Source organism: Micromonospora sp. DT231 (assembly GCF_049847025.1).
Taxonomy (GTDB): Bacteria; Actinomycetota; Actinomycetes; order Mycobacteriales; family Micromonosporaceae; genus Micromonospora.
In genome coordinates this window covers 1-57,538 of sequence record NZ_JBNCNO010000007.1, presented here as the reverse complement: position 1 = coordinate 57,538, position 57,538 = coordinate 1, and the positions used below count along the sequence as shown (strand labels likewise).

The 57,538-nt window shown below is 72.7% G+C and carries 49 protein-coding genes, 1 pseudogene and 1 riboswitch; of the genes and pseudogenes, 34 read left to right on the top strand and 16 right to left on the bottom strand.

Annotation, left to right across the window (positions count from 1 at the left end):
* Positions 1-119: 119 nt before the first annotated feature.
* The gene (locus tag ACPXBU_RS19465; protein ID WP_425759053.1) at positions 120-1,340 is read right to left on the bottom strand and encodes an MFS transporter; all 1,221 of its coding nucleotides are present in this window, start codon (positions 1,338-1,340) and stop codon (positions 120-122) included.
* Positions 1,341-1,477: 137 nt separating this feature from the next.
* Here ACPXBU_RS19465 and ACPXBU_RS19460 point away from each other — a divergent pair, with 137 nt between their 5' ends.
* The 6 genes from ACPXBU_RS19460 (at position 1,478) to ACPXBU_RS19435 (ending at position 7,048) form a co-directional block, all read left to right on the top strand.
* A complete protein-coding gene (locus ACPXBU_RS19460) occupies positions 1,478-1,927 on the top strand; it encodes a MarR family winged helix-turn-helix transcriptional regulator (RefSeq protein ID WP_425759052.1) in 450 nt (149 codons plus the stop codon).
* Positions 1,928-2,003: 76 nt separating this feature from the next.
* Entirely contained in the window at positions 2,004-3,323 is a 1,320-nt protein-coding gene (paaK, locus tag ACPXBU_RS19455; RefSeq protein WP_425759051.1) for a phenylacetate--CoA ligase PaaK, read from the top strand.
* Between the two features lie 76 nt (positions 3,324-3,399).
* Positions 3,400-4,632, top strand: coding sequence for an FAD-dependent oxidoreductase (locus ACPXBU_RS19450; protein ID WP_425759050.1), 1,233 nt, complete (start codon positions 3,400-3,402; stop codon positions 4,630-4,632).
* On the top strand, positions 4,572-5,414 hold the full coding sequence (locus tag ACPXBU_RS19445) for a nucleotide disphospho-sugar-binding domain-containing protein (RefSeq protein WP_425759049.1): 843 nt from the start codon (positions 4,572-4,574) through the stop codon (positions 5,412-5,414). The genes ACPXBU_RS19450 and ACPXBU_RS19445 overlap by 61 nt, the downstream gene beginning before the upstream one ends.
* 55 nt (positions 5,415-5,469) lie before the next feature.
* The gene (locus tag ACPXBU_RS19440; RefSeq protein WP_425759048.1) at positions 5,470-6,036 is read left to right on the top strand and encodes a dienelactone hydrolase family protein; all 567 of its coding nucleotides are present in this window, start codon (positions 5,470-5,472) and stop codon (positions 6,034-6,036) included.
* Positions 6,037-6,232: 196 nt separating this feature from the next.
* Positions 6,233-7,048 (top strand): class I SAM-dependent methyltransferase, encoded by an 816-nt coding sequence (locus ACPXBU_RS19435; RefSeq protein ID WP_425759047.1) that lies wholly within the window; start codon positions 6,233-6,235, stop codon positions 7,046-7,048.
* A 32-nt stretch (positions 7,049-7,080) separates the two neighbouring features.
* On the opposite strand, the gene ACPXBU_RS19430 is transcribed toward ACPXBU_RS19435, so the two are convergent.
* The gene (locus ACPXBU_RS19430) at positions 7,081-9,354 is read right to left on the bottom strand and encodes an AAA family ATPase (protein ID WP_425759046.1); all 2,274 of its coding nucleotides are present in this window, start codon (positions 9,352-9,354) and stop codon (positions 7,081-7,083) included.
* Positions 9,355-9,547: 193 nt separating this feature from the next.
* Between ACPXBU_RS19430 and ACPXBU_RS19425 the strand changes: the two genes are divergently transcribed.
* From ACPXBU_RS19425 to ACPXBU_RS19405, 5 genes are all read left to right on the top strand, one after another.
* Positions 9,548-12,445, top strand: coding sequence for a helix-turn-helix transcriptional regulator (locus tag ACPXBU_RS19425; protein ID WP_425759045.1), 2,898 nt, complete (start codon positions 9,548-9,550; stop codon positions 12,443-12,445).
* A 135-nt stretch (positions 12,446-12,580) separates the two neighbouring features.
* On the top strand, positions 12,581-13,351 hold the full coding sequence (locus tag ACPXBU_RS19420; RefSeq protein WP_393370772.1) for a DUF5995 family protein: 771 nt from the start codon (positions 12,581-12,583) through the stop codon (positions 13,349-13,351).
* A 380-nt stretch (positions 13,352-13,731) separates the two neighbouring features.
* Positions 13,732-14,133 carry a PH domain-containing protein gene (locus tag ACPXBU_RS19415; protein ID WP_393370769.1) on the top strand — a complete coding sequence of 134 codons (402 nt, stop codon included), beginning with the start codon at positions 13,732-13,734 and terminating at the stop codon, positions 14,131-14,133.
* A gap of 87 nt (positions 14,134-14,220) precedes the next feature.
* Positions 14,221-16,317, top strand: a complete 2,097-nt coding sequence (locus tag ACPXBU_RS19410; protein ID WP_425759044.1) for an amino acid transporter — start codon at positions 14,221-14,223, stop codon at positions 16,315-16,317.
* Between the two features lie 174 nt (positions 16,318-16,491).
* Entirely contained in the window at positions 16,492-18,009 is a 1,518-nt protein-coding gene (locus ACPXBU_RS19405) for a hypothetical protein (protein ID WP_425759043.1), read from the top strand.
* A 134-nt stretch (positions 18,010-18,143) separates the two neighbouring features.
* Here ACPXBU_RS19405 and ACPXBU_RS19400 read toward each other — a convergent pair whose 3' ends face one another.
* On the bottom strand, positions 18,144-19,103 hold the full coding sequence (locus ACPXBU_RS19400) for a TIGR03557 family F420-dependent LLM class oxidoreductase (RefSeq protein WP_425759042.1): 960 nt from the start codon (positions 19,101-19,103) through the stop codon (positions 18,144-18,146).
* 91 nt (positions 19,104-19,194) lie between these two features.
* Positions 19,195-20,109, bottom strand: a complete 915-nt coding sequence (locus ACPXBU_RS19395) for an NAD(P)-dependent oxidoreductase (protein WP_425759041.1) — start codon at positions 20,107-20,109, stop codon at positions 19,195-19,197.
* Between the two features lie 96 nt (positions 20,110-20,205).
* On the opposite strand from ACPXBU_RS19395, the gene ACPXBU_RS19390 reads away from it, so the two are divergent.
* Entirely contained in the window at positions 20,206-20,547 is a 342-nt protein-coding gene (locus tag ACPXBU_RS19390; protein WP_425759040.1) for a winged helix-turn-helix transcriptional regulator, read from the top strand.
* A gap of 84 nt (positions 20,548-20,631) precedes the next feature.
* Here the strand turns inward: ACPXBU_RS19390 and ACPXBU_RS19385 are convergent, their stop codons facing one another.
* A complete protein-coding gene (locus ACPXBU_RS19385) occupies positions 20,632-20,838 on the bottom strand; it encodes a hypothetical protein (protein WP_306271566.1) in 207 nt (68 codons plus the stop codon).
* A 252-nt stretch (positions 20,839-21,090) separates the two neighbouring features.
* Between ACPXBU_RS19385 and ACPXBU_RS19380 the strand changes: the two genes are divergently transcribed.
* Together ACPXBU_RS19380 and ACPXBU_RS19375 are read left to right on the top strand one after the other, a co-directional pair.
* On the top strand, positions 21,091-21,918 hold the full coding sequence (locus ACPXBU_RS19380; protein ID WP_425759039.1) for a hypothetical protein: 828 nt from the start codon (positions 21,091-21,093) through the stop codon (positions 21,916-21,918).
* A complete protein-coding gene (locus tag ACPXBU_RS19375) occupies positions 21,915-22,664 on the top strand; it encodes a maleate cis-trans isomerase family protein (RefSeq protein ID WP_425759038.1) in 750 nt (249 codons plus the stop codon). Before ACPXBU_RS19380 ends, ACPXBU_RS19375 begins: the two co-directional genes overlap by 4 nt.
* Before the next feature lie 18 nt (positions 22,665-22,682).
* On the opposite strand, the gene ACPXBU_RS19370 is transcribed toward ACPXBU_RS19375, so the two are convergent.
* The 5 genes and pseudogenes from ACPXBU_RS19370 to ACPXBU_RS19350 form a co-directional block, all read right to left on the bottom strand.
* Positions 22,683-23,840, bottom strand: a complete 1,158-nt coding sequence (locus ACPXBU_RS19370) for a low temperature requirement protein A (protein ID WP_425759037.1) — start codon at positions 23,838-23,840, stop codon at positions 22,683-22,685.
* Positions 23,841-24,294: 454 nt separating this feature from the next.
* Entirely contained in the window at positions 24,295-25,428 is a 1,134-nt protein-coding gene (locus ACPXBU_RS19365) for a helix-hairpin-helix domain-containing protein (protein WP_425759036.1), read from the bottom strand.
* Positions 25,429-25,710: 282 nt separating this feature from the next.
* Positions 25,711-27,060, bottom strand: a complete 1,350-nt coding sequence (locus ACPXBU_RS19360) for an FAD-dependent oxidoreductase (RefSeq protein ID WP_425759035.1) — start codon at positions 27,058-27,060, stop codon at positions 25,711-25,713.
* Between the two features lie 124 nt (positions 27,061-27,184).
* Positions 27,185-27,529 (bottom strand): annotated as a pseudogene (locus tag ACPXBU_RS19355) (TcmI family type II polyketide cyclase); the annotation flags it as partial.
* Positions 27,530-27,620: 91 nt separating this feature from the next.
* On the bottom strand, positions 27,621-28,418 hold the full coding sequence (locus ACPXBU_RS19350) for an AfsR/SARP family transcriptional regulator (RefSeq protein ID WP_425759034.1): 798 nt from the start codon (positions 28,416-28,418) through the stop codon (positions 27,621-27,623).
* A gap of 443 nt (positions 28,419-28,861) precedes the next feature.
* Here ACPXBU_RS19350 and ACPXBU_RS19345 point away from each other — a divergent pair, with 443 nt between their 5' ends.
* The 11 genes from ACPXBU_RS19345 (at position 28,862) to ACPXBU_RS19295 (ending at position 38,463) form a co-directional block, all read left to right on the top strand.
* Positions 28,862-29,200, top strand: a complete 339-nt coding sequence (locus tag ACPXBU_RS19345; RefSeq protein ID WP_393370738.1) for a TcmI family type II polyketide cyclase — start codon at positions 28,862-28,864, stop codon at positions 29,198-29,200.
* A complete protein-coding gene (locus tag ACPXBU_RS19340; protein ID WP_425759033.1) occupies positions 29,197-30,924 on the top strand; it encodes an acetyl-CoA carboxylase carboxyltransferase subunit alpha in 1,728 nt (575 codons plus the stop codon). Before ACPXBU_RS19345 ends, ACPXBU_RS19340 begins: the two co-directional genes overlap by 4 nt.
* Complete coding sequence (gene accB, locus ACPXBU_RS19335; protein ID WP_425759032.1) at positions 30,921-31,427, top strand: acetyl-CoA carboxylase biotin carboxyl carrier protein; 507 nt, start codon at positions 30,921-30,923, stop codon at positions 31,425-31,427. The genes ACPXBU_RS19340 and accB overlap by 4 nt, the downstream gene beginning before the upstream one ends.
* A 19-nt stretch (positions 31,428-31,446) precedes the next feature.
* On the top strand, positions 31,447-32,889 hold the full coding sequence (locus ACPXBU_RS19330; RefSeq protein ID WP_393370730.1) for an acetyl-CoA carboxylase biotin carboxylase subunit: 1,443 nt from the start codon (positions 31,447-31,449) through the stop codon (positions 32,887-32,889).
* A complete protein-coding gene (locus ACPXBU_RS19325; RefSeq protein WP_393370727.1) occupies positions 32,886-33,623 on the top strand; it encodes an SRPBCC family protein in 738 nt (245 codons plus the stop codon). Before ACPXBU_RS19330 ends, ACPXBU_RS19325 begins: the two co-directional genes overlap by 4 nt.
* Positions 33,616-34,020 carry a cupin domain-containing protein gene (locus tag ACPXBU_RS19320; RefSeq protein WP_393370725.1) on the top strand — a complete coding sequence of 135 codons (405 nt, stop codon included), beginning with the start codon at positions 33,616-33,618 and terminating at the stop codon, positions 34,018-34,020. Before ACPXBU_RS19325 ends, ACPXBU_RS19320 begins: the two co-directional genes overlap by 8 nt.
* A 55-nt stretch (positions 34,021-34,075) precedes the next feature.
* Positions 34,076-35,350, top strand: a complete 1,275-nt coding sequence (locus tag ACPXBU_RS19315) for a beta-ketoacyl-[acyl-carrier-protein] synthase family protein (protein WP_393370722.1) — start codon at positions 34,076-34,078, stop codon at positions 35,348-35,350.
* 23 nt (positions 35,351-35,373) lie between these two features.
* Entirely contained in the window at positions 35,374-36,624 is a 1,251-nt protein-coding gene (locus ACPXBU_RS19310) for a beta-ketoacyl synthase N-terminal-like domain-containing protein (RefSeq protein ID WP_393371757.1), read from the top strand.
* On the top strand, positions 36,621-36,938 hold the full coding sequence (locus tag ACPXBU_RS19305; RefSeq protein ID WP_425759031.1) for an antibiotic biosynthesis monooxygenase family protein: 318 nt from the start codon (positions 36,621-36,623) through the stop codon (positions 36,936-36,938). Before ACPXBU_RS19310 ends, ACPXBU_RS19305 begins: the two co-directional genes overlap by 4 nt.
* 853 nt (positions 36,939-37,791) lie before the next feature.
* Positions 37,792-38,040, top strand: coding sequence for a hypothetical protein (locus ACPXBU_RS19300; RefSeq protein WP_425759030.1), 249 nt, complete (start codon positions 37,792-37,794; stop codon positions 38,038-38,040).
* Positions 38,041-38,202: 162 nt separating this feature from the next.
* Positions 38,203-38,463, top strand: coding sequence for a hypothetical protein (locus ACPXBU_RS19295; RefSeq protein ID WP_393370713.1), 261 nt, complete (start codon positions 38,203-38,205; stop codon positions 38,461-38,463).
* Positions 38,464-38,569: 106 nt separating this feature from the next.
* On the opposite strand, the gene ACPXBU_RS19290 is transcribed toward ACPXBU_RS19295, so the two are convergent.
* Positions 38,570-40,006, bottom strand: a complete 1,437-nt coding sequence (locus ACPXBU_RS19290; RefSeq protein ID WP_425759029.1) for a glycine hydroxymethyltransferase — start codon at positions 40,004-40,006, stop codon at positions 38,570-38,572.
* Positions 40,007-40,025: 19 nt separating this feature from the next.
* Positions 40,026-40,115, bottom strand: a riboswitch (ZMP/ZTP riboswitch).
* A 145-nt stretch (positions 40,116-40,260) separates the two neighbouring features.
* On the opposite strand from ACPXBU_RS19290, the gene ACPXBU_RS19285 reads away from it, so the two are divergent.
* Positions 40,261-41,067, top strand: a complete 807-nt coding sequence (locus ACPXBU_RS19285; protein ID WP_425759028.1) for an SDR family NAD(P)-dependent oxidoreductase — start codon at positions 40,261-40,263, stop codon at positions 41,065-41,067.
* 114 nt (positions 41,068-41,181) lie between these two features.
* Here the strand turns inward: ACPXBU_RS19285 and ACPXBU_RS19280 are convergent, their stop codons facing one another.
* From ACPXBU_RS19280 to ACPXBU_RS19270, 3 genes are read right to left on the bottom strand one after another with little or no spacing between them, the layout of a single operon-like run.
* Positions 41,182-42,051, bottom strand: a complete 870-nt coding sequence (locus tag ACPXBU_RS19280; protein ID WP_425759027.1) for an NAD(P)H-hydrate dehydratase — start codon at positions 42,049-42,051, stop codon at positions 41,182-41,184.
* Positions 42,035-42,766, bottom strand: a complete 732-nt coding sequence (locus ACPXBU_RS19275) for a histidine phosphatase family protein (protein ID WP_425759026.1) — start codon at positions 42,764-42,766, stop codon at positions 42,035-42,037. The genes ACPXBU_RS19280 and ACPXBU_RS19275 overlap by 17 nt, the downstream gene beginning before the upstream one ends.
* Positions 42,767-42,809: 43 nt before the next feature.
* Entirely contained in the window at positions 42,810-44,372 is a 1,563-nt protein-coding gene (locus ACPXBU_RS19270; RefSeq protein WP_425759025.1) for a glycosyltransferase family 39 protein, read from the bottom strand.
* 196 nt (positions 44,373-44,568) lie between these two features.
* Here ACPXBU_RS19270 and ACPXBU_RS19265 point away from each other — a divergent pair, with 196 nt between their 5' ends.
* The 4 genes from ACPXBU_RS19265 (at position 44,569) to ACPXBU_RS19250 (ending at position 48,843) form a co-directional block, all read left to right on the top strand.
* Positions 44,569-45,459 carry a glycosyltransferase family 2 protein gene (locus ACPXBU_RS19265; protein WP_393370694.1) on the top strand — a complete coding sequence of 297 codons (891 nt, stop codon included), beginning with the start codon at positions 44,569-44,571 and terminating at the stop codon, positions 45,457-45,459.
* Positions 45,460-45,485: 26 nt separating this feature from the next.
* The gene (locus ACPXBU_RS19260; RefSeq protein WP_393370691.1) at positions 45,486-46,460 is read left to right on the top strand and encodes an NAD-dependent epimerase/dehydratase family protein; all 975 of its coding nucleotides are present in this window, start codon (positions 45,486-45,488) and stop codon (positions 46,458-46,460) included.
* A 21-nt stretch (positions 46,461-46,481) separates the two neighbouring features.
* On the top strand, positions 46,482-47,786 hold the full coding sequence (locus ACPXBU_RS19255) for an acyltransferase family protein (protein WP_393370688.1): 1,305 nt from the start codon (positions 46,482-46,484) through the stop codon (positions 47,784-47,786).
* An 85-nt stretch (positions 47,787-47,871) separates the two neighbouring features.
* Positions 47,872-48,843 carry a DNA polymerase domain-containing protein gene (locus ACPXBU_RS19250; RefSeq protein ID WP_425759023.1) on the top strand — a complete coding sequence of 324 codons (972 nt, stop codon included), beginning with the start codon at positions 47,872-47,874 and terminating at the stop codon, positions 48,841-48,843.
* Positions 48,844-48,864: 21 nt separating this feature from the next.
* Here the strand turns inward: ACPXBU_RS19250 and ACPXBU_RS19245 are convergent, their stop codons facing one another.
* Together ACPXBU_RS19245 and ACPXBU_RS19240 are read right to left on the bottom strand one after the other, a co-directional pair.
* The gene (locus ACPXBU_RS19245; RefSeq protein ID WP_425759022.1) at positions 48,865-51,033 is read right to left on the bottom strand and encodes an acyltransferase family protein; all 2,169 of its coding nucleotides are present in this window, start codon (positions 51,031-51,033) and stop codon (positions 48,865-48,867) included.
* 72 nt (positions 51,034-51,105) lie between these two features.
* A complete protein-coding gene (locus ACPXBU_RS19240; protein ID WP_393371754.1) occupies positions 51,106-51,579 on the bottom strand; it encodes an Lrp/AsnC family transcriptional regulator in 474 nt (157 codons plus the stop codon).
* A gap of 139 nt (positions 51,580-51,718) precedes the next feature.
* Between ACPXBU_RS19240 and pdhA the strand changes: the two genes are divergently transcribed.
* The 4 genes from pdhA to ACPXBU_RS19220 all read left to right on the top strand — a co-directional run bounded on the left by pdhA (position 51,719) and on the right by ACPXBU_RS19220 (position 57,288).
* Positions 51,719-52,885 carry a pyruvate dehydrogenase (acetyl-transferring) E1 component subunit alpha gene (gene pdhA / locus ACPXBU_RS19235; RefSeq protein WP_393370680.1) on the top strand — a complete coding sequence of 389 codons (1,167 nt, stop codon included), beginning with the start codon at positions 51,719-51,721 and terminating at the stop codon, positions 52,883-52,885.
* Positions 52,882-53,886: an alpha-ketoacid dehydrogenase subunit beta gene (locus ACPXBU_RS19230; RefSeq protein ID WP_425759255.1), complete on the top strand. Its 1,005-nt coding sequence runs from the start codon at positions 52,882-52,884 to the stop codon at positions 53,884-53,886. Before pdhA ends, ACPXBU_RS19230 begins: the two co-directional genes overlap by 4 nt.
* On the top strand, positions 53,883-55,367 hold the full coding sequence (locus ACPXBU_RS19225; protein WP_425759021.1) for a dihydrolipoamide acetyltransferase family protein: 1,485 nt from the start codon (positions 53,883-53,885) through the stop codon (positions 55,365-55,367). The genes ACPXBU_RS19230 and ACPXBU_RS19225 overlap by 4 nt, the downstream gene beginning before the upstream one ends.
* Positions 55,368-55,608: 241 nt before the next feature.
* On the top strand, positions 55,609-57,288 hold the full coding sequence (locus ACPXBU_RS19220; RefSeq protein WP_425759254.1) for a right-handed parallel beta-helix repeat-containing protein: 1,680 nt from the start codon (positions 55,609-55,611) through the stop codon (positions 57,286-57,288).
* Positions 57,289-57,538: the final 250 nt, after the last annotated feature.

The window sequence follows — 57,538 nt, the reverse complement described above, 5'->3', positions numbered from 1 at the left end:
CCCGATGCGTTGTCCAGACCTTGTTGCACATAACTTGCAATTGCGGGAAGATGGCAGAGCGATGATCAGAGTGACGCCGGGTCGGGCCTCCGCCCGGCCCGGCGTCCGTCTCCGGCGGGTCAGGCCGCCGTGTCCACCAGGGCCGCGTCGGCCGTCGCCGGCTCCCGGCGGCGGGCCAGCCGCAGCGCTGCCAGCAGGACACCCAGGCCGGCCAGGGTGAGCGCCGCGCCGGCCCAGATCGGCGAGGTGTAGCCGAGCCCGGCGGCGATGGTCACCCCGCCGATCCAGGCGCCCAGCGCGTTGCCCAGGTTGAACGCCGCGATGTTCGCCCCGGACGCCAGGGTCGGCGCCTGGCTGGCGTAGTGCATGATCCGCATCTGCAACGGCGGCACGGTGGCGAACCCGAACCCGCCCATCAGCACCAGCGAGACGACTGTCAGCACCGGGCTCGACGCCGTCAGCGCGAAACCGACGAGCACCACGGTGAGCACCGCCAGGACGGTGACCAGGGTGCGCGACAGCGACCTGTCCGCCGCCCGGCCGCCGAGCAGGTTGCCGGCGAAGAGCCCCACGCCGAAGAGGACGAGCAGCCACGGCACGGTGCTGCTGGCGAAGCCGCTGACCTCGGTGAGCGTGTAGGCGATGTAGGTGAACGCGCCGAACATGCCGCCGAAGCCCAGGACCGTGATCACCAGCGACAGCCAGACCTGCGAGTGGGTGAAGGCCCGCAACTCGCCACGCAGCCCACCGGCCGGCCGGTCGGCGTTCGCGGTGTCGCCGGCCGGAACGAGCAGGGCCAGCGCGATCAGCGCGACCACCCCGATCGCGGTGATCGCCCAGAACGTCGACCGCCAGCCGAAGTGCTGCCCGAGGAAGGTGCCGAAGGGAACGCCGAGCACGTTCGCGATGGTCAGGCCGGCGAACATCATGGCGATGGCGCCCGCCCGGCGGGCCGGTGCCACCAGGCCGGCGGCGACCACGGCGCCGATGCCGAAGAACGCGCCGTGGCAGAGTGCGGCGACGATCCGGCCGGCCATCATCACGGCGTAGTCGCCGGCGACCGCCGAGAGCAGGTTGCCGACGATGAAGAGCACCATCAGGCCCAGCAGCACCGGTTTGCGCGGCAGTCGGGTGACCGCCGCGGTCAGGGCCACTCCGCCGACGGCCACGCTGAGCGCGTAGCCGGAGATCAGCCAGCCGGCGACCGGTTCGGTGACGGCGAAGTCGGCGGCCACCTCGGGCAGCAGCCCCATGATCACGAACTCGGTGAGGCCGATGCCGAAGGCGCCGATCGCCAGCGCGATCAGGCCGGGTGGCACGGACTTCTGGCGTACGGACATGGTGTTCCCATCGGGGAGGGGGCAGATATGCGGCGCGTGCAACTACACGCGCTAGCAACGAGATAGTTGCACGCGCCGGATACCGGCGCAAGCGTGCTAGCGTGGGGCCGTCGAGATCACACCCGAGGAGGGCCGGCATGGGCATCGCCGACGACGCGCTCGAGATCCGCGCGCAGGGCTGGCGCACCCTCGCCGCCCTGCACGGGCTGATCGAGACGTCCCTGGAACGGGCGTTGCAGGCCGACCACGACCTGTCCGTCGTCGAATACACGGTGCTCGACGCGCTCTCCCGCCAGCACGGCTGGCACATGCGGATGAACCAGCTCGCCCGCGCCGCAGCCCTCTCCGGCAGCGCTACGACCCGCCTGGTCACCCGACTGGAACAGCGTGGGCTGCTCACCCGCATCCTCTGCGCCGACGACCGGCGGGGCATCTACACCGAGCTGACCCCGGCCGGCTCCGAGCTGCTCACCCAGACTCGACCCACCCACGACCGGGTGCTCAGCGAAGCGCTCACCGAGGCCGAGGCCACCCCCGAGTTGGCGCCGCTCGTCGACGCCCTGCACCGCCTGCCGACCGCCCGCTGACCGCCCCACCAGCCCGGGCCACGGCGGGCGTACGGTACCCGCAGCCCCACCGGGACCGCCGCGCCAAGGAGGCACGATGCAGGACCGCACCCCTCGTGCGGAGGAGTTGGAGCCGATCGAGCGCGCCGGCATCGACGAGCTGCGCGACCTGCAACGCGAGCGGCTGCGCTGGTCGGTGCGGCACGCGTACGACAACGTGCCGCACTACCGCCGGGCGTTCGACGCGGCCGGGGTGCACCCCGACGACTGCCGGAACCTCGACGACCTGGCCCGCTTCCCGTTCACCGGCAAGGCGGAGCTGCGGGAGAACTACCCGTTCGGCATGTTCGCCGTCCCCCGGGAGCGGGTGGCCCGCCTGCACGCCTCCTCCGGCACCACCGGCCGGCCGACGGTGGTCGGCTACACCCGCGACGACCTGCGCACCTGGGCGCGACTGATGGCCCGGTCGATCCGCGCCTCCGGTGGCCGTCCCGGCGACCGGGTGCACGTCGCGTACGGCTACGGGCTCTTCACCGGCGGCCTGGGCGCGCACTACGGCGCCGAGGAGCTGGGCTGCACCGTCATCCCCGTCTCCGGCGGCATGACCGAGCGTCAGGTGATGCTGATCCGCGACTTCGAACCCGAGGTCATCATGGTCACCCCCAGCTACATGCTCGCCATCGTGGACGAGATGGGGCGACAGGGCGTCGACCCGCGCGCGACCTCCCTGCGGGTGGGGATCTTCGGGGCCGAGCCGTGGACCGAGGACATGCGGCGGGAGATGGAGCAGCGGCTGGACATCCACGCCGTCGACATCTACGGGCTGTCCGAGGTGATGGGCCCCGGCGTGGCCACCGAGTGCGTCGAGACCAAGGACGGGCTGCATCTCTGGGAGGACCACTTCTACCCGGAGATCATCGACCCGGTGACCGGTGCGGTGCTGCCCGACGGTGAGCGGGGTGAGCTGGTGTTGACCTCGCTGACCAAGGAGGCGATGCCGGTGGTGCGCTACCGCACCCGCGACCTGACCCGACTGCTGCCCGGCACCGCCCGTCCGATGCGCCGGATCGAGAAGATCACCGGCCGCACCGACGACATGATGATCGTGCGCGGGGTGAACATCTTCCCGACCCAGATCGAGGAGCTGATTCTGCGGACCCCGCAGCTGTCGCCGCACTTCCAGTGCGTCCTCGATCGGCAGGGCCGGTTGGACACCCTCACGGTACGGGTGGAGCGGCGCACCGGCGTCACCGCGGATGCCGCCGAGCGGGCCGGCGCGACGCTCGTGGAGTTGGTGAAGAACACCATCGGCGTGAGCGTGGCGGTCGACGTCCTCGCACCGGACGCGGTGGAGCGGTCGGTGGGCAAGATGCGCCGCATCGTCGACAGGCGACAACCTCCGCGGGCGGCGGGATGAGCGGGCGTTCGATGATGATGGCTCAGCGGGTCGTCCGCCGGTACGACGGGCGAAGGCGTTGAGCGGCGGTCTGCGAGTGGCGGTGGCCGGTGCCGGCCTGGGCGGGCTGTGCCTCGCTCAGGGCCTGCTGCGGGCCGGTGTCGACGTCGACGTCTACGAGCGGGACGCCGCGCCGGACAGCCGCCGGCAGGGTTACCGTCTGCACGTCGACGCTCGCGCGGCCCTCGCGCTGGAGAAATGTCTGCCACCGCGGCTGTTCCGGCTGTTCCTGGCGACGGCGGGCCGCCCCGGGAGCAGGGTGACGGTGCTGTCCGGGCGGCTGCGTGTCCTGCACCAAACGCCCGCCAGCCCGCCCCGTGACCCGGACGATCCGGCAACTCTGTCCACGTCGGTCGATCGAGGTACGCTGCGCGAGATTCTCGCCGCCGGGCTTGCGGAGCGGATTCACTACGGCCACGAGGTCGCCGACTACGAGCAGGACCCGGACGGGGTGACGCTGCGCTTCGTGGACGGCTCGACGACGCGCGCCGACGTCCTCGTCGGTGCGGACGGGGTGAGTTCGGCGGTCCGCCGCGTACTCCTGCCACACGCACAGCCTGTCGACACCGGCACGCGGATCATCTACGGCCGGACGTTGTTGGACGACGCGGCGAGGCGGCTCGTCCCACCGGCCATGTCCGACGGGTTCACCGCGATCCTGGGCGGCCACGTCGGTCTGGCCGCCGGACTCGTCGAGTTCCGGCGTCGACCCGTGGACGCGGCCGCCGCGATCGCGCCGGACGTACGCCTGAGCCCGGCCGGTGACTACCTGATGTGGGCGGTTTCCGCGCCGCGCGACCGGCTGCCGGCGTTCGACGGGACGCTCGAAGAGGCCGACGCGACGACCCTGCACTCCGTCGCCTGCCGGGCGATCCGATCGTGGCACCCAGACCTTCGCGCCCTGCTCGGCGCGGCGGCCGTGGAGGAGACGTTCGTCATCCGGGTCCTTAGCAGCCGCCGTGTGCCGGCCTGGGTTCCGAGCAGGGTGACCCTGTTGGGTGACGCCATCCACGCGATGAGCCCGGCCCGCGGCTCCGGCGCGAACACCGCGCTCATGGACGCGGCACATCTGTGCGAGGCGCTCACCGGCGGCGGCGACCTGGTCGGGGCGATCGGCGACTACGAGGAACGGATGCGGGACTACGGCTTCGCCGCGGTCGAGGCGTCGCGGCAGGCCGAGGCGGAGGCCGCGCGTCGGAGAAACCTGCTGTGGCTGTGGGTTGTCGACCACCTGCCGAAGCCTCGTGGCACGGCGAAGCGGACGCGCTGAACGCACGCCGCAGCGCTGCGGGTCTTCCCCCGGCACCCGCTGATCGCCCGCGCCGAGATGGCCGGCACCGCCGACACCCGGGCGCCGGCCTGCTCTTCGGCGCCCTCAACGATCGGCTCATCGACCCGGTCGTCACGCTGGCCACCGGGTGGCGGCCGGATCTGGTGCTCCACGAGCCGTTCGCGGTCGCCGTCGCCGTGGCCCCGCCCAGCGTGGCGCGGCAGGATGGCTGGCCGATGCGCTACGACTCGTACGTCGGCGGGGGCGAGCTACCGGCGTGGCTGCGGCAACCGGGCGAACGACCGCGCATCCTGGTCACCCGCAGCACGGTGACCGGCCCCGGGGATCGGGGGCCGATGCCCGCCGTGGTCGCCGCCGCCGCCGAGGTGGACCCCGAGATCGTGCTGGTCCGGCCGGACCAGCGGTCGGCCCGTTCGCTGCCCGGCAACGTGCGGGTGGTCGACTGGATCCCGCTCGACGTGGCGTTGCCGGTGAGTGCGGCACTTGTGCACCACGGCGGGGCGGGCAGCGCCTTCGGCGCCCTCGCCGCCGGCCTGCCGCAGCTCGCCACGACGGGTCCGGGGGACCGGCGGCACAACGCCGAGCTGGTGGCCCGCCGGGGCGCCGGCCTGGCGCTGCGCCCCCGGGACATCACCGCGCGGGCGCTTACCCAACTGCTCACCGACGAGCGCCTGCGTACCGCTGCCGTCCAGGTCAGCCGTGAGATCGCCGCGATGCCGCCACCGGCCGACCTGGTCGCGCGGCTGGCGGCGCTGGTCTGAGGTCGGCACCGCGTGGCCACACCGGACGGACCCGCGGCTGCGGCAGGATGACCGGATGCCACACGTCGTGCTGTTCCACTCCGTGTACGGGCTGCGGCCCGCCGTACGCGCGACCGCCGACCGGTTGCGCGCCGCCGGGCACCAGGTCACCGTCCCCGACCTGTACGGCGTCCCGGCCGCCGGCACCGTCGAGGAGGGCTTCGCGCTGCTCGACAAGATCGGCCACGACGTGGTGCTGGACCGGGCCCGAGCCGCGCTTCGTGACCTGCCCCCGGAGACGGCGCTCGCCGGCCTCTCGATGGGCGCCGGCGTGGCCGGGGCGCTGCTGGCTGAGCGACCCGACGCCGCAGGTCTGCTCCTGCTGCACGGCACCGGCGGCGCACCGGACGCGGTCCGGCCGGGGTTGCCGGTGCAGCTACACCTCGCCGACCCCGACCCGTACGACGCGCCGGACGAGGTCGACGAGTGGCAGCGGGCGCTCACCGACGCCGGCGCCGATCTGACAGTCTTCCGCTATCCCGGAGCGGGTCACCTGTTCACCGATCCGGACCTGGCCGAGCACTCCCCGGAAGCCAGCGCGGCGACCTGGCCGAGGGTGCTGGCCTTCCTCAGCGTCCGCTGAGCGCTCCGAACGGCGACGTCGGGGACGACACAGACTCGGTCCCTCCGCGACGATGAGCCCATGTCGCTCGTTGCCATGTGGCCGGTCCTCGGGATACGGGTCTACACACCGGCCGTGGAACTGTTCGTGCCCGACGAGGAGGCGCTCGTCCGATACCGTGGCACCACCGTCAAGATCCACGAGGAGGATGTGCGGAGTGCCGACGACAGCTTTCGACGAGCACGAGCGGTCGCGGTGGGCCGGGCGCGCGGCGGCGTTCGACAGCAGTTTCGCCGCCCTCTGCGCCCATCCCGCCCCGGCGTTGCTGGACGCCGCGGGTGTCGTCGCGGGCCTGCGGGTGCTCGACGCCGGCACCGGCTCCGGCTCCGTGGCCGGGCTGGCCAGCGCGCGCGGCGCCACGGTCGTGGCCGTCGACGCCGAACCCAGCATGGTCGAGATGGTGCGCGGCCGCGTCCCATCCGCCGAGGTTGGCCTCGCGGCCCTGCCCCACCTGCCGTTCCCCGGCGGGCACTTCGACGCGGCCGTGGCGAACTTCGTGATCAATCACGTCGGCGATCCGCTGGCCGCGATCAGCGAACTGCGACGGGTCGTCCGGCCGGCCGGACGGATCGCCGTGACGATCTGGCCCGACCCGCCGCCCGAGGCGCAGCGGCTGTGGGGCGCGGTGTTCGACGCCGCCGGGGTCGACCGTCGGACCTCGGCGCCGACGATGGACGCGGAGCGGGACTTTCCGCGTACCCCCGACGGGTTCGCGGGTTTGTTGGACGCCGCAGGGCTCGCCGACGTGCGCTGCGACACGATCACCTGGGCGCATCGCACCCACCCCGAGGCGTGGTGGAGCGGCCCGGCCAACGGCATCAGCAAGGCGGGTCTGGTGCTGGCGGCACAGCCGCCGGACGTGATCACCCGGGTGCGTGCCGCGTACGACGAGCTGACCGCCGCCTACCGGGACGTGGACGGCCTGCTCGTCCTGCCGACCGCGGCGCTGCTGGCCTCGGCGTCCGTGCCGTAGGCACTGGCACCCCCACAGCCGTTGGCGGACCGTCAGGCGGAGGCGGCCAGGCCATCCGGTCGGCCGATCAGGGGCGGGAGCGGGATCGCGCGTACCGTGCCGGGCGGCACGCCGACGCCGGAGGGCAGCCGGTTCACCGCTGACCTCACCGGCACCGGCCGGAGCGACGCTGGCGTGCGGGTGTTGTCACTGCTCGTGGACAGGGACGCCGCCGTGGGCGGGGTCGACGGTACGTCGTCGGCCGACGCGACGACTCGCAGCGGGCGGAGACTCGCCAACCGGTTGGTCGCGGGACTCGACGCGGCCGGACGGGCGGCCATCGTCGGGGTGGGGTTACGTCGCGGCGGCGCTGTCGGGCCGGTGGCACCGTTGTGCCCCGCCCCGGGCAGCGCCGCGAAGACGGCGTCGAGGCGGCCGGCCCGAGCGCCGACGGTGTCGAGGCGCACGATCTCGGCGCTCCTCGCCGCCGAGCCGTTGATCGCACCGGTGCGAGCGGCTCCAGTGCGGTCGTTGGCAGCGCGATTCGGCCGGCCGGTGTCGGAGCCGGCGGTGTCGTGGTGTGGGACGGTGGCGGCCCGGCGGGTGAAGACGGCCCGCAGCGCGCGCGGCAGCCGCTCGGCCGCGACCTGGCACAGCGCGGGCGACGCGAACCCGTACCCGCCGGCGTGCTGGGGGATGAGCAGCCCGGCGGCGACCAGCCGGCGCAGCGCCGACACGGACCGTCCGGGCGTCCAGCCGAGGGCCCGGTCGACAGCCGCGCCGGAGATCACGCCGCCGAGGACACCGGCGGCCATCAGGACCGCCCGCCGCTCACCGTCGAGGTGGTCCAGCTCGGCGCCGACGGCCCGGCGTACGGCCTCGGGCAACGGGAGCGCCGCCGGGTCGGCCCCGGCCACGATCGACGCGACGTACGCCGCCGCGTGCCCGGGTCGGCCGCCCACCAGCGGTAGCAGCCGGTCCACCAGGGGGACCGGCTGACCGGCCCGGGTCAAAAGGTGGCGCAGCAGCCGCCCGGACTGCACGGTGGCCAGCGGGCGGATCGTCACCCGGCGGGCCGAGCCGGGCCGGGTGTCGGCCCACTGCGGTTGGTGCAGCGTGATCACGGCCAGTGGTAGCCCCCGTGCCGTCGCCGCGCTGAACAGCGCACGCAGGAATCCGCTCACCGCCGGCGCCGCCCGGTCCACGTCGTCCACGGCGACGACGAGCGGCACCTGGGTGGCCAGGCGCAGCAGGACGTCACGGCAGATGGCCGCGCCGGCCATCGCCGCGGCCGAGCCGTCCGGGTTGGTCAGCATCCGCTGGAGCGCCGGGACGGCGGCGGCGACCCGCTCCGGTGGGAACAGGGCGGTCAGCGCGGCGACGAGCCGGTCGTGGACCGCCGCCGGGCCGTCACCGCGACGGACCCCGGCGACGCCACGCAGCAGCTCGGCGACCGGTTCCAGGACCTGATCCGGGTACGGCTGGCAGGCCGTCACCGACCAGTGCACGAGTGCACCATCCACACTGGCCATGCCACGGACCAGCTCGTGCAGCAGCCGGCTGCGTCCACTGCCGGTAGGCCCGACCAGGGAGATCCAGCACGGCTTCCGTTCCCGGATGGCCAGGGTCAGCTGGTCGCGGATGGTGGCCAACTCGCGGCGGCGGCCGATCAGCGGGCCGTCGTGCCTGTCGACGCCGGGACGCACCGGACCGACGGCGTGCCAGACCGGTGCCGGCGGCACGTGGCCGGCGACCGGCACCGGCGGCAGTTGACGCTGGTTGATCAGGCCGGCGGTGGCCCGCGCGGTGGCCGCGCAGAGCGCGACGGCGCCCGGTGGCGCGTACTCCTGGAGGCGGGCCGCGGCGGTGATCACCGCGCCGCTGGCCACGCCGTGCCCGCCGCTGACCGCGTCGCCCAGGTCGACCACGACCTCGCCGGTGGCGACACCGACGCGCACCCGGAGTCGGATGTCCCCGACCATCGGTCGGCGGTCCAGCGCGGCCTGGATCTCGAGTCCGGCGCGCACCGCGCGGTACGCGTCGAAGCCGTCGGAGTGCCGAGCGCCGAAGAGCGCCATCACCGCGTCGCCGACGTACTTCTCCACCACTCCCTGCCAGCGGTGCAGCACGCGGGCGACGGTGTCGAAGTAGACCCGCTGCAACGCGCGGACGTCCTCCGGGTCGAGTCGGTTCACCAACGCCGTGGAGCCGACGATGTCGGCGAAGAGCACCGTGACGGTGCGTCTCTCCTCGGGGACGGGCCAGCGCGGGGTCACGGGTCGCCGCGCGTCGCCGACGATGATGCTGGTAGTGGTGGTGGTGATCATGGTTTCGCACCAACCCTTCTCCCCGCTGATGCCTGGTGACCTCCGGAGATTGGCATTCCTGGGCTGACGGGGGATCTGCCGAACGACGTATGTCGGCCACTCGCAACCTTTAGTCGCAAAGTCGACGCGAGGAGTACCACAAGCGGCACTTGGCCGTAGAACGCTTCGGGGATCGGTGATTAGGCTGCGTGCCATGGCCAGCGATGTGGACACCGCACCGCTCGTGGGCCGGACCGCGCTGGTGCAGACGGTTCGGTCCGCGCTGCTCGGTGACGCCGCGCACGGGCAGACCGCCGCCGTCTTCCTGACCGGTGAGAGCGGTGTGGGCAAGACCCGCCTGCTGGGTGAGGTCGGCGACCGGCTGCGCGCGCAGGGCGCCGTGGTGCTCACCGGCAGCTGCCTGGACATCGGCGACGCCTCCCCGCTGCACCCGCTGTTGCAGGCGCTGCGCCGCTTCGACGCCGACCTGTCCAGCGCGCACGCACGCACCTCCTCCGCCGTGCGGGGGCTGCTGCAGATGTTCGCCGACGAGACCGCCGGCCCGGACGGCGCGGGCGCGTTGCTGGAGCGGGTCAGCCGCGGCCTGCACCTGATCGCCGAGGGCCGGCCACTGGTGCTGATCCTCGACGACCTGCAGTGGGTCGACCGGAGCACCAGACAGTTGCTGCTCTACCTGTTGGCCGGGCTCGGCGACCTCCAGCTCTCCGTGCTGGCGGCGGTGCGCGCCGAGTCGTTGCAGGGCGCGCACCCGCTGCGCCGGGTGCTCACCGAGCTGCGTCGGCTGCGGACGGTACGGGTGCTCGACCTGGCCCCACTGGACCGGGCCGACACCGAGAAGCTCGCCGCCGCCGTGGTCGGCCGACCGCTGGCCGCCGAGGCGGCCGATCAGGTCTGGCAGCGCAGCGGCGGCAACCCGTTCGTCATCGAGGAGCTGGCCCGCGATCTCCGCGACGGCCGCGACGGCCTGTCCGAGACGCTGCGGGAGATCTTCCTCGACCGGGTCGACGCGCTGCCCCAGCACGCGCACGCGGTGGTGCACGCGGTCGCCGCGGGTGTCGAGCCGGTCCAGCACTGGCTGCTGGCCCGGGTGCTGCGGTTACCCGAGGACGAGCTGATCGAGGCGGCCCGCGCCGCGGTGGCCCATCGGCTGCTGGTCGGCGCCGACGACGGTTACCGGCTGCGGCACCGCCTCGTCGCCGAGGTGCTCGCGCACGAGCTGCTGCCGGCCGAGCGTTCCGGGCTGCACCGCCGCTACGCCGAGGCGCTCACCGCCGCTCCGGGTGAGCTGCACCAGGCGCGTCTGGCGCACCACTGGCGGTTGGCCGGTGAGCCGGCACGCGCCTTGCCCGCCGAGGTGGCGGCGGCGCAGGAGGCCGAGCGGCTGCACGGTTACGCCGAGGCGCACCGGCACTGGTCGGCGGCGTTGCAACTGGCCACCGACCCGGTTCCGCTGGGGGTGGACCGGGTGGAGTTGCTCAAGAACGCCGCCGAGTCGGCCCACCACTGTGGGGAGCACGCCCGCGCGCTGGCCCTGCTGGAAGAGGTGGCCGCGCTGCCCGGTGGCGAGCCGAGCGCGCTGCACATCCGCCGGGCCCGCTACCTGGCCGCCGCCGGTCGCTCGGCGCTGGCCGAGGAGGAATACCAGCGGGCGCTGACGGCGGCCGACTGTTCCCCGCGCGACCGGGCCACCGCCGCCGCCCGTCTCGCCGAGCTGCTCCTGCATCTGGGCCGCTACGCCGACGCCGGCCAGCGGGCCCGGGAGGCGCTGGCGTTGGCCGCCGACGTGGAGGGCTCCGCCACCGAGGTGGTGTTGGCCAGCGCGGCGCTGGGCTTCAGCGACGCCTACCTGGAGGACCCGGACGCGGGGCTCGCGGTGATGCGCGACGCCCTCGAGACCGCCGAGCGCGCCGGGCAGCCCGAGGATGTGGCCTGCGCGTACCTGCACCTGGCGGAGCTGTTGACCGGGCCACTGAACATCCTCGAGGAGGGTGTGGTGGTGGCCCGGCGCGGTGCCGAGCGGGTCGCCGAGCTGGGACTGGGCCGCACCTGGGAGACCCGGCTGCTGGCCGTCGCCATCAACGGGCTGTTCCGGGTGGGCCAGTGGGCCGAGGCGGAGAAGGTGGTCGCCGCCGCCCTGCGGCACCGACCGTCCGGCGCGGACGCCGTGGAGCTGCTGCTGGCCCGCTGCCGGCTCTCGGTGGGCTACGGCGACATCGACGCCGCCAGCCGCGACCTCGACGCGGTGGCGACCCTGCTCGCCGGTGGCGGGGCGCGACACGTCATTCCGCTGCTCACCCTGCGCGCCGGGCTGGCCATGTGGGAGGGCCGGCACGACGTGGCGCGGTTGGCGGTGCAACGTGGCCTCACCGAGAGCCGTTCCGACGACGTGACGATCCTGTCGGCGCTGGTCTGGCACGGCCTGCGGGCCGAGGCTGAGGCGCACGCCAGCCGTACCGTGGCGGTGGACCCGACGGTGGTCCGCCGGCTGCGCGACGTGGCGGACCGGGTGGCCCGCAAGAGCGTCGGCGCGGCCCGTCCGGTGCGCTCGGTGGTGGAGGGGTTCCTGGCCCTCTGCGCCGCCGAGGTGAGCCGTCTCGACAGCAGCGACCCGGACCTGTGGGCCGCGTCGGTCGCCGAGTGGGATCGACGCCACCACCCCTACCCGGCGGCGTACTCGCGGCTGCGGCAGGCCGAGGCGCTGCTGGCCCGCCGCAGCCGGCTGGCCACCGCCGGCAAGCTGTTGCGGGAGGCGTACCGGGTGGCGCAGGGTCTGGGCGCGGTGCCACTGACCTCGGAGATCCGCGAGCTGGCCGGGCGGGCCCGGGTGTCGCTCGAGGAACGCGAGGCTCTCAACGGGACGCGGGGGGCGCCGGCCGAGGCGTCCGACGACGAGTTGGCGGCGCTCACCGCACGGGAGCGGGAGGTGCTCGCGCTCGTCGCGGAGGGCCTGACCAACAGGGAGATCGGGCAGCGGCTGTTCATCAGCGAACGGACCATCGGGGTGCACGTGTCGCATATCTTCGACAAGCTCCAGGTCCGGACCCGCGTCCAGGCCAGCGCGATCCAGTTGCGCAACGTCGTCCGAAGCTGACGCTCGGCCACCGCCCACCGGCGTGTGCGCGCCGGGATACGTCGTTCTACTGATTCGGCGAGTGGGTGTCGGCTGAGAGGCTGGGCCGCGTCGACGACGGCACGGGGGATGCCGCCGACCACTATGGAGGCAGAGATGATCGAAGCGGTCTGGGGGCCCGTGCACCGGGACATCGTCGATCTGCTCGCCGACCATCCCGCCGACGTGCCGGCCGTGGTCGATCACCTCACCAAGCTGCAGGACCTGCTCGTACGGTTGCCCCCGTTGGAGGCCAGTTGCCCCCTCGCGGACTTCAACAGGCTCTACCTGACCATCACCAGCAGTGTGTTGGACGGCTTGTACGACGACCGTTTCGTCGACCCGGCCTTTCTCTCCCGGCTGGACGTGGAGTTCGCGGCGCGGTATTTCGACGCGATGCGGCTCTGGACCGACTCCAGCCCGGGCACTCCGAAGGCGTGGTCGTGCCTCTTCGAGCGGATGCGTGGGCCGGACGCCCGCCCGCTGCCGTCGGCGGCGGCGGGGGTCAACGCGCACATCAACTTCGACCTGCCCTTCGCCCTGGTGACCACGTTCGACCACCTGGAGTCGGAGCCGGTCGACGGCAGTGACCAGCACCACGACTACCTGGAGATCAACAAGATCTTCGCGGACAAGATCCCCGGTCTGCGCCGGGGCTATCTGGAGCGGTGGCAGCTGCTCATCGACATGCTCAACGGCGACATCGACGACTGGTACCAGGGGGAACTGGTCGAGTACACCCGCGATGTCGCCTGGCGTAACGCGCAGAAGATCTGGCGGTGCCGGCACGATCCGGACGCCCGCGAGTGTGAGCGCACGCGGTTGGACGACAACGCTGCGGCGCTCGGCCGGCTACTGCTCTCGCCCCTCGGGGCGTTCCTGCAGTAGCCGGGACGGGGGGTCCCCGCGCTCCGCCCCGTGGGGGGTGGCGGAGCGCGGGGGCGCGTCCCAGCAGATCCACCCGCCCCTGGTGTCCGGCCGGAGTCCGGTCGGGCCCGGGAGGTGCAGCCGGTCGGCCCCGGGGGGTGTCGACCGTCTGCCACCGTCGGCCGGCCCCGGGGGGCGCCGGCCGACGGTGGGGGAGGGGCGTGGGGCTCGTCGGTGACGGTGGCGGCCGTCGGGGGGTGTCGGCGGGCTCATAGCGGGTACGCCCGCGCCATGACCGTCCTGGCCCGGCGTCGGCCCGCCGCCCGCCCTCGGCCCGCGCGGCCCGGCCCGCTGCGGCCGGGTGGCCCGGTGCCGCGACCCACAGTTCGTCCCGGTGCGCGATGACAGGTGCCGCGACGCGGTTCGCGTTCCGCTTCGATCCGGTGTTCCGCCCGGTCTTGGCGCTGCTGGGGGTCCGCCCGGCGACGACCTGGGTCGCCGTCACCGACCGGGACCTGGTGATCCGGTACGGGCCGTGGCGGTTGCGGACCGACCGGGAGAACGTGACAGCCGTCGAGCTGAGCGGCCCGTACCGCTGGTGGCGGGTGATCGGGCCGCACCTGTCGCTGGCCGACGGGGGTGCCAGTTTCGGCAGCAGCACGGCCGGCGGGATCTGCCTGCGCTTCGGCACGGCGGTGCCGGCGGTGGTGCCGGGCGGGTGGCCACGACACCCGGCGGCCACGGTGACCGTCGCCGACCCGCCCGCGCTGGCCCGTGTGCTCGCCGTTCCGGACCTGTCCTGAGCTGGCCATCCACCTGCCCGGTTCCGCCGGTCGGGTCCCGCGCCACCACCTACCGTCGGATCAGGACCTGTGAGGGTGGGACTGGCGATGGGTGACGAGCACCGGGCGAAACCACGACGTTGGAACGGGCGCCGCCACGCGCCGACGGGACCGGACCCGGCGCTGCGGGCGGCCCGCGACCCGGCGCGCCCGCACCGGGGCGGCCGGCCGGGTGTCGTGGTGCCCGAACGCGTGGCGACGGCGGCGCGGTCGTCGCCGCCGGCCAGTCCACTGCGCCGGTGGCTCTTCCAGCACCAGGTGCAGCCGCCGGGCCCGGAGGCGGGCGAGGGACAGAACCGCCGGCACGCCTGGTGGCAGGTGATGTGCCTGACCGGCGTCGACTACTTCTCCACGCTGTCGTACCTGCCGGGCATCGCGGCGGTGGCGGCCGGGGCGCTGTCCCCGCTGGCCACCCTGCTGATCGTCGTGCTCACCCTCCTCGGCATGCTGCCGATGTACCGGCGGGTGGCCCAGGAGAGCCCGCACGGGCAGGGGTCGGTGGCGATGTTGGAGCGCCTGCTGCCGTTCTGGCGGGGCAAGATCTTCGTACTCGTGTTGCTCGGCTTCGTGGCCACCTCCTGGATCATCACGATCACCCTGTCCTCGGCGGACGCCACCGTGCACCTGCTGGAGAACCCGTACCTGCCGGACGCGCTGCACGGCCCCGCCGTCCCGGTCGTGGTCACCGTGGTGCTGCTGCTCATCCTCGGCGGGGTGTTCCTGCTCGGCTTCCGCGAGGCGGTGGTGGTGGCCATTCCACTTGTCGCCGTCTTCCTGGTGCTCAACGCGGTGATCGTCGTGGTCGCGGTGGCCCAGCTCGTCGCCGACCCGGGCATCGTGTCGGACTGGACCGCCGCGCTGACCACGAGCGGCGGCGGGCCGGACCACGTGCTCCTCACGGCCGTGCTGGCGTTCCCGCTGTTGGTGCTGGGCCTGTCCGGATTCGAGACCGGGGTGAGCATGATGCCGCTGGTCCGCGCCGACGGGGCGGACAAGCAGGCCCGGCTCGCCGCCCGGATCCGCAACACCCGCCGGCTGCTCACCACCGCCGCGCTGATCATGTCGGTGTACCTCATCTCGACGACATTCGTGACCACGGCGCTCATCCCGCGGGAGGAGTTCCGACCCGGAGGGGCGGCCAACGGGCGGGCCCTGGCGTTTCTGGCGCACGCTCACCTGGGCGAGGCCTTCGGCACCGTCTACGACGTGAGCAGCGTGCTCATCCTCTGGTTCGCCGGCGCCTCGGCGATGGCCGGGCTGATCAACATCGTGCCGCGCTACCTGCCCTCGTACGGCATGGCGCCGGAGTGGGCGCGGGCGGTGCGTCCGGTGGTGATCGTCTACACCGTCGTCAGCGTCGCCATCACGATCGCCTTCCGGGCCGACGTCAACGCCCAGGCCGGGGCGTACGCGACGGGCATCCTGGCGATGATGGTCTCCGGCGCGGTGGCGGTGACGATCTCCGCGGTCCGCCACCACCAGCGCGCCACCGCCGTCGGTTTCACACTGCTGACCCTGGTGCTGCTGTACGCGTTGCTGGAGAACGTCATCGAGCAGCCGGACGGGATCACCATCTCCGCCCTGTTCATCCTCGGCATCATCGTGGTCTCGTTGGTCTCCCGGGTCACCCGGACCACCGAGTTGCGCGCCGAGCGGATCGAGTTCGACGAGCCGGCCCGTCGGTTCATCACCGAGTCGCTGGCGCACGACGGGCAGCTGCACCTGATCGCGAACAAGCGGCAGAGCGGGTCGGTGAAGGAGTACACGATCAAGGAACGGGCGCAGCGGGGGATGAATCCGGTGCCCGGTGCGGCGGACGTGCTGTTCCTGGAGATCGACGTGGTGGACCCGTCGGAGTTCAGTCAGGTGCTGCGGGTGCACGGGATCGAGGTGGGTGGCTTCCGGGTGTTGCGGGCCAGCAGCTCGGCCGCGCCCAACGCGATAGCCGCGATCCTGTTGGCCCTGCGGGACGCCACCGGGGTTCGGCCGCACGCGCACTTCGAGTGGTCGGAGGGCAGCCCCATCGCGCACCTGGCGCGCTATCTCATCCTCGGTCGGGGCGACACCCCGCCGGTGGTGCGGGAGATCATCCGGCGGACCGAGCGGGACCCGCTGCGTCGCCCCGGCATCCACGTCGGCGGGTGACCCGACTGCCCGTTTGACGGGGTTGAAAGATGAATAGGGGCACTATTCACGTTCACGCCTTCCTGTCCGTATTGCGGACCTATCGTGACGTTTGGCGGTCGACGCTACGTCGAGCGCCCCGCGCCCGGATCGGCGCGCGGTCACGTCTTGTCGGCAGGAAGGCAGGCACCTTTGATGTCCACGTACCAAGGAGGAGACCGCGAGATCCGACCCAGACGGCGGTCCCGCTGGTTCTTGGCCAGCGGGTTGCTGGCGGGAAGCCTGGTCGTGGGAGGAGCCGGCGTGGCCGGTGTGGCCGCCGCGGCCGACCGTGACCTCTCCCTCCCCGGTCTGAGCCGGCTGAGCACGCCGGCCGGAAACGACGACGACCGCCGTGCCGGCGACCAGGGTGGGGCGCGGCGCGACCCGGACGGGGCCGAACGGGGACACGCCCCCAGCCCGGGCACCGGCAAGCGGGGAGTGGTGTCGGTGCCCTGCGACGCCGCGAAGCTGGTGGCGGCGCTTGTCACGGCCAACGCCGAGGGCGGCGCGGAACTGCGGCTCGCGCCCAAGTGCCGCTACCTGCTCACCGAGGCGTTCCACGAGACCGACCAGTACGACGGCGGGATCCGCGACGCGCGGGAGGCGGCCGACGCCGCGGAAACCCCCGGTGACGCCGACGCGCCGCCGCACAACCCGGCCGACGACACCGCCGGCCTGCCGGTGATCTACCAGGCCATCACGATCGACGGCGCCGGCGCCACCATCGCCCGCGACGCCCAGGCCGCGCCGTTCCGCTTCTTCACCGTCCGCGACGGTGGCGAGTTGACCCTGCGCGACGTGGAACTGCACAACGGCCGCTCGGCCATCGAGGGCGGCAGCGTGCACGTGGTGCACGGGGCGACCGCCGTGGTGGAACGGGTCACCGTCTCGCAGAGCACCTCGCTGTCCCCGGAGGGCGGCGGCGGAGGGATCTTCAACGACGGCAACATGGTGGTCACCGACTCCACATTCGTCGGCAACAGCGCCTCCGGCGCCGCGGGCAAGGGCGGGGGCCTGCTCAACGGCGGTGTGTTGACGCTGAAGCGCTCCGAGTTCCACCACAACAGCGCCAACGGCTACGGCGGCGGGCTCGGCAACTATCGCGGCGCGGCCGACGTGGAGAGCGTCTCCCTCACCCAGAACAGCGCGGGCCAGGGCGGCGGGCTGGCCAGCTTCTCGGCCCGGACGAAGGTCTCCGACACCGAGCTGCTGAACAACACCGCCCAGGTCGGCGGCGGTGCCGCCAACTCCGACGCCGTGCTGGTCATGCGCACCATGACCATCCGCGGCAACACCGCCACCGTCAGCGGTGGCGGCATCTCGACAGTCAAGGGTCTGACGCCGATCGACGACAGCGTGATCGACGGCAACACCACCCACGGCATCGGCGCCGGCATCTACGCCGAGAAGTCCAACCTGCTGGTCCGCGGCAGCGACGTGACCCGCAACAGGGCGGTCGGCGCGACGTCCAAGGGCGGCGGAATCTACGCCACCGCGGGCTCGGTGGCGATCTACACCAGCAAGATCACCCACAACGCGTCGACGGTGAAGCCCGGTGGCATCTTCGGCGAGCACGCCCAGGTCAGGATCGACGACGAGAGCGTGGTCATCGAGAACGAACCGACCAACTGCGAGGGCAGCGCGGTACCTGTCGCGCACTGCTTCCGCTGAGCGGACCCCCGGGGCCGCCCATCCGGCCGCCCGGACGATCACCACGATCGTCCGGGCGGCCGTTCCGACTTACCGGTGCGACCGTCTCGGGTTGGCGTCGCCCCCGCCCCGCCGTTGGGACACCTCCGGGCAGTTCAGGACATGGCGCGCAGCCGGGCGGCGAGGGTGCCGGCGAAGAAGTCGAGGAAGCCGTCCGGGTCGGGGCCGGCGTTCTGCAGGACGACGTGGTCGAAGCCGGCCTCGACGTACGACCTGACCTTTGCCACGTGCGGCTCCGGGTCGGGGCCGACGGCGAAGAGTTGGCGGACGTGCTTCTCCTCCACGTGGGCGCTGGCGGCGTCGAAGTTGACCGGGTTCGGCAGTTCGCTCATCACCTTCCAGCCGGTGACCATCCATCGGCTGGTCTGCAACACCGCCTGCACCGCCTGCTGCTCATCCGTGGCCCAGGCCAGCGGCACCTCGGCGTAGCGCGGACCGGAGCCGTGGGCCCGCCGGTAGTGCTCGACGATCGAGGCCTCCGGCTCGGTGGCGAACAACCCGTCGCCCAGCTCGGCGGCGAGCCGGGCCGACGCCTCGCCGCTGGCGGCCACCGCGATCACCGGCGGGGTGTCCGGCAGGTCGAAGACCCGGGCGTCCTCCAGGTGCAGGTGCCGGCCCTCGTAGGACTGGTAGCCGCCCTGCCAGAGCAGTCGGATGATCTCCAGCGCCTCGCGGAGCCGCTCGTGCCGTCCCCGGACGCTGGGAAAGCCCTGCCCGACCACGTGCTCGTTGAGCCGTTCACCGGCTCCCACCCCGAGGGTGAACCGTCCGTCGGAGACCAGCGCCATCGTCGCCGCGGCCTGCGCGATGATCGCCGGGTGGTAGCGGACGGTCGGGCACGTGACGCCCGTCGCGAGACGAAGGGTGCTGGTCCTGGCGGCGATGGCGCCGAGCACGCTCCAGGTGAACGACGAGTGGCCCTGCGCCTCCAGCCAGGGGTGGAAGTGATCGCTCATCTCGACGAAGTCGAATCCAGCCTGCTCGGCCAGGACAGCCTGCCGGATGATCTCCTGAGGGCCGTATCCCTCCGCGGCCAGCTTGTAGCCGATCTGCATGCCACGCCCCCGCTCGTCGTCCGCCGGCTGACGCGGGTCGGTTCCCGGCCTTCGCCTCGACAAACACCGACGACGCCCGCAGACCAGCCTCCTAGGACGCCGTACGGGGTGTGCGGCGCGTCAGCAGGTCGACCACGCCGGCCAGATCCTCCTCACCGGCGCCCTCGCCGGCGCCCTCGGCCAGGCGGCGGCCCATCAGCGCGAAGAAGGGGTCGAGCAGTTCCGCGCTGACACCCTGCTGCTCGGCGGTGCGCAGGAAGGTGGGCGTGCCGGCCACCTGCATGGCGAGAGTGGAGACGACATTCGTGGTGTAGTCGCCGCTGCGCAGCCGGTCGGCGGTCTGGTGCACGGCCGGGGCCATGGCGACGAGCCAGTCGGCGAGCAGTGGCGCGAACGCCGCGGGATCGATGTCCTCCCCGCGGATCAGGGCGAAGGCGTGGGTGACCCCGGCGAACATCCCGTACATGCCGCTGAGCAGGGCCACGTCGTACAGGGCCGCGAAACCCGGGTCCTCGCCCACGAAGGTGGTGCCGACCGGGACACCGAGCGTCTCCCGGTGCCGCTCGAACAGCTCCCGCGAGCCACTGTAGAAGACGTAGCCGCCAGCCTCCGGTACGCCGATCATCGGGGGGACAGCCATGATCCCGCCGTCGAGGTAGCGGGCACCCCGCTCGTGGGCCCAGACGGCGCGGGCGCGGGCCTGGGCGGGGGTGCTGGTGGTCAGGTTGACCAGGTCCCGGCCGGCCAGGTCGACGCCGGCCATCGCCTCGTCGACCGAGGTGTCGTCCAACAGGCAGACGACGACGAGGGTGTTCGCCGCGACCGCCTCGGCGGCGCTGGTCGCGACCCGTGCGCCCTCGGCGCCGAGGACAGCGGCACGGGTCGGGGTGCGGTTCCAGACGGTGAGCCGGTGACCGGCGGCGAGCCAGGCGCGGGCCAGCGCGGAGCCCATCGCGCCGAGCCCCAGCATCGTGACGGAGGTCTTCTGCACAGCGTTCGGTGTCATGCCGATTAGGCTTGTCGGAAGCACTCCGGTGATCAAGTACGCACCTCGGAGTGGGTGCTTACCCCCGGGTGAGCCAGGAGGTCGGAAGGGGTGGCCATGACGACGCTGAACCGGCCGGGCGCAGCAGAGGGACACATCTGTGGGATCGACGCCGCGATGGAGGTGATCGGCGGCAAGTGGAAGGTGCTGATCCTCTGGGCGCTGCACGAGCACCCGTACCGCCGCTTCGGCGAGCTGCGTCGACTGCTGCCGGGGATCACCGAGAAGGTGCTGGCCTCGCACCTACGGGAGATGGAACGCGACGGCGTCGTGCACCGTGTCTCCTACGACGAGGTGCCGCCCCGCGTCGAGTACTCGCTGACCGCCGACGGCACGCGACTCAACGAGGCGCTCGAGCCGCTGGCCGCCTGGGGGCGCGAGCGGCGGGCCGGCGCGTAACGTCTCGGAACGGCCGAGCCGTCCCCGTGCGGACACCGGCCCGCGCCCCGGGGGTCGAGGGGCGCGGGCCGGTGTACGTCTGTCCTACTTGGAGGGTTCGGGCAGCTTGCAGTCGACCTTGGGGTTGGCGCCGATGTAGTTCAAGGGCCCGGCCACGATGGTGACCAGGATGGTGCCGGCCTCGGCGCAGTTGGTGTCGTCGCCGCTGTAGTAGCCACGCTGGCCGGCGGCGACAGCGCCGATCACCAGCCAGATCACGACGATGACTCCGAGTATCGAGGTGCCGCGCATCGCTGCCTCCTGAGGAAATGTGGTGGATCTGAGATGCAGTCGTTGTACCCAATTGGGTCGTGCGGCTAACTGACACCGAGGCGGGGCCACGCTGGATCCCCCATCCGGCCGAGGCCGTCCGCCGTTGCGTACCGCCCGGGATCGGCCGCTCGCACGGGGTAACGCGTGTCGGCTATCGGATCGGCGACCGATCCCGCCGTCGCACCGTTCGGCGGACGTAGAACTGCCTCACGGCCCCGCCGAGGAGGACTCATGGACGCCCCGACACCGCACCTGTACATCGACCGCCCCGAGGACGTGGCGGTCGCGGCCCGCGCGCTGGCTCGCGGCGCGGTCGTCGCCGCGGCGTTCGCCAACTTCTACGTCATCGTCACCCGTCCCGACGAGGCCACCGTCCGCCGGGTCAACCTGGCCAAGGGCCGCCCAGCCCAGCAGGTCGGCAGCATCACCACCGCGATCGGCCGGATCCCCGGGATGTTCGACTGGACGCGGATCTCGCCCCGACTGCCGGTCGGTCGGGTGCGGGCACTGATGGACGCCCTCTACGGCGCCGGGCCGTTCGGGTTCCGGGGGCCGGCGGCGGAGCGGCTCCCCGAGCACCTCACCCAGATCGACCAGGGGCTGCGCACCACCCAGGTGATCGCACCGGGCCTGACCTGCCCGTCCAACCTCTTCTTCGAGCGGGCGCTCGCCGAGACCGGATCGGACCACCTCTACATCACCTCGGCGAACAGGTCCCGGCATCTCACCGGCGCGGCCGAGGAACCGGCGCACTGGAAGGCCGGCGCCCTCGCCGCCGACTTCGCCCACCTCGACGACCTGGTGGTGCTCGCCCACCGGGACGAGTCGGCGGCCCGCGCGGCGTACCCGGGCTACCTCACCACCTCCGTCACCCTGCTCTCCTTCCACGCGCCGGAGGGCGACCTGGAGGAGCCGCCGGTGCTCACCGTGGACCGGCACGGCTCGCTGCACCTGGACGACGTCCGGCGCGCCGCCGCGCCGCTGGGCCTGCAGGTGCGCCTGGGCGGCACCGCCGCGCAGCGGCTGCAGGTCCGCGCGTACGCCGGGGCGTTGGTGTGAGCGGTTACCGCGTCGGCCTGGTCGTGCCCAGTTCGAACACCACGATGGAGACCGAGATCCCGGCCATGCTGCGCCGCCGCGAGGCCGTCGACGCGACGGTCCGTTTCACCACACACAGCAGCCGGGTACGACTGCGTCAGGTGACCCCGGACGAGTTGGCCCGGATGAACCGGTCCGCCCTCCGCTGCGTCGCCGAGTTGGCCGACGCCCGCTGCGACGTGCTCGCGTACGCCTGCCTGGTGGCGGTGATGTGCGAGGGCCCCGGCGCGCACGAACGAGCCGAGCGGCGGCTGGGCCGGGCGGCCGGTCGCGCCGGGCACGACATGCCCGTGGTGAGCAGTGCGGGGGCGCTGGTCGCCGGGCTGCGTGTGCTGGGAGCCCGTCGGGTGGCCCTGATCGCGCCGTACCTGCCGCCGTTGACCGCGACCGTCGCGGCCTACCTCGCCTCGTACGGCGTGCGGGTGACCGAGGCGGTGAGCCTGAGCGAGCCGGACAACGTGGCGGTGGGGCGCATCCCCACCGCTCACCTGGTCGAGCTGGCCGAGCGGCTGGACGTGACCGACGTGGACGCGGTGGTCCTGTCCGCCTGCGTACAGCTGCCGTCGTTGGCGGCGGTGCCGAGGGTGGAGGCCCGGCTCGGCCGTCCGGTGCTCACCGCGGCCACCGCCACCGTGCACCAGTTGCTGACCACGCTGGGTGTCGAGCCGTACGTGCCGGACGCCGGGCGGCTGCTCGCCGGGGTGTGAGCCGGGCGGCCGGTCGGCTCAGTGCGGTGGGGACGGGGCCTCGGGTGGTTTGCCGTAGCTGCGCCGGAAGTCCGCGTAGGCCACACCGATCAGCACCAGGAGGGCGCCGAGCGAGGCGAACACCGGCGGCAGGTAGAGCACGACGGGCGCGATCGTCAGCAGCGCCAGCACACCGCCGGGGCGGGACAGTGACACCCGGCTGAACACCTCGTACTCGAAGGACGCCCGGCCGGCCAGGAAGAGGGCCGGGCCGCCGAGGATCACCGCCGCCCAGGCCGGCGGCGTCCGCCCGGTCGAATCGTGCAGCACCAGGTCGAACCCGGCCGCCGTGGTCACCACCCCGGCCACCATCAGCAGATGGGTGTACGGCGCGGTGAACAGGAACTTGCTCGGTGACCCGGACCCCTTGATGGCCATCGGCAGCAGCTGACCGGACTTGTGCACGTAGATCCGCCAGAGCAGCAGGGTGGTCAGGAACGCCACCGCGAAGGCCCCGATGTTCTGCGCCTCGCTGTGCGCCTCGCTGAACATGGTGCCGATGGTCAGGATGGCGTCGCCGAGGGCGATGATGAAGAACTGCTGGTAGCGCTCGGAGAGATGCTCCGCCGTGACGTTGCGCTGGGGCTCGGGCACCACCCCGAGCCCCGGCACCGGGTACGCGAGCCGGAAGCCGACGTAGTCGATGGCGAGCGCGAGGGCCCAGCACGCCAGGCGGGCCTCACCGCTGACGAACGCGCCGATGATCCACGGGATCGCGGACACCGCGAACCAGATGAAGATGCGTGCCGCGCGGCGCTGGGTCTGCGGCTCGCGGCGGACGGCCGGCATCAGGAACAGTCCGCGCCCGAGGTGGATCGCCACGTAGGTGCCGGCGAAGGCGAGTCCGCGGTCGCCGAACGCGTCCGGGATCGCCGTGGTCATCAGCAGCGCGCCGAACATCACGGCGCTGATCAGCAGCTTGATCTCGGTGCGTTCCGGGTTGTACAGGTCGGTGACCAGTGTGGTGATCACCCACGTCCACCACACGGCGGCCAGCAGGATCAGCGCCTGTGCGGCCCGGTGCCAGTCGAGCTGGTCGACCATGCCCTGCGAGATGAGCGTCAGGGCGACCACGTACACCAGGTCGAAGAAGAGCTCGAGGAGGGTCACCCGGCGCGGGGCCTCCGGATCACGCACCGGAGGACGACGGGACCGCGGGGACCCGGGCTCCGGCGCGGCGAGGTGCACGGGCTTCTCCTGCGGAACCTGTCGACTCGACGGACCTGTCCGGCCCACCTGAACGGACGGTAACGATCGGTCGACCACCCGGCCGCGAATTCGCCGCGCCTTCCCCCAACCGAGGTGATCGACTCGGCTTTCTGAGTGTCGGGGTGTCCGGGCCGGGTGGATGCCGCGGTTTTCTGAAGCGCGAGTCGATCGTGGGGGTGTGGTGGGTTGGGGTGGTGGTGGGGTTGGGGTGGTCGACTCGGCTTCCTGAAAGTCGGGGTGTCCGGGCCGGGTGGATGGCCCGGTTTTCTGAAAGCCGAGTCGATCACCCCTTCGGTGGGGGCCGTGGATGGTGCGGCCCCGACGGCAGAACCCCCGGCCTACCGTCGCGTCGGACGGTGGACCGGGGGCTCGATGTCGCGCGTCAGGACGGGTTGCCGCCCGGGAGCACGGCGGCCATCTCGTCGCCGGCACCGGCGAGCACGCGGGCCTGCTGTGGCCAGGTGGCCAGCCCGGGTGCGGCGCGCAGGCCGGCGGCCCGGATCAGGTCGCGCAGCGCCGCCTCGTCCAGCGCACCGAGCTGGACGTACGTGCGTACACCGGCGTCCTGCAACGCCGCCGCCATCTTCGGCCCGATCCCCTGGATCCGGCGGAAGTCGTCGGCCGGGCCCGTGAGGTCGGCGTCCGTGCCGTTGGCAGCGGTCGTCACGACCGGAGGGGTCGCGGCCACGGCGGGTACTACCGCAGGCACGGCAACCGCCGACGGCACCGGCTCCGGCTCGGCGTCCGTGTCCGTCGGCACTGCTTCGAGGCCGTTGGCGTCCGTCGGGTCGGTGTTCCGCGCGTCGGCGTTCACCGGCACCGCGGCCTCGGTCGCCACATCGCCGGTCGAACTGGTCGCGGTCGACCCGTCGGCCACGTCGGTCACGGTCGGCTCGTCGACCGGGTTGGTCGCGGTCGGCTCGTCGGCCACGTCGGCCACGGTCGGCTCGTCCGCCGGGTTGGTCGCGGTCGGCTCGTCGGCCAGGTCGGTCGCGGTCGGCTCGTCGGCCTGGCTGGTCGTGATCGGCTCGTCGGCCGGGGTGGCGTCGAGCGGAAGGTCGTCCGCGGGCTGGCGGGGGGCGATCACGGCCGCCGGGGCGGGCTGCTCGTCGGCCGCGACCGGCTCGGGGGTCGACTCCACAACGGGCTCCGACGGAAGGTCGGACGCGTCGGACGGTGCCGACGGTGGGGCCTCGGTCAGCGCCATGTCGGCCGGGTCGACGGTGCTCGGGGCCTCCGCCGGGACCTCCACCGGCGTGGGCGCGCTGTCCGGTCCGGTGACGGCGGCGGGAGCGCTGATCGTGTCCACCGGCACCGGTTCGTCGGCGACCGCGACGGGGGCCGGGTCGACGGCGGCCGCGGGCCGGGCCTCGTCGGTGGTGGCCGCCGGCGTCGGCGTTTCGAGAACGGCCAGCCCGGCGACGGGGTCTCCGTCCACTATCGAATTGCCCTGTACGCCCCGCCGGCCGCGCAGCAGCCACCCGGCGGCCAGGCCCAGCAACAGTGCCAGTACCACTATCAGCGAGTGTCCGATAGACCACGCCACGGCGAACCTCCCTCTCAACTCGTTGGAAAACTCACGAGAAAAACTCGCCGCAGCTTCGCACACGCGTGTTGCCGGCAAGTGAGAGGATCGGCCGCAGGCGTCCCGGTCACGGTGACCACCTCAGGCGGTGCCCGCCGAGTAACGCAGCGTCGCACCAGGACGCCACAAAGAACCGGCACGACGGGACCCGCCACGACGAGACCCGGACCCGGCGGGGGACGCCGGGCCCGGGTCGACGGGCTGATGCAGGACTCAGTCCTGGTCGCCCTCGTAGGTGTGGAAGTCGTCGACGAACCGGCGCCGCAGCCGGGGTACCCGACTCGTCACTCCGAAGTAGCCGCGCGCGCCGAGCAGCGCGAGTCGACCCACCACCGGCCGGTACATCCGATCGTCGCCGCTGGTGCCGCTACGGTTCAGTGACTCGGCGACCCGCGCGAAGCCGTACGGCACCATCGCGGCCTCGTAGTCGGCGACCGCCTGCACGAGCGTCTTGTCACCGGTGACAGCATGGCCGAGCTGGTCGCAGAGCAGGCGGGCGTCGCGCAGCGCGGTGTTGGCGCCCACCCCGCGGCCGGGGGTCATGGTGTGGATGGCGTCGCCGAGCATGGTGACGGTGCTGCTCTTCCAGGGCGGTGTCGGCTCGGAGGTGGTCACCCTGATGGGCAGGGCGCTGCCCGGGTCCGCGCGGGTCAGCAGCTCCCGCAGGTTCGGATGCCAGTTGGCGGTGAGGTCCAGGGCGACGTTCACCAGGTCCTCGCCGCGACGGTCCATAACGTCGGCCGGGAATCGGCGACCCGTGCTCCAGATGATCAGGTTGATGTTGTCGGTGGTGGTGTCGTGGGACAGGCCGGGCCAGCTTCGCAGCAGCGCGGCGTCGGCGTCGCTGACGCCGGGTTTGACCACCCGCTGGGCGTCCCACTTGAACTCCATGACGTGCAGGACACCCATCATCCCGCCGACACCGAAGATCAGCGAGATGCCCTGACGGACCCGCTCCGGGACGAGGCCGCGGGTGTGCGCGGTGAGCGGGATCCGGGTGGCGATGTTGATGGTGCCGGCGTCACGGGTGACGGCGTGCGGCAGGTACTGCCGGCGTACCGCCGAGTGGGTGCCGTCCGCGCCGACCAACAGGTTGCCGGTGGCGTCGGTGCCGTCGGCGAAGTACGCGGTGACAGTGCCGTCGTCGCGCTGCTCGTAGCGGGTGAACGTCTTGTCGAAGTGCACCACGTCGTCCAGGCCGGTCAGCAGCACCTGGCGCAGCACCATCCGGGCCACCGAGTGTTCGGTGTGCACCGGGTCGGCGCTGGGTCGTAGTGGGAACGACGCGGTCTGGCGCAGCCCCTGGGTGACCACGTTGAAGTAGTGCGGTGGGCGTGCGCAGGTGGCCAGGAAGGTGGCGAACAACTCCGGGGACAGGCACTGCCGAAGCGCCCGGCTACCGGTGGGGCCGATGCCGACCCGGTAGCCGAGCAACCCCTCGGCGCGGTCGCGGTGCCGTTCGTAGACGGCGACGCTGATCCCGGCACGGCGCAGGCCGTGCGCCAGGCACAACCCGCCCGTGCCGGCGCCGATGATCAGGACGTGCGGCGGGGCGGCGGGCACGTCAGCCCGCCGGGTGTGCCGCGGGCGCGTCGGTGCTGGACGGGCGCGCAGCGGGCGCGTTGGTGCTGGCGGGGCGTGCCGCGGGCGCGTCGAGGCCGGCGGGGCGCGCCGGGGGCGCGTCGGAGCCGGCGGGGCGCGCTGGGGGCGCGTCGGGGGCGTCCCACCGGTAGAAGCAACCGGCGATCGCGTCGCGGGGGGAGCGCCAGGTCGGCAGGTACGGCGACGTGTGCGCGGAGAGCCGCTCGTTGACCTGTTGGAAGAGTGGGTGGTTGCGGGCCGCCGCGAGCGCGTCCGGATCGACGTCCGAGGTCTCCAGCAGGTGTACGCACAGGTCGTGCAGGCAGTACAGGGATCGGTGCGTGACGCCCGTCAGACCGGGCAGGTCGGTGGCGTCGGACTCGGCGAAGATCTGTGCGACCCGCCCCTCCGCGCCCGGGATGATCCGGCTGACGATCAGTAGACGACTCATGGGACCCCTTCCGCCGGTGGCTTTTCCGATCCTCGGATCGGCGCCACGTGCTCTGTGCGCCTACCGTGCCGCAGCGTCTGTCACATCACCGTCACGTCCGTCGCCCCGCCGGTGACGGGCGGTCGGTGACGGCGTCGCGGGTGGCCTGGCGGATCGGGGCGAGCGTGTCGTCGAGCAGGGCGCTCATCGCGGGGCTCGGCTCCAGACGCAACTCCCGGCGCAGCAGGTCCCGGTAGACGTAGAAGGCGTGCACGGCCTCGAAGGCGTTGCCCTCGGCGAGGTGGATGCGGACCACCAGGCGGTGGGGCGTCTCCCGGAGCGGCTCGGCGGCCATCGCCTCCAGCGCGGCTTCGAGGGCCTCGCCGTGCCGCCCCGCGGTCAGGTGCTGCCCGGCCACCTGTTCCAGCATGTGCAGGCGAAGTTGGCGCAGCCGCTCCCGGTCCAGCAGCACCCAGTCGTCGTACCAGCCGGGCAGGAGGTCGTGCCGGCCGGCGGCGAGCGCTCCCGCCGCGATGCCCGGGTCGTCGCCGTCGCGGACCCGGGCCGCGGTGCCGACCAGGTCGTCCACGTCGAGCCGGACCGTCGGGCCGAGCCGTACGGTGTCGCTGGCCACGGTCATCGGGCAGCACGGGTCCTGGCGGAGCCGCCACAGCGCGGTGCGCAGTGAGGACAGCGCCCGTTCCTCCGACGCGTCGGGCCAGAGCAGGCCCGCGAGTTGGCTGCGGGTGGCGCCGGGGCGCAGCCCGATCAGGGCGATCACCCGTTGCAGCCCGCGTGGCACCACGACCGGCGCCGCCTCGCGCAACAGTCGGAAACCGCCGAGCAGGTGGAGTGCGACGCCTTCGCCGGGCGGTTCGCCGGCGGTCGGCACGGACGGGTCAGCGGTCACGGCGGCACCCCCTGCGGAACGCTCGTCCCGACTGTCTGCTGTGTCCCGGATCGGTTGCCCGTGACGCCACTGTCGGCCCCACCGGTGCGGGCGCGCCCCACGGCTGACGGGCGGCCCCGCCCGCCGGGACGGCCGGGCTGACCACCGTGAAGATTATCAATAGCGGTCACGGTGAGTCAACGGCGCGGTGAATGTTCTATTGGCCGACAGTCAACCTGAGATCGGTTCTGAACTGCGGAAACGTTCGTCGGCTCGACCGCCGCGGGTGGGGCGTGCGCATAGCTGGTACACAGGATGCGTCAACGCAGCGTCACCGTCCTACGTCGCTGGCCGGTGCGTCACGGTGACGCCGCCGTGACGAGGACTGCCGCATCGTGTCCGCAGTCGTCCAGCGCGTCCGGGGCCACCCGTCGCCGGCCGGACGCTGTGGGGGGAGGCCCAGTATGGACCGATCACTGATCGTCGCGAAGGTGGATCCGACCGCCGAGGAGCGGGTCGCCGAGATCTTCGCCGAGTCGGACGCGACCGAGCTGCCGCGCCTGGTCGGCGTCCGGCACCGTTCGCTGTACCGGCTCCACGATCTCTACGTGCACCTGCTCGAGACCGAGCATCCGGCAGCGGACGCGGTGGAGGGCGCCCGGGATCACCCGGAGTTCATCCGGGTCAGCGACCGTCTGCGCCCGTACGTGTCGCCGTACCTGCCCACCTGGCGCTCACCGCGCGACGCGATGGCGCAGTGCTTCTACCGGTTCGACGCCCCGGACACCCGGCGGCGGTCGTGACGGCCACCGCGCCGCGGGAGGAGCAGCTCTGGTCGCGCTGCGCCGGCTGCGCCAGCCTGCTCTACCGCAAACGGTTGCGCCGCAACCTGGACGTCTGCCCGGAGTGCGGGGAGCACGCCCGACTGAGCGCCCCGGAACGCCTCCGTCAGCTTGTCGACCCGGGGTCGCTGGGGCTGATGCCCGACCAGCTTCCCGAGACGGACCCGATCGACTTCGTCGACGTGCTGCCGTACCCGCACCGGCTCAGCGCCGCCCGCGCCAGCACCGGCCTGTCCGAGGCGGTCGTGTGCGCCACCGCCACCATCGGCGGGCACCCGGCCGTGTTGGCGGTGATGGACTTCCGTTTCCTGGGCGGCAGCCTGGGCTGCGCGGTGGGTGAGCTGATCACCCGGGCCGCCGAACGGGCGCTCGACGACCGGGTCCCGCTCATCCTGATCACCGCCTCCGGTGGGGCGCGGATGCAGGAGGGCGCGCTGTCGTTGATGCAGATGGCCACCGTCAGCCAGGCCATCGCCGCGCTGCGCGAGGCGGGCCTGCTCACCGTGAGCGTCCTCACCGACCCGACCTACGGCGGGGTGGCCGCGTCGTTCGCCACCAACACGGACCTGGTGCTCGCGGAGAGCGGCGCGCGGATGGGCTTCGCCGGCCCCCGGGTGATCCGCCAGGTCACCGGCCGGGCGCTGCCGGAGGGCTTCCAGAGCGCCGACGTCCTGCTGCGCCACGGTCAGGTCGACATGGTGGTGCAGCGCCGGTCCCTGCGGGGACGGCTGGCGGCACTGCTCGCCGCCACCCGTGCCGCCCGCCCGACCCGTCCGCCCGTACCCCGGCAGGAGCCGGCGCCGCGCCGCGAGCGCCTCGCCGACGCGGCCCTGGCGGCCACGCCGGGCGGAGGTGACACCCCGGCGGTACGCGACGCGTGGGACACGGTCCGGCTGGCGCGACACCCCGGTCGACCGACCACACTCGACTATCTCGACTCGGTCTTCGACGGGTTCCTGGAGCTGCACGGCGACCGGCTCGGCGGGGACTGCCCGGCCGTCGTGGGCGGTGTGGCGCGGCTGGCCGACCGGCATGTCATGGTCATCGGCCACCAGAAGGGGCACACGACCGCCGAGTTGGTGGCCCGCAACTTCGGCATGGCCAGCCCGGCCGGGCACCGCAAGGCGCTGCGGTTGATGCGCCTCGCCGCCCGACTCGGCCTGCCCGTGATCACCCTCGTGGACACCCCCGGCGCCGACCCCGGGGTGAGCGCCGAGGAGCAGGGCCAGGCGGCGGCCATCGCGGAGAATATCCTCACCCTCACCGTGCTGCCCACCCCCGTGCTGGCGGTGATCACCGGAGAGGGCGGCAGCGGCGGCGCGCTGGCGCTCGCGGTCGCCGACCGGGTGCTCATGTTGGAGAACGCCGTCTACTCGGTGATCAGCCCCGAGGGTTGTGCGGCCATCCTCTGGCCGGACCGGTCGGCGGCGCCGCAGGCCGCCCGCGCGCTCCGACTCACCGCGCCCGACCTGTGCCGGCTCGGGGTGGTCGACGAGGTCGTGCCGGAGCCGTCCACGGCCGCGCACGACGACCCGGCGGAGACCGCCCACCGGTTGCGCGCCGCCCTGCTGAACAATCTGCTGCCGCTGCTGGACGTGCCGCCCGCCATGCTGGTCCGCCTGCGTCGCCAGCGCTTCCGACGGTTCGGGATGGCACGCGCCGGTGCGCGGGCGGGTGCCCGGTGAGCGCCGGGGACGCGACGGTGTCGACGGTCGAGGCATCGCACGACACCGGGGTGGAGGGCGAGGAGGCACTCGCCGGTCTGCGCCGGCAGGCACACCACCTGATCGCCGAACTGGCCGGGCCGGTGCGCCGGATCCGACTGCGCAGCGGGCCGGCGGTGCTGGAGGTCGAGTGGCACCCGGATGAGCAGAGCCGGGCGGACGCGCCTACCGCTTCGGCCGGGGCCGCGCGGCCCACCGGCCCGCCCTCGACGCCGGTGCCCGCACGGGCCGCGGTGCGGGCGCCCATCGTCGGCACCTTCTACCGGGCCGCGGAGCCCGGCGCGAAGCCCTTCGTCGCGGTGGGCGACCTGGTCCGTCCGGGCCAACCGGTCGCCATCGTCGAGGCGATGAAGCTGATGAACGAGGTGACCGCCGATCGCGCCGGTCGGGTGGTCGCGATCCTCGTCGAGGACGGCCACCCGGTGGAGTACGACCAGCCGCTCGTCGAGCTGGACCCGGCATGACGGCGCAGGGTGGTTGACCATGTTCGAGACCGTGCTGATCGCCAACCGGGGCGAGATCGCCCTGCGGGTGCTGCGCGCCTGCAAGGAGCTGGGCGTGCGTACCGCTGTGGTCTACTCCGCGGCGGACGCCGACTCGCCGGTGGTCCGCCTCGCCGACCGCGCCGTGCGGATCGGACCCGCGTCCAGTCGGCGCAGCTACCTCAACGCGGCGGCGATCGTGGAGGCGGCCCGGCAGGTGGGCGCGCAGGCCGTACACCCCGGTTACGGCTTCCTCTCCGAGGACGCCGACTTCGCCGAGATCTGCGTGGACAACGGGCTGACCTTCATCGGCCCACCGCCGTCGGTGATGGCCGCGCTCGCCGACAAGTCCTCGGCGCGGGCGCTGCTGAGCCGTGCCGGCCTGCCCCTGTCGCCGGGCAGTGTCGCACCGGTGTCGACCGCCGCCGCGGCGGCGGAGATCGCCGCGGACGTCGGTTACCCGGTGATCGTGAAGGCGGCCGCCGGGGGAGGCGGCCGGGGCATGACCGTCGTACGGACGCCGGGTGAGCTGCGCCGGGCGTACACCCGCACCCGCGCCGCCGCCCAGGCCGCCTTCGGCGACGACCGGGTGTACGTCGAGCGTTACCTCACCGAGGCGCGGCACGTCGAGGTGCAGGTGCTCTGCGACTCCCACGGCAACGGGGTGCACCTGGGCACCCGGGACTGCTCGGTGCAGCGCCGGCACCAGAAGTTGGTCGAGGAGGCGCCCGCCCCGGCGTTGTCCGCCGCCGTCCTCGACACCATCGCCGAGGCCGCCCTGCGGGGCGCGCTGGCCGTCGGTTTCGTCGGCGCCGGCACGCTGGAGTTCCTCGTCGACGCCGAGGAGAAGTTCCACTTCCTGGAGATCAACTGCCGGATCCAGGTCGAGCACCCGGTCACCGAGATGGTCACCGGCATCGACCTGGTGCACGAGCAACTGCACATCGCCGCGGGGGTGCCGCTGCGCTGGCGGCAGGAGGAGATCCGCCTGCACGGCGTCGCGGTGGAGTGCCGGGTCAACACCGAGGACCCCGCCCGGGACTTCGCGCCGACCCCCGGCCGGTTGGAACGGTTCACCCCACCCGGCGGCCCGTTCACGAGGGTGGACACCCACGCCAGCGCCGGCTACCTGGTCGGCCCCTGGTACGACTCGCTCCTGGCCAAGGTGATCGTCTGGGCGCCGGACCGGGAGCTGGCCCTCAACCGGCTGGAGCGGGCCCTGGACGAGTTCGACATCGCCGGGCCGGGCGTCCACACCACCATCCCGTTCGTCCGGCGCGTGCTCGACGACGCCGCGTTCCGCAAGGGCCGGTACACGACCGGCCTGGTCGACCGCCTGCTCGCCGCGCCCGACGCGGCGTCCACGCAGCGGACGACGGCCACCCCCGCACCACGCTCCGCGTCCGCCGCGGAGCCCGACATAACCCTCAGGAGGACCCGATGACCGTCACTCATGGTCGCCCGATGACCGCCGAGATCACCGACATCCTGGTGGCGCACTGTGGGCTGGACCCCGACGCGGCGGCCCGGGCGCCCGCCGCGTCGCTGGAAGAGCTGGGGATGGACTCACTGGCACTGCTGGAACTCTCCGCGGTCGTCGCCGACAGGTGGCAGGTGAGCATCCCCGAGCAGGCCGGGGAGCTGAGCATCCCGGCGGTGGCCGACCTGGTCGCCCGCCGCGTCGACCCACCCGGGCACACCGAGAACACGGTGGTCATCGACGCGCCGCTGGCACTGGTCTGGGAGGTCACCAACGACGTGGCGAACTGGACCGAACTGTTCACCGAGTACGCCGTGGTGGACATCCTGCACCGCGAGGGCCACACCGTGCGGTTCCGGCTCACCATGTACCCCGACGAGAACGGGGTGTCCTGGAGCTGGGTCAGCGAACGCACCTCCGACCCGGTGAGCAGGCAGGTCCGGGCGTACCGGGTGGAGACCGGGCCGTTCGAGTACATGCGGATCCACTGGCGCTACTCCGAGGAGGCCGACGGCACCCGGATGACCTGGACGCAGGACTTCGCGATGAAGCCGACCGCGCCGGTGGACAACGCCGGGATGACCGAGCGGATCAACACCAACAGCGTCATCCAACTCTCGGTCATCAAGGATCGGGTGGAGCGCATCGCCCGGCAGCGCGCCGAGCAGGACACCCCGACGGAGGCCGGCGATGAGTGACCTGAGCACCCGGCCGATCGCCGCCGCGGACGTACCCGCCGACCGGCGACGCGGCGGTGAGCTGCGGGTGTTGCTCGGCCCCCGCACCGTCGGCAGCACCTCCGGCTTCCTCGGGGTCGCCGCCCTCGCGCCGGGGGAGCGGATCGCCGAGCACTACCACCCGTACAGCGAGGAGTTCCTGTACGTGGTGCGCGGCGCGATCACCGTCGACCTGGACGACCAGCCGACGCTGCTGGCCGCCGGTGAGGCGCTGTTCGTGCCGGTGAACGTGCGGCACCGACTCCGCAACACCGGCGTCGAACCGGCCGAGGTGGTCTTCCACCTGGGCCCACTCGCCCCGCGCCCAGAGCTGGGGCACGTCGACACCGAGTTGGCCGAACAGCGCGGTGGGTCGTGAGCGCGAGGAGTGAGCCGGGGTTGCGAGCCCCGCAGTCGCGAACCGAGGTGGCGTCGTGAGCGGACGCCGCACGGTGGTCACCGGGATCGGGGTGGTCGCCCCCGGCGGCGCCAGCCGGGACCGGTTCTGGAAGACCATCACCGAGGGGCGGACCGCCACCCGGCGGATCAGCTTCTTCGACCCGTCGGCGTTCCGGTCGCAGATCGCCGCGGAGTGCGACTTCGACCCGACCGCCGCGGGGCTCACCGAGGCCGAACAACGCCGGGCCGACAGGTACGTGCAGTTCGCGCTGGCCTGCTCCGTGGAGGCCGTCGCCGACGCCGGACTGGTGCTCACCGACGCCGAGCGGGACACCGCCGGGGTGGTGCTCGGCACCGCCGTGGGCGGCACGATGGCACTGGAACAGGAGTACGTCACCGTCAGCGAGCACGGCCAGCGCTGGCTTGTCGACGCCACGCGCGGTGGCCCGTACCTCTATCAGGCGCTGGTGCCCAGCAGCCTCGCCGCGGACGTGGCCTGCCGACACGGGCTGCACGGCCCGGCGCAGGTGGTGTCCACCGGCTGCACCTCCGGCATCGACGCCATCGGTTACGCCCACCAGCTGATCGTCGACGGTGAGGCGGACGTGATGCTGGCCGGCGCGGCGGACTCGCCGATCTCGCCGGTCACCGTCGCCTCGTTCGACGCGATCAAGGCGACCAGCCCGGACAACGACGACCCGGCGCACGCCTCCCGCCCGTTCGACGCCGACCGGCACGGGTTCGTGCTGGCCGAGGGCGGGGCGGTGCTGGTGTTGGAGGAGCTCGGGCACGCCCGCCGGCGGGGCGCGCACATCTACTGCGAGGTGGCCGGCTACGCGAGCCGCAGCAACGGCTACCACATGACCGGGCTGCGCCCGGACGGCCTGGAGATGAGCCTCGCCGTCACCGACGCGCTGAAACAGGGGCGGATCCTCCCCGAGCAGGTCTCCTACATCAGCGCCCACGGCTCGGGCACCCGACAGAACGACAGGCACGAGACGGCCGCGTTCAAACGGGCGTTGGGCCAGGCCGCGTACCGGGTGCCGATCAGCTCGATCAAGTCGATGGTCGGGCACTCGCTCGGCGCGATCGGGTCGATCGAGATGGCGGCGTGCGCCCTCGCGATCGAGTTCGGTGTGGTGCCGCCGACGGCCAACTGGAGCACCAGGGACCCGGAGTGCGACCTGGACTACGTACCGAACGAGGCCCGGGAGGTCCCGGTGGACGTGGCGCTGTCGGTGGGCAGTGGGTTCGGCGGCTTCCAGTCGGCGATGGTGTTCCGCCGGTCGGCCGGCCCGGTGGCGGCGTGAGCGCCGTCCGGCCCGGTGGCGGCGTGCCTGCCGCGCGGGCGGTGGTGACCGGCATCGGCGTGGTCGCGCCGAGTGGGATCGGCGCGGACGCGCACTGGCGGACGGTGCTGGCCGGCACCCGCCGGACCGGACCGATCACCCTCTTCGACCCGGCCGGCTATCCGACCCGACTCGGCGGGGAGGTGCCCGGCTTCACCGCCGACTCCTACGCCGACAGCCGACAGGTGGTGCAGACCGACAGGTGGACGCACCTCGGCTTCGCCGCGACCCGGCTGGCGCTCGCCGACGCCGGCCTGCCCGAGCGGGCCCCCGACCCGTACGGCTACGCGGTGACCCTGGCCAGCTCGTCCGGGGGCAACCTGTTCGGCCAGCGGGAGCTGCAACGGCTGTGGGGCGGCACGTCGCGCACGGTCGGGGCGTACCAGTCGATCGCCTGGTTCTACGCGGCGAGCGTCGGGCAACTGTCCATCCACCACCAGTTCAAGGGCCCGAGCGGGGTAATTGTCGCGGAGGCGGCCGGCGGGTTGGACAGCCTCGCGCACGCCGCCCGCGCGGTACGCCGGGGCACCCCGGTGGTGATCGCCGGTGCCACCGAGTGCCCGCTCAGCCCGTACGCGCTGGCGTGCCAGCTTCGCTCCGGGCTGCTCAGCGACGTCTCCGATCCGCAGTTGGCGTACCGGCCGTTCGATGCCACGGCCAGCGGCTACCTGCCGGCCGAGGGCGGCGCGGTGTTCGTGGTGGAGGAGTTGGGACATGCCCTCGCCCGGGGCGCCCGCGTCTACGGCGAGGTGAGCGGGTGGGGTTCCACCCACGACGCCGCGCACACCACCGCGGACAGTGCCGGCGACCCGACCCAGTACGCGCGGGCGATGCGGCTGGCCCTGGACCGGGCCGGCGTCGCCGCGGCCGGGATCGACGTGGTGCTGCCCGACGCCCTCGGTGTGCCCCGCTACGACCGCAGCGAGGCCGAGGCGCTGCGCGCCGTGTTCGCCGACCGGCCGGTCCCGGTGACCACGCAGAAGCCGCTGACCGGGCGGGCGTACCAGGGCGGCTCGGCGTTGGACGTGGCCACCGCGCTGCTGGCCTTCGCGCACGACACGCTGCCCGCGTCGTCCGGCCCGGAGCAGGTCGCCGAGGGGTGCGAACTGGACTTCCTCCGCGAGCACCGCCAGCCGCGCAGCCGGCTCGCGCTGGTCTGCGCGCGGGGCTTCGACGGGTTCAACAGTGCGCTGGTCCTGCGCGGGGCGGTGCCGATGAGGGGAGAGACGCCATGAGTGGACAGCGGGCGCGGGTGGTGTTCCTGGTGCGGGTGCCGGTGGCACGCACCGACGATTTCCTCGCCGCGTACGAGGAAGTGCGCCACCTGGTCGCCGACGGGGTGCCGGGACACCTGGTCGACCAGGTGTGCCGCTCGTCGACCGACCCGGAACAGTGGTTGATCACCAGCGAGTGGGCGAGCCTTGCCGACTTCGAGGCCTGGGAACGGACCCCCGAGCACCGGGATCTGGTGCGCCCGATGCGGGAGTGCTTCACCGACGCCCGCTCGCTGCGTTTCCACATCCACGCCCAGACCCCCGCGCTGGTCTGACGCTTCCGCGCACGACTTCGATGATCGCGCTCGATCCATGTTGTAGTGGCCTCGCCCACGGGCGGAGGCCACTATTTCCTGGTCAACGCCGTTGCGTTAGGGCGAGCGGTTGTTCGTCAATGGGCACTGTCTCGCCTTTCATGCTGTTGTGCCCAAGGTCTTGTCCATCGACCCGGGTTGGTCGGCCAGGGGTGCGTGGGGTGCCGGTCGGCGGGTCAGGCACTGCGTGTCCGGGGGTGGTCGGGGGGCCTTTGCTCTGCACCCGCGGGCGCGACGGCTACGGTCTGCGACCGGCGCCTATTGGGGTGCAGAGCAAAGGACGGGCGGCTCGTGCACCTTGCCAAAGGGGGGCGGTTGGTGATCGAGGTCGTGCCTGGCCGGCGCAGCGCCACCGCAACCACGTTGAGATCCAGGACAACACCGTTGCTGTAGGCGGAACCACTGCTCGTCAACCGCACTGCCTCGCCGATCACGAAGTTGTGGCATGCGACAGAACGCCTGTGAGGCCCCAGACCCGGCACCAGGAGTAGGTGATTGCCAGGCTCGGACTGCCCCGCTCCGCGATCTTGCACTTTCTGTCCCGACACAAGGGGCATATCACCTATATCGACAACCGAAACTGCAAGATCGGTGCGAACTTCTCGCGAGACACACGCTGACCTAGCTGCACTCCCAGGAGTCCCTTATCCAGCACGTGTTGACCTGCCGGCCACAGCCCTAACCGCAGAGCTGCCCGCAGGTGGTCGCGAGCGCGTGGCCAGTCTTCGAGCTTGACGAAGCAGTAGCCGGCCTGAGCGTGACCCTGCGCCTCATTGATCCAGTAGGACCAGTCGTCTGGGGAGGCGTTCACGAGGTGGACTTCAGCCGCGGCGATCGCCGCCGTGGTGCGACCGGCCTGGACGGCATCGACGCCGCACGCGCCTACCTCCAGGCCGGCGACCTCACCGCTGCCGGGCGTGCCCTGGCCGACGCCGACACCACCGCACCCGCCGAGGTTCGCTACCGGCCTGCCGCTCGTACCCTCATCGCCGAGATCGCCCACAGCGGACCCGCGGCCGCCAGCGTGGCCCGACTCGCCACCCTCATCGGGGTCACCCGGTGACCACGACGCCTTCGGTCCTCCGACCGAGGTCGCGGCGGTCGTCGGAGGTGACCGCCGGACCGGGCCGAGCGCGGGGTGACCCATTCATGGGCTGACACACCGCGTTCACCGCGTGGCAATGCGCGACAGCCCGCGCACCGTCGTCCTGGGTGGACGGTCATAATGGGCCGCATGGTTGCCTGGGAGTACGCCCTGCTCGTCCGCCGCTATCAGGGACAGGGCCGCAATTTCCACGTCTCGTTCGTCTGGTACGCCCCGGACGGGTCCCGCAAGGACATCACCGCCTTCGGTGACACCGCCATCGCGCACCTCAACCGCGCCGGCCGGGAGGGGTGGGAGCTGGTCTCCGCGGCCGAGGACGTGAACAACGTCCAGGGCAGCACCGAGGTCCACCGCTACCACCTGAAGCGCCCCCTGGACTGATGTCGGCCGCCTCGGTGAGCGACATGCCTCCGAGTCATGACTGTGACCCGGAGGCATGTCGCTCAATCTGGACAGGTGCCACGTGCACCCGTCGCGGCCGGTGCCGTCAGGCCAGGTCGATGCCCGGGTAGAGGGGGTGGGGGGCCAGCAGGTCGGTCGCCTGGGTGGCGATCTTGTTGGCCAGGTCGGCGTCGAGGGCGTACTTCGCCTTGGACGGGGTGCCGTCGGCGTTGGCGCCGGCCGTGGTCTGGGTCAGCACGGTGTGGATCAGGTCCGCCGTCTGGTCCATCTCGGCGGTGCCCAGCCCCCGGGTGGTCAGCGCCGGGGTGCCGATCCGGATGCCGGACGTGTACCAGGCCCCGTTCGGGTCCTGCGGGACCGAGTTGCGGTTGGTGACGATGCCCGAGTCGAGCAGCGCCTGCTCGGCCTGCCGGCCGGTGAGCCCGTAGCCGGACACGTCGATGAGCACCAGGTGGTTGTCGGTGCCACCGGTGACCAGCTTCGCGCCCCGGCGCAGCAGCCCCTCGGCGAGCGCCTGCGCGTTGTCCACGATCCGCTGGGCGTAGTCGGCGAAGTCGGGGCGGCGGGCCTCCGCGAGCGCGACGGCCTTGGCGGCCATCACGTGCGGCAGCGGACCACCGAGCACCATCGGGCAGCCCCGGTCCACCTGGTCGGCCAACTCCGGCTGGCAGAGCACCATGCCGCCGCGTGGGCCGCGCAGCGACTTGTGGGTGGTGGTGGTGACGATGTGCGCGTGCGGGACCGGGTCGAAGTCGCCGGTGAACACCTTGCCGGCCACCAGGCCGGCGAAGTGCGCCATGTCGACCATGAAGGTCGCGCCCACCGAGTCGGCGATCTCCCGCAGGATCCGGAAGTTCACCTTCCGCGGGTACGCCGAGTAGCCGCCGACCAGGATCAGCGGCTTGAACTCGCGGGCCGCCTCGGCCACCCGGTCGTAGTCGATCAGGCCGGTCGTCGGGTCGGTGCCGTAGCTGCGCTGGTCGAACATCTTGCCGGAGATGTTCGGCCGGAAGCCGTGGGTGAGGTGGCCGCCGGCGTCCAGCGACATGCCGAGCATCCGCTGGTTGCCCAGCTCGCGGCGCAGCGCGAACCAGTCGGCCTCGGTGAGGTCGTTGACCTGGCGGACCTGCGCCTTCTTCAGCGCGGGGGACTCCACCCGGTCGGCCAGCACTGCCCAGAACGCGACCAGGTTGGCGTCGATGCCCGAGTGCGGCTGCACGTACGCGTGCGCCGCGCCGAACAGCTCCCGGGCGTGCTCGGCGGCGAGCGCCTCGACGGTGTCCACGTTCTGGCAGCCGGCGTAGAAGCGGCGGCCGACGGTGCCCTCGGCGTACTTGTCGCTGAACCAGTTGCCCATGGCCAGCAGGGTCGCCGGCGATGCGTAGTTCTCGCTGGCGATGAGCTTGAGCGACTCCCGCTGGTCGGTCAGCTCGGCGCCGATGGCGTCGGCCACCCGCGGCTCGACAGCCCGGATCACCTCGAGGGCACTACGGAATGCGGTGGACTCGGCGTTGTGCGACATGCGACCTCCAACAGACGTGCGGGAAGGCCCAGGCGCTCGGCAAACGTCCTCGTGACGGGGCCGCTCCCCGATGGTTGTCCATCCCCACGCGCCAGTAACGGCCCGCGCCGATCCTACCGGGCCGGCCGGGGACGTCCCGGGCGACCTCCGTACGCCACGCGTCGGCAGGGTTGGACGGGCGATGTGGGGGCACACGATAGGGAGCGGCTACCGCTGCCGGTACGACCGCCACCCCAGGAGAGGAGTCACCCATCATGACCACACCGTCCACCGACCGGCCGCTCGCCGTGGTGACCGGCGCGTCCAGTGGAATCGGGTACGAGCTGGCCGTGCAGTTCGCCGAGCACGGCTTCGACCTCATCGTGGCCGCCGAGGACGACGGCATCTCGTCGGCGGCCGACAAGCTGCGCCGCGACGGAGGCCCGAACGTTCAGCCCGTCCGTGTCGACCTGGCCCGTGAGCAGGGCGTGGAGGAGTTGGCGTCGACGATCGCCGCCACCGGGCGTCCGGTGGACGCCCTGGCGCTCAACGCCGGCCGGGGCGCCGGCGGCGCCTTCGTCGGCGGCACCGACCTGCGTGACGAGCTGGAGATCGTCGACCTCAACGTGCGCTCGACGGTGCACCTGGCCAAGCGGTTGCTGCCGGGCATGGTCGAACGGAACGCGGGCCGGGTGCTGTTCACCTCGTCGATCGCCTCGACCATGCCGGGGCCGTTCCAGGCTGTCTACAACGCCTCGAAGTCGTTCGTGCAGTCCTTCGCCGAGGCGCTGCGCAACGAGCTGAAGGACACCGGTGTCACCGTGACCGCACTGATGCCGGGGCCGACCGACACCCAGTTCTTCGACCGGGCCGACATGGAGGACACCCGGGTCGGGGCGGGCTCCAAGGACGACCCGGCGAAGGTCGCCGCGCAGGGCTTCGAGGCACTGATGAAGGGCGACCAGACGGTCACCGCGGGGTCGCTGATGAACAAGGTTCAGACCGCGGCTGGAAAGATCATCCCGGACAAGCTCAAGTCCGAGCAGCACCGCCACATGGCCGAGCCGGGCTCGGGCGACTGACCCCCGTGCACGACGAAGGGCCCGGCATCGTGCCGGGCCCTTCGGTGTACGCGTCGACTGAGGCGGTCGCCGCGTCCCCGGTGCTCGTGTCCGGAGACAGCGGACAACGGCCGGTCAGACCATCGACAGCGTTCCGGGGATCTCATCGAGCAGCTCCCGGGCGAGGAAACCGATCCGGCCGTAGCGGGGGATCAGCCGCTGCCCGCTCACCGCGTGCGCGAACGAACCCCAGCAGGCGGCCTGCGCCGGGTCGGCGCCCCGGGACAACAGCCCCGCCAGCAGCCCGGCGAGCACGTCCCCACTGCCGGAGGTGCCCAGCCCGGCGTCGCCGCTCTCCTCCCGCCACCTCCGCCCGTCCGGCGCGGCCACGTGCCCGTAGAGCGAGACGACCGCCTCGTACCTGTCGGCCAGCTCGGCCGCCTCGGCGTCCAGGTCGTCGCCCGGCTCCCGGCCGAGCAGGTGCCCGGCCTCGGTGACGTTCGGGGTGAGCACCACGGGCCGGCCCGAACCGGCGAGCAGGTCCGGTGTGTGACTGAGCGCGCCCAGGGCGTACGCGTCGAGCACCAGCGACGTCCGCGGCGGGGCCGCCTCCAGGACCAGACCCAGCAACCGCCTGGTCTCGTCGATCGCCCTCAGTCCCGGCCCGACGGTGACCACGTCGGCTTGGGCGACCAGCTCGTCGAGTTGGCCGTCCCGGTCGGCGGCCACCGCGCCGTCGGAGGTCTCCGGCAAGCCCACCACAAGTGCCTCGGGCACCTGGATGCTCAGTGTGGCGGCGGCGGACTCGGCGACGGCGAGCTGGAGCACCCCGGCGCCGGCGCGCAGCGCGGCCACCCCGGCGAGCAGCACCGCGCCGGGGGTGAAGCGGGAACCGCCGACGATCAGCACGGTGCCCCGGCTCTCCTTGCCGCCGGCCGGCACCGGTAGCGCCCAGTCCCGCAGCAACCCCGGTGTGATCACCTGCACCTCAGACCGGTTCGGCATGGATCTCGTCCTCCCTGGTCGGCTGGGCGCCCTGGCGCCGCAGGTGGCCGACCTCGTTGAATCCACCACGTGTCAGTCGGCCCCGCGCGTCGGCGGACCAGTCGGTGATCGAGCAGTTGGCGATCACGTGTTCGCGGGTCAGCGCCATCAGGTCCGGCTCGGTCAGCCCCTCCACCAGATAGCGCAGCAGGAAGACGAGCGCGTCGTGGCCGAACAGCAGGACCCGCTGGCCCTCGTGGTCCCGGCGCAGGTCGCCGAGGAGCGTCCGCAGCCGCAGCGCCACGTCGGTCCAGGACTCCCCGCCGGGCGGACGGTAGTAGAACTTGCCGAGCCGGGCCCGCCGCTCGGCCTCGTCCGGATATCGCCGGCGCACGCCGTGCCCGGTCAGGCCGTCGAGGATGCCCAGCTCACGGTCGCGTAGCCGCTCGTCGCGGCTCATCGGCACCCCGGTGCCGTGCAGCGCCAACTCGGCGGTGCGGACCGCACGCAGGTACGGCGAGACCACCGCCACGTCCGGCCGGTGCTCCGGCGGCAGCCCGGCCAGCCAGCGGCCGGTGGCCCGGGCCTGGTCCTCGCCGGTGGGGGAGAGCGGCACGTCGGCGTCGCGGTGACCGAGCCCGATCAGCTCCTCACCGGACGCCTCGGCCCGCGTCGCCGCCACGTTCGCGGTGCTCTCCCCGTGCCGGATGATCCAAAGCGTCGACAGTTCCGCCATGCCGACCCCCTACCCGGGTGCCGGCGACGGTAATCGCAGCGGGTCAACCGCGCCGTTGCAGCAGGGCGACGGTCAGCCCGGTCACGTGGGTCAGCCGGGCCACCTGGTAGCGCTCGTCGAGCAGGGCGGCCCGCTGCTTCGGCAGCCCGGTCAGCGGTGCGTCGGTGACGGTCGGCAACACCAGCCAGAGCCGCGGCTCGTCGCGCAGACAGCTCGCCGGGTCGCCGCAGTCCGCGCCGAACAGCTCGTTGCGCTGGGCCGCCGTGCGCTTCTGGAACACGTTGCGCGGGGAGATGTCCGCCGGAAGGTAGTAGCGCACCCCCGGCTCGGTCATCCACCACCAGACGCCGCCCACCACGAGGCCGTCGCCGGGCTGGTAGCCGGTCTCGATGACCCGGGCCGCCTGGGAGTAGGACAGGGGCGCGAAGGCGCGTGCCTGCGGATAGGTGTACCAGCCGTGCGAGTACTCCGCGCGCAGCGTGAGCTGACCGGGCACGGACAGCGCGGCGACGACCACGAGTCCCGCCGCCATCAGCGGGGCCCGGCGCAGCGCGGCGATCCCGGCGCCGGCCAGCACCGCCCAGGCCGGCAGCAGGAACAGCAGGTACTTGGCGAAGAAGTAGTTGATCTCGCCGGCCGAGGCCAGCAGGATCACCGGCACCGGCAGCACGGCGACGAGCGTGGCGCCCACCGTCCGGTCCATGGCGTCGCGGCGCAGGTGGGTCAGCAGACCCACGGTGGCCAGCGCGGTCACCGCGACGGCGAGCAGCGTCGAGCCGTACGCCTGCTCCCAGACCGTCCAGGGCGAGCTGTCCGGGATCCAGCTGATCTGCCGGCCCGCCTGTTTCATGCCCCGCAGGATCACCGGCGCGGCGATCGCCACCCCACCGAGGGCGCCGAGCGGGAACCAGGCAAGCGACCACCAGCGGCGCTGCCGCCAGCAGTGGATCAGAACGACTGTGCCGTGGCCGACCAGCAGGGTCAGCGCCACCACGTTGACCAGGCCGATGGCGCCCACCGCGAGCGCGTACGCCACCCAGCGCAGCCACCCGGGCCGCTCCAGCGCGCGGAGCAGGAACAGGGTGGCCGCCGCCGCGGCGAGGACGACGAAGGCGTACGAACGGGTCTCCTGCCCGAACCGGGTGACCGTGGGCACCAGGGCGAAGACGAACCCGGCGGCGACACCCGTCGGGTGGTCGAAGAGCCGTCGCCCCGCCAGCGCCACGCAGGCGGTGGCCAGGGTCATGGCCAGCGCCGACGGCAGACGTACCGCGACGGGGCTGGTGCCGAACAGCGTCGTCCAGGCGTGCATGAACAGGTAGTAGGCCCCGTGCACGGCGTCGACGTTCGCCAGCATGGCCCGGATCTGTCCGGTGGAGCGCGTCGCGACGTCGATGGTGACCAACTCGTCGTGCCACATCTCCGGGCTGCCGATCCGCCACCCGACGGCGAGCGCGGCGAATGCCGTCGGCCAGAGCCAGACGCTGCGCGCCAGCCGGCGGGCGAGGGAGACCGGCGGGCGGTCCGGCCCGGCGGGCAGGGGCGGATTTCCCCCGTCGGTGGGCGCGGGCTGCGCGTCCGTGGCGGCGACGGCGCGGTTTGACATCGGCGTCCGATCGGGGGGCGGGGTTACGGGGCGCGACGATGATAGCGCCCGCGAGGGCTGGCGCCGGACGGGTGATCGATGCGGTCGGGGTGGGCGCGCCGCCCGGTTCGGCGCTGGCCGATCGCGGGGGTGAGCCTGATAATGTGGCCGCGCCCGCCGCGCATTTTCACCACGGACAGTTAGGCCTACCCACCCAATGATTGTCGACATTATGCTGCCGTACTACGGAAGCGTGCCCCTCATGCAGGCGGCGGTACGCAGCGTGATGGCGCAGAGTGACCCCGGTTGGCGCCTCACCGTGGTGGACGACGGCACCGAGCCGGGCGTGCCCGAGTGGTTCGCGGGCATCGACGACGAGCGGGTCCGCTACCAGCGCAACGAGCGCAATCTCGGGATCACCGCCAACTACCGCAAGTGCGTCGGTCTCGCCGAGCACGAGTACCTGGTGATGATGGGCACGGACGACATCATGCACCCCAACTACATCGCGACGGTGCGATCGGTGATCGAGCAGTACCCGGGCGTCGGCATGGTCCAGCCGGGGGTCGAGACCATCGACGCCCACGGCAAAGTGGTCATCACGATGGTGGACGAGGCGAAGCGGCGGATCTACGCCCCCCGGATCCGCTCCCGTGAGCTGATGGGAGGCGAGGACCTGGCGGCCAGCCTGCTGCGCGGCTGCTGGTTCTACTTCCCGTCGATCTGCTGGCGGACGGACGCGCTCAAGGCCGTCGACTTCCGCGAGGAGTTCCAGGTCATCCAGGACCTGGCCCTGGTGATCGACCTGATCCAGCGCGGTGAGCAGATGGCCGTCGACAACACCCTCTGCTTCCAGTACCGGCGGCACGCGGTCAGCAAGTCCGCCGCCGACGCGGCCAACGGCTCCCGGTTCACCGAGGCGCGGGCGTTCTTCCTCGACGTCGCCCGGCGGATGGACGAGCAGGGCTGGCCTCGGGCGGCCCGGGCGGCCCGCACCTACACCTCGTCCCGCCTGCACGCCATCACCCTGCTGCCGACGGCGATCCTCACGGGCAGGATGTCCGGCGTGCGCAGCCTGTCCCGGCACGCGTTCGGGCCGGGCCGATGACCGACACCAGCCAGGGAGACGACGCCATGACCGTCAGACCACGACGTCCGGCGGAGGACACCGCACGGCCCGTCCGGATGGTGGTGCTCGGCGGCACCGGCTTCCTCGGCCGCCCGATCAGCCGCGCGCTGGCCGACCAGGGTCACACGGTGGTCGCCGTGGCGCGTACCCCGAAGGTGATCGGCCCGGGTGTCGAGTTCCGTGCCCTGGACCTGGCCGCCGCCGACATCGACGAGATCACCGAGGTGCTGACCGACCTCGACCCGGACGTGGTGATCAACGCGGCGGGCGGGATGTGGGGCCTCAGCGAGGCGCAGATGCTCGCGGTGAACGTGACACTCGTCGAGCGGCTCCTGGCGGCCGCGGGCCGCCTGCCGCGGCGGGTCCGGGTGCTCCAGATGGGCAGCGTGCACGAGTACGGGCTGGTCCCGGTGGACACGTCGATGCCCGAGCGGCTGACCCCCGCGCCGGTGATGCCCTACGGCGAGTTCAAGCTGCGCTGCACCGAGGCGATCACCGCCGCGGACCGGCAGGGCCTGGTCGAGGGCGTCACGCTGCGGGTGGGCAACGTCATTGGCGCCGGCCAGCCCGGTCACAGCCTGCTCGGGGTGGTCGCGGCCCGGCTGCGCGACGCCCAGCGGGCCGGTGAGCGGGCCCGCCTGGAGCTGGCTCCGCTCGGCTCCCGGCGTGACTTCATCGGTCTCGGCGACGTGGTCGCCGCCGTGCAACTGGCCGCGACCCGCCCCGAGGCGGCCGGTCAAGTGATCAACATCGGTCGGGGAGTGGGGGCCAGCGCGCGTGATATGGTCCGCCTCCTCATCGAGGTCAGTGAGGTCCCGACCGACCTGATCGAGGCCGAGCAGACCGGTCCCGCCGAGACGAAATGGCAGCGGCTGGACGTCGGGTTGGCCGCCGAGGTGCTCGGCTGGTCACCGAGCGACGACCTGCACACCGAGATGAAGCAGTTGTGGGAGCACGCCGGCGCCGAGGTGCCCGCCTGATGCCGAGAGGTGCCTGACCGCATGACTACCCCCGCTCTCATCCGGTCCCGGGGCACGTTGGCCGACCTGCTCTCCGGCCGGAGCAACGGCATCGGGCTGATCCGGCTCTGCCTCGCCGTCGGCGTCGTGCTGTCGCACTCCAAGCCGCTCGGCTTCGGCGCCAACGACCTGGGCTACCACCTGACCGGTCGGCAGACGAACGTCGGCACCATGGCCGTGTACGGCTTCTTCGTGCTGTCCGGCCTGCTGATCACCCGTAGCGCCCGGCGTACCGGCATCATCCGCTACGCCTGGCACCGGGCCCTGCGGATCTTCCCCGGTCTCTGGGTCTGCCTGCTGGTCAGCGCGCTGGTGATCGCCCCGCTCGTCACGTTGCGCGAGCACGGCAGCACCGCCGGCTTCTTCGACAACGCCTGGGACCGGGGCGGCCCGTTGGCCTACCTGCAGGCCAACTGGTGGACCGGTGTCCGCCAGTACGGCATCCGCGACCTGTTCACGGAGACCACCCCGTGGAGTGACAAGGTCAACTACAGCGTCTTCAACGGCGCCCTGTGGTCGCTCAAGTACGAGATGTTCTGCTACGTCGTGGTGGGCGTGCTGGCGGTGACCGCCGTGCTGCGCAACGCTCGCCGGTTCGTGCTGTTCCTGACCGTCGCGCTCTACCTGAGCATCCTGCAGGACTGGGTCAGCTCCGGACGGATCAGCGGCCCGGCGCCGACGGCGAGCTGGACCTTCGTGTCGCCGCTGGTCGGCACGATGACCTTCCACTACATCGTCTACCTGGGCTTCCTCTTCGCCGCCGGCGCGACCCTGGACCTCTACCGGGAGCGGGTGCCGATCAACGACGCGCTGGGCATCGGCTCGGCGGTGGCGCTCGGGTTGTCCCTGCTCTTCGGCGGCTTCTTCGTCATCGGGCTGCCCGCGTTCGCGTACCTGCTGGTCTGGTTGTCGGTGCGGATGCCCCGCCAGTTGCACTGGGTGGGCCGCAAGAACGACTACTCGTACGGCATCTACATCTACGGGTTCGTCTTCCAGCAGGTGATGGCGAGCCTCGGCTGGAGCCGCTGGGGTTACGTGCCGTTCGCGGCGATGTCGGTCGCGGTCGCCTTCGCCGCCGCGTTCCTGTCCTGGAAGCTGGTCGAGCGGCCGGCGCTGCGGTTGAAGGACTGGACGCCGGGCTTCGTGGCCCGCCGGTCGCCCCCCGGGGTGCCGGTCGAGCAGCAGACCGCGGTGGCCGAGGAGCCGCCCGCGACGCCGCCGGTGCAGGTCGGCGGCCCGACCCAGGAGTTGCCGCAGCAACCCGCCACGCTGGTTCCTGGCCGCTAGGGCCTCTGTAAAGCCCCTGGCTCGACCGAGGACTTTGGCACGTGCCTACCCCGCCGGCCCGCCCCCGAGCCGTACGCTCGGGGGCGTGGCCACGGTGGCGGAGGAGATTCAGGTGGGGGAGCGGCTGGTCCGCGTCTCCAGCCCCGACAAGCCGTACTTCCCGGAGCGTGGGCTGACCAAGCTGGACGTGGTCAGTTACTTCCTGGCGGTGGGTGACGGCATCCTGCGCGCCCTGCGGGACCGGCCCACGATGCTGGAACGCTGGCCGCGCGGCGTCTTCGAGGGCGCGACGATCGCCACCCGGCAGACCAACCGGGGCGACGCGTTCTACCAGAAGCGGCTGCCGGCGGGTGCTCCCGAGTGGGTGCGCACCGCGCACATCACCTTCCCCAGTGGCCGGACCGCCGACGAGGTCGCGCCGAGCGAGTTGGCGGTGGTGATCTGGGCGGCCAACCTGGGCACCCTGCGGTTTCACCCCTGGCCGGTCACCGCCGCCGACGTGGAGCGACCCGACCAGCTACGCATCGACCTCGACCCGCTGCCCGGCGTCGGGTTCGACCAGGTGGTGCCGGTGGCCCGCGAGGTCAACGCGTTCCTCGCCGAGCTGGGGATGACCGGCTACCCGAAGACCACCGGCGGGCGGGGCCTGCACATCTACCTGTCGATCGAGCCGCGGTGGAGCTTCGGCGACTGCCGTCGGGCGGTGCTCGCGCTGGGCCGGGAGATGCAGCGCCGGCTCCCGGAGCTGGTCACCACCACCTGGTGGCGCGACAAGCGGGACCGGCCGGTCTTCGTCGACTACAACCAGATGTCGCGGGACCACACGATGGCCTCGGCGTACTCGATCCGACCGACGCCCCAGGCGCTGGTGTCGGCGCCGTTGACCTGGGCGGAGCTGGACGACGCTCGGCCGGAGGACTTCGACGTGCTGTCGGTCCCGGCCCGCTTCGCCGAGCGCGGCGACCCGCACGCCGGCCTGGACGGCGACCGGCACTCGTTGGAGCCGCTGTTGGAGCTGGCCGACCGGGACGGGCTGGAGGCCCCACCAGAACGGTGAGGTCCGGGCCAGCCCGGCGGGTCACAGCTCGGCGAGCACGGGCTTGAGCGCGGCGCCCACCTGGGGCGCGAGGGTCGTCGAGTACGTGGCGCTGAGGTGGTGCGCGTCGCGCCAGACGAGGACTCCTCCGATGACGGGGGCGCACCGGTCGGCGGGACAGATCCAGTCGTTCAGGTCGATCAGGTGGGCGCCGGACAGCCCGTCGGCGGCCTCCTCCTGGGCCGGACCACCCCCGCGGCCCAGGACCTCGTCCCGGCTGTCGGCGCACTTCGTCAGGCGGTTCGGGTTCTTCGAGACGCACTCGGCGACGTCCTTGAGGTGCAGCGGCGTGTCCCGCAGCACCACCACCGGCACCTTCTCCGCGATCATGCCGCTCCACGTCTTGCGTAGCTCGCGGACCAGCGCGGACCGCCATTTCGCGGCCGGCTCGCCGTTGACCGGGTACTCGGCGTTGGTGACGATCAGCAGGTCGGGACGGCCCTTGCCGACGAGCGTCTCGCGGACCTTCCTGTTCCATTCCGTGCAGGCCGAGTAGGGCCTGTCGTTCAGGGAGATCTCCGCCGTCAGGAACGGGCATCCGCTCTTGGTGTACGTGGCGAGACGCCACCCGTTGGTCTCCGCCGCCAGCCGCATGGCGGGGACCCACTGGTCGGCGTGGGAGTCCCCGGCGAGCGCGATGGTGGTCGCGGAGTTCATCTTCCCGTAGACGCAGACCTCCGGCGTCGCGGACTCCAGCGACACGTGGCAGCTCTTCGTCGCCTGCGACAGCGGCGCGTCCCGGGCCGCCCGCGCCGGGTCGGGGGTGATCGACGCGACCTTGTCGACGGGCACCCCGGCCCGGCTGGTGCGGGGGGATCCGCCGAGCGCCGCAGCGCCCGGGGCGGCCGGTGGCGTCGCCTGCGGGGACCCTCCGGGCACCTGACCCATGATGGCCGTCGGGGACGTCGTACCCGTCGTCGACGGGACGGCCAGTTGGAAGGTCAGGCCGGCCAGCGCGGCCGCGCCGGTGCAGATGGCGCCGATGCGCAGGGCGGAGGCTGGCCGGTCGGCGAGGACCGGTGACCGGCGGACCGGGTTCTCGATGAAGTGGTACGTGAGCGCGGCGGGGATCGCCGAGGCGGCCACGACGGCGAGCGCGGGGCCGACGCCGAGGTCACCGAACTGTGCCTGCGCGGCGACAAGCACCGGCCAGTGCCACAGGTACAGCGAGTAGGAGATCCCGCCGACGTAGCGCAGCGGCTGCCGGCCCAGCAGGAGGGCGGGTCCGGCGCGGCCGGCGGCCGGTCCGAACGCGATCACCGTGGCGGTGCCGAGGGTGGGGCCGAGCGCGGCGTAGCCGGGGAAGCCGGCGTCCGTGGTGATCAGCGCGGCGGAGGCGCCGACGGCGATCAGCCCGGCCCAGGCCAGCGGGACGGCCACCAGGCGTGGTGACCGGCCCCACCAGGTCGCCGTGACGGCGACGGCGCCGCCGAGGGCCAACTCCCACATCCGGGTGGTGGTCACGTAGTACGCCGAGGGTTCGGTCGGTGAGACGTACAGCGCCCAGGCGAACGAGGGGACCGCGATCAGCGCCAACCCCGCCAGGTAGAGGCCACGGCTCGCACGTCCGCGGCGGCGGGCGAACCACCCGAGGGCGATCAGCAGCAGCGGCCACACCAGGTAGAACTGTTCCTCGACGGCGAGGGACCAGAAGTGCTGGGCGATGCTCGCGGCGTCGTTGGCGGCCACGTAGTCGGCGGACTGCCCGGCCAGCCGCCAGTTCATGGCGTAGCAGGCGCTGGCGATGACGTCCCAGGCGGTGGCCGACCAGCGGCCACGAGGCAGGAAGACGTAGGTGAGCACCAGGGTCGCGAGCAGGACGGTCGCGGCGGCCGGCAGCAGACGCTTCGCGCGCCGGGCGTAGAAGTCGGTGAGCGAGAGCCGCCCACGTTTGTCGAGTTCGTCGAGCAGCAGGCCGGTGATGAGGAAGCCGGAGATCACGAAGAACACGTCGACACCGACGAAACCGCCGGGCAGGTACGGCACTCCGGCGTGACCGAGGAGCACCAGCAGCACGGCCACCGCGCGCAGGCCTTCGATGTCCCCGCGGAAGGACCGCGGAGCTGTCGACACCGGCCTGGTCGACGTCGGTTTGGTCGGTGCCGGTGCGGCGATCCGGGCCTGCTCCCACAACTCGTTCGATATAGCCACGTCGCGGATAGTAGCGACGTTCTCCGGTAAATCGCCTATCTTGGCACTCTGTCAAAGAATTCGTGTTATGCCCTACTGCCAGGGACTCTGCGTCCCGCCGAACTCCTCGAAGACGAGCCAGGACCGCGTCGACAACACCCCGGCGATGCGCTGCACCCGGTCCAGCACCACATCCCGCAGGGCGGCGTTGTCCGGAGCCCGGACCAGAGCCAACACGTCGTGCTCACCACTGAGCAACGCGACGTGCTCGACATAGCGGACCTGGGCCAGCTCGGCCGACACCTCCCGCCAGGTGTTCTGCTCGATCGTCAGCGCCATGTACGCCGAGGTGCCCAGCCCGGCGGCCTCGGGCGCCACCTGGGCGCGGAACCCGGTGATCACCCCGTCGCGCACCAACCGCTCCACCCGCGCGTACGCGTTGGTGCGGGAGATGTGGATCCGTTCGGCGAGGGTGCGCACCGACGTGCGCCCGTCGCGGACCAGCTCGTCGAGGATCCGCCGGTCCACCTCGTCCAGAGCTCGAACCGATCGTCCCGATCCCACCATCCGGTCTGCTGCGTCGCCGGTTTCTTGGCTCACCGATACCCCTCCCGCATGCCAACCGTCCCGCCTTCTGCGTGGATCTTGAGTCAATCATCCGACACGCGACAGCATAGGCTCACCACACGTCCCAGGAGGTTCCGCCGTGACGACCACTCCCCAGGCGGTCCGCAGGGCATCCCCGCGTACGCGTCGAGCGGCCACCCCGCCCGACCCGGCGCGCCCGCTACTGCCGGACGCCGAGCCGGTTCGCCTGCTCGACCCGAACGGCACACAGTTGCCCGCCCGCCCCCACTATCCGGAGCCACCCGTCGAGGCGCTGCGCGAGCTGTACCGCCGGATGGTGCTCGGCCGCCGCTTCGACACCCAGGCCACCGCCCTGACCAAGCAGGGCCGGCTGGCCGTCTACCCGTCCTCCCGGGGGCAGGAGGCGTGCCAGGTCGCCGCGACCCTCGCGGTCCGCGACACCGACTGGGTCTTCCCCACCTACCGCGAGTCGATGGCGCTGGTTGCCCGGGGCATCGACCCGGTCGAGGTGCTCACCCTGCTGCGCGGCGACTGGCACTGCGGCTACGACCCGACCGAGGTGCACACCGCGCCGCAGTGCACCCCGCTCGCCACCCAGTGCGTGCACGCCGCCGGGCTGGCGTACGGCGAGGCGTACCAGGGTCGCGACACCGTGGCGCTGGCCTTCATCGGCGACGGCGCCACGAGCGAGGGCGACTTCCACGAGGGGATCAACTTCGCCGCCGTGTTCAAGGCGCCGGTGGTCTTCTTCGTGCAGAACAACCGCTACGCCATCAGCGTCCCGCTGTCCCGGCAGACCGCCGCGCCGTCGCTCGCCTACAAGGGCGTCGGCTACGGCGTGCCCAGCGAGCAGGTCGACGGCAACGACCCGGTGGCCGTGCTCGCCGTGCTCACCCGCGCGGTCGCCCACGCCCGCGCCGGCAACGGGCCGTTCCTCGTCGAGGCGCACACCTACCGGATGGAGCCGCACACGAACGCGGACGACGCCAGCCGCTACCGCGACGGCGCGGAGGTCGACGCCTGGCGCGACCGCGACCCGATCGCCCGGCTGGAGACCTACCTGCGGGCCCGCGGGGTGCTCGACGACGCGGCGGTCGCCGAGGTCGCCGAGCAGGCCGAGGCGTACGCGGCGGACCTGCGCACCCGGATGAACGAGCAGCCCACGGTGGACCCGCTGAGCCTCTTCGACCACGTCTACGCCCAGCCCACCCCGCAGCTCATCGAGCAGCGCGAGATGGTCCGCGCCGAGTTGGCCGCCGCCCGCGACGAAGAGGGTGACGCCTGATGGCCACCACCATGGCGAAGGCGCTCAACACCGCGCTCGCCGACGCCCTCGCCGCCGACGACCGGGTCGTCGTCTTCGGTGAGGACGTCGGCGCGCTCGGCGGCGTCTTCCGGATCACCGACGGCCTCCAGGCCCGCTTCGGCGAGGACCGGTGCTTCGACACCCCGCTCGCCGAGGCCGGCATCGTCGGCTTCGCCGTCGGCCTGGCCATGTCCGGCCTGCGGCCGGTGGTCGAGATGCAGTTCGACGCGTTCGCGTACCCGGCGTTCGAGCAGATCGCCTCGCACGTGGCGAAGCTGCGCAACAGGACCCGGGGCAAGCTCAGCGTGCCCATCGTGATCCGCGTGCCGTACGCCGGTGGGATCGGCGGGGTCGAGCACCACTGCGACTCGTCCGAGGCGTACTACGCACACACCCCCGGCCTGAAGGTGGTCACCCCGGCCACTGTGGAGGACGCGTACTCGCTGCTGCGCGAGGCGATCGACGACCCCGACCCGGTGGTCTTCATGGAGCCCAAGAAGCTCTACTTCGCCAGCGCCGACGCGATCCTGCCGACCCGGGCCGAGCCGTTCGGGCGGGCCGTCGTGCGCCGGCCCGGCCGCGACGCCACACTCGTGGCGTACGGGCCGGCGGTGCCGGTCGCGCTGGAGGCCGCCGAGGCCGCCCGCGAGGAGGGCTGGGACCTGGAGGTGGTGGACGTGCGCACCATCGTCCCGTTCGACGACGACACCATCGCCGCCTCGGTCCGCCGCACCGGCCGCTGCGTGGTGATCCAGGAGGCGCAGGGCTTCGCGGGGGTGGGCGCGGAGATCGCCGCCCGGGTGCAGGAGCGCTGCTTCCACGCGCTGCACGCCCCGGTGCTGCGGGTCTCCGGGCTGGACATCCCGTACCCGGCGCCGATGTTGGAGCACACCCACCTGCCCGGTGTGGACCGGGTGCTCGACGCGGTGGCCCGCCTTCAGTGGGACGACCAGCCGGACGCGCGTTGGGCGGCGGCATGACCACGGTCGAACGGACGCAGGTCTTCCTCCTGCCCGACCTGGGCGAGGGGCTGAGCGAGGCCGAGATCGTCGAGTGGCGGGTCGCCGTGGGCGACGTGGTCACCGTCGACCAGAGCGTGGTCGAGGTGGAGACCGCCAAGGCGGTCGTCGACGTGCCCTGCCCGTACGCCGGCCGGGTCGTCACCCTGCACGGCGCGGCCGGTGAGGTACGTCCGGTCGGCCAGCCGTTGATCACCATCGCGCCGCTGGACGGCGGCGAGGAGCCCGCCGGGCACGCCACCTACCGCGAGGAGGAGCGGGCCGGCTCCGGCAACGTGCTGATCGGGTACGGCACCGGCCACGGCGGCGCCACCCGCCGTCGGCGCCGGCCTCGGCTGACGCTCGCCCCCGAGCCGGCCGACACCGACCCGGCCGACACCGCGCGAGCCGATGGTGCTGCCGCGACGGGCGGTGTTGCCTCGACCGGCGGTGTGGCCCCGACCGGGGGTGTTGCCTCGACCGGTGGTGCTGCTCCGAGCGATGGTGGTGCTTCGATCGGTGGGGCCCGCCCGGCTGGCGGCGGTGCCACGGGCGACGCGCCCGGCCACCCGGCGCGGGCGACTGCCCTGGTCATCTCGCCGATCGTGCGGCGGCTGGCCCGGGAGCGTGGCGTCGACCTGAACGCGGTACGGGGCACCGGGCCCGGCGGCGTGATCCGCCGGGCCGACGTGGAGGCGGCGCTGACCATGCCCGCCGCCCGGCTCGCCGCCGTGCCGGACGCCCCCGTCACGCCGGTGCCGTCCTCCGACGGCGACGTGATCGTCCCGCTCACCGGCGTCCGCAAGGTCATCGCCGACAAGCTCTCCCGCAGCCGGCGGGAGATCCCGGAGGTGACGATCTGGGTCGACGTGGACGCCACCGGGCTGCTGGAGACCCGGGCCGCGATCAACGCGGCGACTCCCGACGCGCCGGTGAGCATCCTGGCCCTGCTGGCCCGGATCTGCCTCAGCGGACTGCGCCGGTTCCCGCAGCTCAACTCCCGGGTCGACACCGAGGCGCAGCGGATCGTGCAGTCCGCAGGGGTGCACCTCGGCATCGCCGCGCAGACCGACAGGGGTCTGCTGGTGCCGGTGCTGCGCGACGCCCAGCGCCTCACCACCGCCGAGCTGGCCGCCGAACTGGCGGCGACCACCGCCGCCGCGCGGGCGGGCAGCCTGCCGCCGGCCCGGCTGACCGGCGGCACGTTCACGCTCAACAACTACGGCGTGTTCGGCGTCGACGGCTCCACGCCGATCATCAACCACCCGGAGGCGGCGCTGCTCGGCATCGGGCGGATCGTGGACAAGCCGTGGGTGGTCGACGGGCAACTCGCCGTCCGCAAGGTGACCCAGCTCAGCCTCACCTTCGACCACCGGGTCTGTGACGGTGGGGTGGCCGGCGGGTTCCTGCGGCACGTCGCCGACTGCGTGGAGCGCCCGGCGCTGCTGATCGCCGCCGTCTGAGACGCGTACCCCGGCCCCGGCGCTGCCCGTGCGGCGCCGGGGCCGGCGCACGTCCGGGTTTCCCGGCGGCGTTCTCAGGCCGGGGTTTCCCGGCGGCCTCACCGGGCCGGTCTTTCCCGGCGGCGTCACGGGGCCGGGGTTTCCCGGCGGCGTGCCCGAGCCGGGGTTTCCCGGCGGCGTCACCGGGAAGTCGGCCCCGCCGGAGCGCACCGAACGCGTCGAAGGGAGCCGGCCTGTGGCCGTGGCGAACGAGCTGCTACTGAACGCGGTCCGGGTACGACGACCCGCCTCGGCCGGCGCGCCGCTCTACTGCGACGCGCTGGAGTACGGCCTCACCGGCGACGGCGCGACGAACGACCAGCCGGCGTTGGCCGCCCTCGTGGACCGCCTGGGCGCCGGGTACGCGTCGGACGGACGGGCCCGGGTCATCTACTGCCCACCGGGCATCTACTCGATCCGGGACGCGGGCACGGTGTGGCGCAGCGGCGTGTCGTTGATCGGGGCCGGCCCGGCGGCGACCCGGTTCATGCTCAGCAACGAGGGCAACCGGGCCGACCCGACCCCGTTGGCCTTCTGGACCACCGTGCAGCACGGCGCCGACCGGGACCGGCACATCGCCGACTGCACCTTCTCCGACTTCCAGATCGACGGCTCCGGCGTGGCCATGGCCGAGTACAACTACCTGGCCAAGGGCCTCGGTCTGCAGTACGTCGTGCGCGGCGTGTTCCGCAACCTCTACATCCACCACACCGCGGCCACCGGGCTGGGCTGCGACTTCCTCCAGGACTCCCTGATCGACGGCGTGGTGGTGGTCGGCTGCGGCCGACTCGACAACGGCGAGCAGATGGGCGGTGCCGGCATCGGGATCGGCGTCGGCGGTTGGGGCACGGTCGAGCGGCTGACAATCGCCAACTCCACCACGCTTGCCAACGGCACCAACGGCATCTTCCTGGAGCTGCAGAAGGACTACTGGCCGCCACCGCGCGGCTACCGCATCATCGGTTGTCACAGCCAGGGCAACCGCTTCGGCATCTCCGACTGGGGCGCCGACGGGCTGATCGTCTCCGCGTGCACCATGACCGGCAACCTGGAGACCGGCTTCGACGTGTCGGCGCAGGGCACCTCGTCCGTGGCTGGCCGGGGTGGGCTGCTCACCGACTGCGTCATCGACGGCAACATGTACGACGGCGTCAGCATCGGCAACAGCCCCGGCCCGTACACCGTGCGGGGCAACCGGATCAGCGGCAACGGGCGGCACGGCTATCACGCGCTCGATCTGGGACGCGGTTACCAGGGCTCGGTCCGGGACGTGGTCGTCGAGAGCAACGAGTTCTGGGGCAACGGGCTCGACGCGATCCGGATCGACCACCAGATGACCGACGCGGTGCTGCTCAACAACCGGATCCGCAACAACGGGCGGCAGTGCGCGGAGGGGGCCGGCGGCGCGGGGGACGGGGTCCGCTACAGCGAGCGGTGCCTGGTGGACCGGTCGGCCAACTGGCCGCACGACGGGCACCGGGGCAAGACGCTACGGGTCGGCCGGGCCGTCGCCATGGTCGCCTCCAACACCGGCGACGAACTCACCCTCGCCCCGGTACGCCCCGACGGGTTCACCGCGTGGAGCGGGGACGTGCCGCCGCCCGGCTGCGGATACGAACTGTCTCCCGCGCCGCAGCGGCGTGCCGGGATCACGATCAACGCGCCGTTCGACTCGGCCACTGTTCGCGGCAACCGGATCTGGGACAACCACGACGACCAGACCCAGACGCACGGGCTGTGGATCACCGAGCGCGGCAGTTGCGTGGGCTGCCGGGTCGAGGACAACGACCTGGCCGGCAACGCCGGCGACGGGATGCTGCTGGACACCCCGCCGGTGGGCGGACGCTGGCGGGACAACCACGTCGAGAACGACTGGACCTGAGCGACGACCGGAGGGCCGTGCGCGGTGTGCGAGCCGTGCGCGGTGTGCGAGCCGCCCGAGCCGTGCGCGGTGTGCGTCTCGCGCCGTGCGCGGTGGGCGTCTCCGCGCCGGCCGGAGCAGAGACGACGAGCGGCGGGGGCCCGGGGGGGTCGGGGGGCCCCCCCGGGGGGGGCCCCGCCACCGGGCCCGGTTCACCGCGCGCCGGGGAGCCGGCCCTCACAGCGGACGTCCGGATCGACCACCGGCCGCC

Bases quoted from the DNA above. Each gene is read 5' to 3' on its own strand.
- ACPXBU_RS19465 (WP_425759053.1), bottom strand. From the start codon at position 1,340: ATGTCCGTACGCCAGAAGTCCGTGCCACCCGGCCTGATCGCGCTGGCG.
- ACPXBU_RS19460 (WP_425759052.1), top strand. From the start codon at position 1,478: ATGGGCATCGCCGACGACGCGCTCGAGATCCGCGCGCAGGGCTGGCGC.
- paaK (WP_425759051.1), top strand. From the start codon at position 2,004: ATGCAGGACCGCACCCCTCGTGCGGAGGAGTTGGAGCCGATCGAGCGC.
- ACPXBU_RS19440 (WP_425759048.1), top strand. From the start codon at position 5,470: ATGCCACACGTCGTGCTGTTCCACTCCGTGTACGGGCTGCGGCCCGCC.
- ACPXBU_RS19430 (WP_425759046.1), bottom strand. From the start codon at position 9,354: ATGATCACCACCACCACTACCAGCATCATCGTCGGCGACGCGCGGCGA.
- ACPXBU_RS19425 (WP_425759045.1), top strand. From the start codon at position 9,548: ATGGCCAGCGATGTGGACACCGCACCGCTCGTGGGCCGGACCGCGCTG.
- ACPXBU_RS19420 (WP_393370772.1), top strand. From the start codon at position 12,581: ATGATCGAAGCGGTCTGGGGGCCCGTGCACCGGGACATCGTCGATCTG.
- ACPXBU_RS19415 (WP_393370769.1), top strand. From the start codon at position 13,732: ATGACAGGTGCCGCGACGCGGTTCGCGTTCCGCTTCGATCCGGTGTTC.
- ACPXBU_RS19410 (WP_425759044.1), top strand. From the start codon at position 14,221: ATGGGTGACGAGCACCGGGCGAAACCACGACGTTGGAACGGGCGCCGC.
- ACPXBU_RS19405 (WP_425759043.1), top strand. From the start codon at position 16,492: ATGTCCACGTACCAAGGAGGAGACCGCGAGATCCGACCCAGACGGCGG.
- ACPXBU_RS19400 (WP_425759042.1), bottom strand. From the start codon at position 19,103: ATGCAGATCGGCTACAAGCTGGCCGCGGAGGGATACGGCCCTCAGGAG.
- ACPXBU_RS19395 (WP_425759041.1), bottom strand. From the start codon at position 20,109: ATGACACCGAACGCTGTGCAGAAGACCTCCGTCACGATGCTGGGGCTC.
- ACPXBU_RS19390 (WP_425759040.1), top strand. From the start codon at position 20,206: ATGACGACGCTGAACCGGCCGGGCGCAGCAGAGGGACACATCTGTGGG.
- ACPXBU_RS19385 (WP_306271566.1), bottom strand. From the start codon at position 20,838: ATGCGCGGCACCTCGATACTCGGAGTCATCGTCGTGATCTGGCTGGTG.
- ACPXBU_RS19380 (WP_425759039.1), top strand. From the start codon at position 21,091: ATGGACGCCCCGACACCGCACCTGTACATCGACCGCCCCGAGGACGTG.
- ACPXBU_RS19345 (WP_393370738.1), top strand. From the start codon at position 28,862: ATGGACCGATCACTGATCGTCGCGAAGGTGGATCCGACCGCCGAGGAG.
- ACPXBU_RS19330 (WP_393370730.1), top strand. From the start codon at position 31,447: ATGTTCGAGACCGTGCTGATCGCCAACCGGGGCGAGATCGCCCTGCGG.
- ACPXBU_RS19325 (WP_393370727.1), top strand. From the start codon at position 32,886: ATGACCGTCACTCATGGTCGCCCGATGACCGCCGAGATCACCGACATC.
- ACPXBU_RS19320 (WP_393370725.1), top strand. From the start codon at position 33,616: ATGAGTGACCTGAGCACCCGGCCGATCGCCGCCGCGGACGTACCCGCC.
- ACPXBU_RS19305 (WP_425759031.1), top strand. From the start codon at position 36,621: ATGAGTGGACAGCGGGCGCGGGTGGTGTTCCTGGTGCGGGTGCCGGTG.
- ACPXBU_RS19295 (WP_393370713.1), top strand. From the start codon at position 38,203: ATGGGCCGCATGGTTGCCTGGGAGTACGCCCTGCTCGTCCGCCGCTAT.
- ACPXBU_RS19290 (WP_425759029.1), bottom strand. From the start codon at position 40,006: ATGTCGCACAACGCCGAGTCCACCGCATTCCGTAGTGCCCTCGAGGTG.
- ACPXBU_RS19285 (WP_425759028.1), top strand. From the start codon at position 40,261: ATGACCACACCGTCCACCGACCGGCCGCTCGCCGTGGTGACCGGCGCG.
- ACPXBU_RS19280 (WP_425759027.1), bottom strand. From the start codon at position 42,051: ATGCCGAACCGGTCTGAGGTGCAGGTGATCACACCGGGGTTGCTGCGG.
- ACPXBU_RS19275 (WP_425759026.1), bottom strand. From the start codon at position 42,766: ATGGCGGAACTGTCGACGCTTTGGATCATCCGGCACGGGGAGAGCACC.
- ACPXBU_RS19270 (WP_425759025.1), bottom strand. From the start codon at position 44,372: ATGTCAAACCGCGCCGTCGCCGCCACGGACGCGCAGCCCGCGCCCACC.
- ACPXBU_RS19265 (WP_393370694.1), top strand. From the start codon at position 44,569: ATGATTGTCGACATTATGCTGCCGTACTACGGAAGCGTGCCCCTCATG.
- ACPXBU_RS19260 (WP_393370691.1), top strand. From the start codon at position 45,486: ATGACCGTCAGACCACGACGTCCGGCGGAGGACACCGCACGGCCCGTC.
- ACPXBU_RS19255 (WP_393370688.1), top strand. From the start codon at position 46,482: ATGACTACCCCCGCTCTCATCCGGTCCCGGGGCACGTTGGCCGACCTG.
- ACPXBU_RS19240 (WP_393371754.1), bottom strand. From the start codon at position 51,579: ATGGTGGGATCGGGACGATCGGTTCGAGCTCTGGACGAGGTGGACCGG.
- ACPXBU_RS19225 (WP_425759021.1), top strand. From the start codon at position 53,883: ATGACCACGGTCGAACGGACGCAGGTCTTCCTCCTGCCCGACCTGGGC.